The organism is Leptolyngbya sp. UWPOB_LEPTO1 (assembly GCF_017302695.1).
GTDB lineage: Bacteria > Cyanobacteriota > Cyanobacteriia > Leptolyngbyales > Leptolyngbyaceae > Leptolyngbya > Leptolyngbya boryana.
This window is the reverse complement of record NZ_JAFLCJ010000012.1, coordinates 113301-170009: the sequence shown is the minus strand read 5'-3', so window position 1 is coordinate 170009 and position 56709 is coordinate 113301. Positions and strand designations below refer to the sequence as shown.

The following is a 56709-nucleotide window of genomic DNA, read 5'->3' as shown; positions in this document are numbered from 1 at the left end:
AGTTATACGAGCGATCGAGCACTTGCCCTGTGCTGTCTTGAATTTCAGGCATCAATTGAAACAAAAGAAAAAGCTGTGGGATTGACGAAGTATTGTGAATTCGTAATTTGAATTCGACCGGAATGCTGGATTCGACTTGCTGAGATGGAATTAAAATTTCTTCGGGTGCGATCGCTTCAAATTGAATCCCGTCAACCTCAACTATTCCATAATCCGAACCCACAGGCTCAACAAAGCGTAGTGTCTTGAAATTGCTTTCTAGAGCGGTTGATTTCCATTTTGTTCCAGAAGGAAGATAGTGTTTGAACCTCAGCAAATATTCACCCGCTCGCAGATTCTCAAACGTTGCTCGAAGCTCTCGGACAAAATGTGTCCTAATTTCCATATCTAACCTCTCACTTTGCCAAGCTAAGCGAAACATCAGCGTCGAGCCTGCATCTCGATGGCTATGAATGCGGGTGAGGTAAAGAGAATCACATTGATCAGGTTGCGCGAAATGCCTTGTCACAGGCTCTAGTGAATCATCCAGTAAGTCTGGCAAAAAACCATGCAGATTAACCCATCGGTCTCCAGAACTCGGATTATTTACTTCGACCACAATGAAAGTAAAACCACTGGGAAGCGGGCAAGTTGGGATTGGCAAAACAATCAGATTCTCTGAAATCGTGATATTCAGAAGATTTGCATCATTCGCCCAATCTTGCGGCGGTCTTTTCATTGTTGATGTCAAAGATTAGTCTCTCGATCGAGACGTTCTTTTCCGCTGTGCCGTTCTCTTTGTCTCGCCTGTAGCAACGATTGGAATCGTAAAGTGGAACTCACTGCCTAAATCTTTGCCGCTCGACTCTGCCCAAATCTTTCCGCCCCAATTCGTAATAATTTGGCGACAAATCGCAAGTCCAAGCCCTGTTCCGCCTGTCGTTCGGCGGAGTGCTCCTTCTTCTTGATAAAAGCGATCGAACACGGTTTCTAGACGATTTTCCTCGATTCCACGTCCTGTATCGGAAATCATGACTTCTAGCATCGTGTCTCCGCTGCGCTGTGCTCGAATCGTCACTCTGCCAGTAGCGTCAGTGAATTTACAAGCATTATCCAGCAGTTTGGTTAAGACTTCGACGAGCCATTCGCCATCGACTTGTACCAGAGGCAATTCCGTTGAAAGCTGTGTGACAATTTGCGGCAAATTCGTAGTCATACGGCGAGTTTGCAGACTACTCAGCGCTAAATCGACGCATTCCCACAGAGGTAAGGGTTCAAATCGCCATTCGACTCGACCGCTTTCTAGGCGAGACAACGTGAGAAAATCCTGAATCAGCTTTCGCATCCGCTCTCCATCAACGAGAGCAGAATTCAGCATGACTTGCCGCAAGTCGGGGGACATGTCAGGTTCACTCGCTAGGCTTTCTAGACAGACTTGAATCGTTGAGAGTGGAGTACGAAGCTCGTGTCCAGTAATCGCGATCAAATTGCTGCGCGTGCGATCGAGTGCCTCTAACTGCTGATTGAGATCTTCTAAATTCGCAAACGATTCGGCTTGAATCAGGGCAACCCCGATTTGAGTCGCGATCGCTTCTACCATTTCGACTTCATCGCGCTCTAAAACATGCGGTGTTGCACCCCAATAATGCAATTCCACCATGCCGAGCACTTGGTTTTGATGCAGAACCGGAACCATTAACCATGATCGAATATTCCAATCGAGCGTTAATGCCTGCAAGGTACGATCGCCATCCTTGATCATGGAGAATCGCGGATCGGTTTGCGTATCTTCAATAAAGACGGCTTCCTGGCGCTGAGCAACTTCTTCAAACAGAGGATTGCCTTGTAATGTCCAGACATGCCCTACTAAAGACGGCATGGATTCTGTGAGATATTCGTGACTTAAAGTGGCAGATAAATCAGTCGATTTACAGCGATAGATCAAACAGCGCTCTGCACCGAGAACTTTGCCGAGTTCTTCTGCCGCAACATTCAGAATTTCAGTTGGATTGAGCGATCGTCGAACTGCTGACGTGATCGAATTGACTAAGCGCTCTTTGCGTTCTTTTTCAGCGATCGAGCGATAGGCTTTCGCTAATTTGTACTGTCCTGCTTGCAAATAAGTCACTAAGCGATCGGCAAACGGAGCCGGATCGACTTGATTCAACTTAGAAACCATACCAGTCGCCATCTGATCCAGCACAGGCGCAATCTTGGTTTGCAATTCAGGACGGTATTGGAGAATGCGGTGCAGCAAAATCTCAGCGGCTTTGAGGACAATATCGCGATCGAATGTCCAAATGCCTTCAAATCGCCGCGATTGATCGACATGCAGCGGTGGAGCAGATTGATTCTCCGTCGTTAAATCCCGTTCTCGGCAAATCAAACACGATGCGTATTGTTCGCTCATGACGACTAAATGCCATTCTTGGCTGAGTCCATCCTCTGGCTCAAACGCGATCGTTTCATAATGCTCTGAGCGATTGGTGAAATCTGTCTCAGGAGCGGCAAGCACATAAACTTGATCCGTGCGGCTTGCAATTCTCAAATATCGATGCGCTTCTTGACGATAGAACCGTTCGCGCTGGAAACTCGCAATCACCAGTGGGCGATCGTGACCTGCTAAAACTTGGTCTTCCATGGCATGGGACAATGCCGTTAAGGAAGACTTGAAATAGATTTGAGGTCGCACCTGGGGAAGCGCATTCAGTAAGGCTTCCAGGACAGAATCAGTAAGAATCATCGATAATAATTAACCCGCCAACTGTGTAATTTTTTGTGCAATTTCCAGTTAGGTCGAGAAGCTGAGGTCGTTGAGGGTTCAGCCGACGACCCAGACCCATATAGGACTATATTCTCAGCCATTGTAAAGGTTGAGCGGGATCGATGACTGAATCATGTTTTGTTTCTTAACTCATGCTTGAATTAGTAAAACTACCGCATGGGATGCGATCGCTTGTTCGTTCCCGACTGCATCCATCTTTTCATTCGTGGTTGCTTTCACACCGACTTGATCAGGCGCGAGGTTTAAAGCATTGGCAAGACGCGATCGCATCGCTTCAATATGCGGCTTCAATTTCGGACGCTCTGCCACGATCACCGAATCAATGTTACTAATTTGCCAACCTTGATCTTGAATGAGTCGATGAACTTGTTCTAACAGCACAATGCTATCGGCTCCTGCCCATTTCGGATCAGTCGGCGGGAAATAATGACCAATATCTCCCAAGCTCAAAGCCCCTAGCATGGCATCCATAATGGCGTGAGTCAGCACATCTGCATCACTGTGACCGAGCAATCCGGTTTCATGTGCGATCTGGATGCCACCTAAGATTAAGTCTCGTCCGCTAACTAAGCGATGAATATCGTATCCGTTGCCAATGCGAAGCTTCATGAGAGTGTGAAATTAACGATCGATCACAATTTTTACAATATCGCAGTTTAGGCATTGGATTTGGGTTCCGATGATGCAGGTGCAAAAGTTACACCGTGCTGAACCTGAAAATCAAAACGCCCGAAGCATTGAGAATCTCAGGTGTTAGGCGACACACTCTGCTAATCGTCGATCGCTTCTCCCCCAACCACGACATCTCGAATTCTTAGACTCGGCCCGCCACATCCGACGGCTAATCCACTCTGTCCACCTTTGCCACAGCCTCCCGACTCATCCCAGAAGAAATCATCTCCGATCGCTTCAATGTCGGCTAGGGTCTTAAATGCATTACCTGAAAGCGTTACATCCCTTACGGGTTCAGCGACTTCCCCATTCCGAATCATCCAAGCTTCACCTGCGGTAAAGGTAAACATTTCGCCATTGGTCATGCCTCCGATCCAATTGCGGGCATAAACGCCTTCTTGAATATTCTGAAAGAGATCCTTGACTGGGGTCTTACCCCGCTCGATCCAGGTATTCGTCATTCTGACGATCGGGGGATAGTGATAGTTCAAGCAGCGTGCATTTCCTGTCGGCGCTTCTTCTAATTTTCCAGCGGTTTCCCTCGAATGCAGTCGTCCCACCAAAACGCCATCTTTGATCAGTTGCGTCGTAGTGGCTGGAACGCCTTCATCATCGTAGAAATAGCTGCCTCGATGTCCCTCGATCGCGGCTCCATCATAAATCTGCAATTCCGGCGATCCAAACCGTCGCCCTAGGCTCATCACTTCCAAAATGTCCGGATTCTCATATGCCATATCTGCTTCAGACAAATGCCCAAACGCCTCATGCACAAACAATCCAGACAGAATCGGATCAATGACAACGGTATACGCCCCACCTTTGACCGGGGGCAATGCGAGCGAGTTGACAGCGCGCTGCGCGGCTTCTTCAACTTGTCGATCGAGTCCCAGTAAATCCTCGTAAGCCTTGCGTGATCCAGCCGTTTCGCGCCCTGTCTGCACAGTTTCGCCGTCACGGGCCGTCGCTGCAAATCGCATCTCCAGATCGACCCAAGACTGCTCGATCAGACTGCCGTCAGAAGTTGCCAAAATAATTTTCTGGGCGCTATCTCCATACCGCACCGAAATCGTCGCAATCCGAGGATCGACACTGCGAAGAATTTCTCCATAGTGCTGACAGAGCGATTTTTTCTGAGCAAGCGAAATTTGACGTGGATCGCTTCCTGTCAGGCGTAAAGCGCGATCGTCTTGAATCGGCGCAACAGGTGCCAAAATCGTTTCATCCATGCCGACTAACTTTGCGGCAGCGATCGCATCTTCAACGCGCTCTTTCAAACTTGACAACTGATTAAAACTCGAAAACCCCCAACCGCCTTTATAGCAAGCGCGAACCTGTCCCCCGATTGAAATTCCTTCACTCAGCGTTTCGATCTTATGACCTCGCAATAAAATGTCGGTTCCTTCTGCCGCTTCGAGTCGGATTGCCAAATAATCGACCTGATGACGGTAGCGACTCATCAAATCAGAAATTAAGTTCTTAGCGTCAGATAATGCCGAATTCATAGATGTTTTAGAAAATCACTAGATTAGTCGCAAATTCGATCGTCAAATTCCCCAAAATGATTCAGTCACTTCGTCGAGCGAGTTTCCCAACGAGAAAGCAGGTGACATAGCGGATTTAGGAGATGGCAGCCGCGAGTCATGAGGCTGCTAACCTATCAAATTCACTTCTTAATTGTGCGCCTAATCGCGCCACCCTGCAAAAAAGGAGCCACGGATTGTCGTCGGCTCCTTTCTTGAAGTATTCAATTTGTGAACGATTCAATCTTTCGAGTTGCGAAGGCGCATGAGACGGCGACGCATCTGAGGAGAAGCCGCCAGTTCAGAAATCTCCGTTGCCTTTACATCCACATCCAGAGGTTCTAAATATTCATCTGCTCCGCAGGAATAAGCATCTAAGAGAAACTCTAGAAGTTGCTCTGGGTTGCTCAAAGCGCCCTTCTCTTCAATCAGTCTAAACTTCAGTCGAACCTCACACTCGTAAACTCCAACCTCTGCTGGAGCTGTGACTTTACACTCTAAAGGATCGTAATTCATCTACGCAGGCAGTCCCAATGACGCGGTTAAGTTGGATAGGGTTTCAGAATTAGGCTGTTCGATTGGCAGATCGCCACGAAAAAGATGCAGATAAGTTGAGTGCTTCAAGAAATCACGCCGAAACAGCAATTAATCTAGAAGCAATCTGGTAGATGTTCCTTTAACTGCTTGAACTTAGCACTTTTAGGAAGTTAGTCAGATCAGCTATATCGCTGAATCAAATTCATCAATATCTCAGCTTCATTGAGAAGTGAACCTGATTTTCTCAGCCGTTCTCAAATCCTGCTTATGCTCAGTTATAGAGGAGTGATTTTGGAATTAGTACCGTAATAACACCAATCTTTCAGGCACTTTGAATTGGAGAGTCAGAAAGATTGAATGCAAAATTTTGATCGAGTCCGTCTTTGATTTTTTGATCTCAAATTTGTGTGATGCATTGATGAAGTTCTCCCTGATTCAGCAACCCGTAATTTCAATTTCTGAAGCTAGTAAATTCCCTTGTAGTCTGTATTACAATCCTTAAATCCTATACGCAAGGATGGCACAAATCTAAGCGATATCAGATTAGGTTGATTTCGATCTGATCTGAGTAGACTTCGCAAAACTAGAGCGAATCAGTTTTTAGAGAATGCGCCTTGAAACCCTCAATCTTGTTCTCTACGTATTTAACTAAATTTAATGTAATTAAAAATACATTGCCTGAAATTAAGCCTGGTTTTTTCTGAGTTGCCAAGTATCGATCGCACTTCAGTAGACGAGTTGTTTTAGACCATGAGTTTAAAGATTTTGTATAAGGCAAGATTCGGTTCTTAAATTCTGCTTTTTCGGTTCAGATCGCATTCTCCGAAATAGTATCTTTCTTGCTCAGATCCTTACATATTCAAGCATTCAAGCACATTGATTTTTGAACCTTCGTTGGTTCAAAAACGATCATTCAGTACAACTACTGAAAACTCCGTATTCTCCACAGGCTAGGAGCGGAATATAGGCAGGGTAAAGTGAAAACAACTGCCTTGATTTGCGATCGAATCGACCCAAATCTGCCCGTAGTGCGCTCTGACAATCCTTTGGCATAAGGATAATCCAATGCCGTATCCGTCCTGAGCTTCATCGCGTTGCAGCCGATAATGATCCTCGAAGACGCGATCGCGATTTTCAGGCGGTACTCCAGGGCCTGTATCACAAATACTGACTTGCACTTTCTGAGCAGTGCGGTGCAAAATCGAAACCTGAATTTTGCCACCAGTCGGCGTGTACTTAATGGCGTTATCCAAAATATTGACTAACACCTGCCGAATTCGCTCTCCATCGGCATACACGATCGGCAGATCCGAAGGCATATCTGTTGCGATCTGCTGATTTTTAGACTGCATGCGATCGCCGAGTCCCGCTAAAACATCCTCACAAAGCGCTCTCAAATCAATTTTTTCAGGTTGAATATGCAACTCGGAACTTGTCCCTCTTGCCGCTTGCAGGATATCCGTGATCATGCGGTCGATCGTCCGGATTTGAGTGCGCCCATGCTTCAACAGGTTCGCAGTCATTTGCGGAGTGAGCCGAGAAGTTTGCCCGTCTGCTTGTTTGTACGCAATTTCTAAGGTTTCGATCGCAATTGAGGCGGCGGTCAACGGATTGCGCAAATCGTGCGCCAGCATGGAAATAATTTGATCCTTAAACTGAAGCTGCGCTTGGAGATTCTCGTTCTCGCGCTGCAACCGGAAAACTTCATCAGTAAGTTTAATTAATTCCGCAGAATAGCCGACAGAGGCAGAGGGTTCAGTAGAATCAGAAGGAAGAGTCTCTTCGATCGATTTTTGCCAGCGCGACCACCAATTTTTCAGCTGAACGATTAAATCACTTCCAGTTAAAGTCTGACGGGGTTCTGGATGAAGTTTGATTAGAGCAGGTGTAGCAATGAGGCGAAAATGTTCAGCGAGATAAGGCTGCTCACCGACATCGACAACTTCTAATTCAAATGGACATTCCGCGCTCCGGTCTTTGAGAAAACCGCGAATTTGTCTGATCTGTTCGCGGGACGCGGGTCGTTGATCGACGAACAGCAAAATTTGGAGTGTCACTTTGGGGTCAGTGGCTGGGTTAGAGTGTGCCTGCATCGTCATGAATGGGCTTCTCAGAACTGAAAGCGGGTCTGAAGACGAAGGTTAGAGTGCACGATCAAGGATATTAAATTAATCGAAACATCACGCAAAATGCGCGGAGCTTGCCCCCAATCCAATATCGATCGTACTCACTCTATATAGATAGATTACCGCATCACCTCCATTGTCGGGCGTTTCAGTTAGATTCTGCGTCAGTTCCCCTACAAACTGGTGATTCAATGTAAAGTAAAATTAATAAGCTGTCATAAACTTTCTAATAATTCTGGAAGCTCGTGCAAGAAGACTTTCGTTTAATCGTTGATCTCGTCTCAGTATTAGCGGCAGCAGCAGCGGGTGGATTATTCGCCGCACTATTGAAACAACCTGTGTTGCTGGGCTATTTGGCGGCAGGGGTGATTGTTGGTCCGACTGGCTTGGGGTTAATTAAAGAGATTATCCAGGTCGAAACGCTTGCCCAGTTTGGGGTGGCGTTTTTGCTATTTGCGCTAGGGGTCGAATTCTCATTTTCAGAACTGAAAAAAGTTAAAGTGATTAGTCTCGGGGGCGGGGGCTTGCAAATTGCGCTCACGATTCTGGTGACGACATTAGTTTCTTTGGCAATGGGATGGGTGACATCTCCCCCTCAAGGAGTCTTCCTAGGCGGGATTCTGTCGCTGTCTTCGACGGCGGTTGTACTTAAGTGTTTGATGGAGCGCAACGAGACCAGCACGCCTCATGGTCAAGTGATGCTCGGGATTCTGGTGGTTCAGGATTTAGCGTTGGGGTTGATGTTAGCGGTATTACCTGCGTTAGATCAGCCAGCGGAAGAAGTCGGTTTAGCGATCGGGTGGGCACTTCTCCAAACGGGTCTCTTTGCACTTGGAGCCGTTGCCGCTGGGATTTGGGTAATTCCACGACTTTTAAGATTACTGGCAAAAACTGAGAGCCGCGAATTATTTTTGCTGGGAGTGGTTGCGCTCTGTTTAGGTATTGCTTTATTAACTGAGCATTTGGGTCTATCGATCGAGATGGGAGCCTTTGTCGCAGGCTTGATGATTTCAGATGCGGAATACGCAGATCAAACGCTGACTTATGTAGAACCCCTGCGCGATATTTTTGCGTCGTTGTTCTTTGCGTCGATCGGGATGTTGATTGATCCCGTCTTCCTCTGGAATAACTTGGAATTGATTCTCGGTTTAGTCACCCTTGTTTTCATTGGCAAATTCTTAATCGTTACGCCGCTGGTGCGAATTTTTCGATATCCCTTGAAAACCGCTTTGATTGCAGGGTTGGGACTGGCTCAAATTGGAGAGTTTTCATTTGTTTTGGCGAGTGAAGGACAGACATTAGGATTAGTTTCGCGTCGAGTTTACCTTCTCATTTTGGGAACGACGGCGGTGACTTTGGTTGTGACTCCATTTGTATTGAGACTCGTTCCAAAATTATTTGCTTGGGGCGAATCGATCCCCTGGTTGGCTAAATTCTTAGAACAATCTGATGAACCGTTAGCGATTTCTGAGGATCTGCCGATCAAAGATCATTTCATTGTTTGTGGATACGGTCGAATTGGACGAAATATTGTGCGATTGTTGCGCGATCGCAATCATCCGGTTCTGGTGATTGATCAATCCGAGTCTCAAATTCAGAAAGTTCGAGACGCTGGAATTCCCTATATTTACGGCAATGCTGCAAGTTCCTATGTTTTAGAAAAAGCAGGAGTTGCAGAGGCGAAAGGCATGGCGATCGCACTTCCTGATCCGATGAGCACAAGATTGTGCGTGAAGCGATCGCTGGAAATTTCCCCAGATTTAGATTTAGTGGTCAGAGCTAACAAAGACAAAGACATCGAATTGCTCTATCAGCTTGGAGCGCGCGAAGTCGTCCAGCCTGAATTTGAGACGAGTTTAGAGCTTTCGGCTCATTTGCTGGCAGGAATTGGCATCCCAAGTCCCGCAGTACAACGAGAAGTGCAGATGATTCGCAATTCTCATTATTTAGAGTTTCGCCCAGACCAAGCTTCTGAGGAAATCTCGCGAGACCTTAAAGCGGTCACAGGTGAAATGAATAGTCGCTGGTATGCGTTGCCAGAAGAGTCTCCATTACTGGGAATGTCGATCGAAGAAACGGATATTCGCCGTTTAACGGGTGTGTCTGTGATGGCAATTCGTCGCGCGGGTGGGTTGACGATCGATTATCCAGAGAGTTTGACGACGTTGGAACAAGGCGATCGCTTATTGATCGTCGGTGAAACCGATGAAGTTGCTGCATTTGACCAACTGGCAAGAGGCGAAGCAGCAGTGCCTTCGACGAATTCTTCTTGCCAGTGGCTACAAGTGCCTTCAGAAAGCCCTTTGATCGGTAAAACGCTCTTAGAACTTGAACTTCAGCAGCGCTATAAAATCACAATTCAGACGATTCGACGCGATGGAAAATTGATTCGATTCCCCGAACCTGACGCAGAGATTCAGAATGGCGATCGCTTATTACTCTGTGGCGGATTTCATGCCCTGACCCAAGCTCAAGAATCCCTTGCCCCAAAAACGGAAGTGCCTTTAATCACGACTTCAATCTCTGAAGTAGAAAGTTAAGGTGGCTTCGATGCTTTCCCGCTTTGATATTCAATTCAGAGCAGACAAGTGCGACGAAAAATCTAACATTTTCTAAAAACAAAACCCGCTGAGATTGCGGGTTGAAGGGTTGCAAATTAACCTGAAATCACATTTTTGGCTTCACAAATACGATCGACTGTCGCCAGACGATCGTGGGCTGGTCGTAGTGATCCATGATGCAGATACAATGAGGGTCTTGCCAGCGAACCTTTCCCGTGAGTAAATCTCCGGTAGAAAGTTTCATCTCAACTTCTTTTTCTTCACGAATAATCGTCTGAATCTGACGAGTACTTGGCAATCCGGTATCTAGTTCAATACTCATTGGGGAAAAGTCCTCGATCGAAATCGTTCTAATTTACTAGAGTGCCTCAATTCACCACATCCTATACAGTCTTGCACTATGGCGATCGAATTTACAAAGTATCACGGGCTTGGAAACGACTTTATTTTGATTGACAATCGGGCTTCGACAGAACCAAAACTAACGCCGGATCAAGCGATCGCATGGTGCGATCGACATTTTGGCATCGGAGCAGATGGAGTCATTTTTGCACTTCCCGGTCAAGATGGCACAGACTACACGATGCGGATCTTCAACTCAGATGGCTCTGAGCCAGAGATGTGTGGCAATGGCATTCGCTGTATGGCAAGATTCCTCGCCGATCTAGAAACGGCTGAGACTGGAAAATTTCAAGAAAAATATCGCATTCAAACTTTGGCAGGTATAATAACGCCGAAGTTTGAATCCAATGGTCAAATTACCGTAGACATGGGTGAACCCCGTCTCTTGGCAAGTGAAATTCCAACCACCTTAACTGGTGAGAAGGTAATTGATCAGCCGTTGGAAGTCGCAGGAAAATCCTGGAATGTGACTTGTGTGAGTATGGGAAACCCACATTGCATCACATTCGTTGATGACGTTGCTGCGATCGAGTTAGAGAAAATTGGTCCGCTGTTTGAACACCATCCAGTGTTTCCACAACGCACCAATACGGAGTTCATTGAAGTCGTCCGATCGGACTACCTAAAAATGCGAGTTTGGGAGAGAGGAGCCGGAATCACGCTGGCGTGTGGCACGGGGGCTTGTGCGTCTTTGGTCGCAGGGGTTCTCAATGAGAAATGCGATCGACGCGCAACGATTGAATTACCGGGTGGATGTCTCGACATTGAATGGGCAGCCGATGGTCGAATTTATATGACCGGAGATGCAGAAAAAGTGTTTTCAGGTAGTCGAAGTTAGAAAGACAGAGGATGGAGAGAAATGGAACCCGCTTTTGTTCCTGATCTCTCCATCGCCCTAATCGTTATCCCAACACTCCTGAGCCATCAAATCGCCAATTCGGTCACGCAGCAAGAAGTCGAACCGCTCTAACTCAGTTTCAAAACGTACCCATTCACGCGCCGGAATGTGCTTGCAAAGGGTGTAAATGGGCTGGTGGCGGCTCACAACACCTCGATCGATAAGTTGACGTACCTCGTCTTGAATCATGCAAAGCGAGTACTGTGCTGTCTGAAGCATGGGTCTACCTTCCTGAGAAATCTGGGATCGAAGATTGAAATCTATTTGGGGGACAAACCAAGTAGCAAAAGTTCGGAACATCAATCCTCAATACAATCAGCCATTACTCTCCTCAAAACGGCTGAAATCTGTAGTGAGATATACTGAATTCTCTCTATTTTCTAACTCATTTTGGGGTCAAAAGTTTACGAAGTGTCTCTAAAGTTATGAGATTCTGACATTGTTTAGCCATGTTACCCCTACAAAATTCAGCTCAAAGGCTTTGCTGAACGCGGGTTTGACGGATTGTGTTGCAGATAACTGTTTTTGGCTTAGATTCCCTTCATGGATTGAGACAATGCTTTACGTTTTGCAAGTCTAATTGCGAACTCGATCGCGGCTTTCATACTGGTGGCATCTGCAATGCCTTTGCCTGCGATGTCAAAGGCAGTCCCGTGATCCGGTGATGTCCGAATAAATGGCAGCCCGATCGAGGTGTTGACGGCTCGATCGAATGCCATCAGTTTCACCGGGATCAACCCCTGGTCATGATAGAGCGCTAGATATCCATCGTGAGCGTTGACCTGTCCCAACCCAAACCAAGCCTGACCCGGTTTCACCCACATCGTATCTGGTGGCAATAATCCATCGAGTTGAGCCTGTGGGAAGCGTTGCCGCATTGCTGCAAGCCAATCGGATATCCAGTCGATTTCTTCGCGTCCTAGTTGCCCCTGCTCGCCGCTGTGGGGATTTAACCCGGCGATCGCAATTCGTGGCTGAGTGATCCCAAACGAATCTTGCAGCGATTCAATCAACAAGTCCAATTTGAGCGTTAAAACTTCTCGGGTTAATTTCTCCGGTACTTGGGATAAAGGAATGTGCGTGGTTGCCAACAGAGCGCGAAGTTCCCAGTCGGTATGTGGCGATCGCGCAACAAACATCATGCCGAATCGATTCACACCCGCTTTTTCTGCTAAAAGTTCTGTCTGTCCTGGGTAAATGTGACCTGCGGCTTTCCAGGCGGATTTTGCAATCGGAGCGGTCACGATCACATCAAACTCGCCGCTTAAAGTGCGGTCGATCGCCGTTTCCAAATATCGAAATCCGGCTTCACCACTGGCTGCATTTCCGGTTCCAAGTGTGATTGAACCGGGAGTTTCGATGTGAATCAGGTTGAGATTCTCAGGATTCGCGGCGCTGTCTAAGCGATCGTAGTCTAAGCGATCGTACGTTTCGAGGAGAATATTGCGATTTCCAGCGATCGTAATTTCGGCTTGTTGTGAAATGGCTGGATCGGCTAAAGCTTTGAGGATGACCTCTGTACCGATTCCGGCAGGGTCGCCCATGGAAATAACTAAACGTGGCATTGGGTTCTAAGGCGTGACTGAACTGCTTTACAATACTTAGAGATGACCCACCTAATTGCTGTTTAAGAGGAGAATTCAAACAATGGCTGGCGAAATTTTTAACACTGCATTTTTAGCGTCCACCCTAATCTTAGTTGGGTTGTCGCTCGGTTTCTTACTCCTCAAACTCCAAGGTGGAGAAGAATAGAAATCAAACGCGAGAGTGGGGGAAATCCTTCACTCTTCTTCGTCTAAATGTTCAGCAACCTCGCGATAAAGATTGAGAACGTGATGATCTTTGAGCGAGTAAAAAACATTCCGCCCTTGTTTGCGATAGCCCACTAAGCGCATCGATCGCAGCGCTCGGAGTTGATGCGATACCGCCGATTCCGACATTTTGACGGCTGCTGCCAAATCACACACGCATAATTCCTGAACTGCCAGTGCCGAGAGAATTCTAAGGCGGTTTGCATCGCCTAGCAAACTGAAAAACTCCGCCATGCGCTGAGACTTCTCTACACTCAGTAAGTCCCGGTGGAGAAAGCGAATATTATTTAAATTCACAGGATGCTGAACCGCACATTGCTCAGTTTCAGCCGGATTAGGGTTTGCCATATTCAGTTACAAGGTTGAGCGATCGCTTTATTTAGCGTAGCGTACGGAGTCAGGTTACATCCCTTAATCCAGGTTACGATGAGGGATGTTCGACTGGGGATCTGGAATTCGTTCTTGCTTTGCGCGACTCAACGCCAAGATTTCTGATAGAATTTATCGAAAAGTTAACAATTTGTCACATAACTCCTCATGAGCGTATTGATAGTAGGTGCGACTGGCACTTTAGGAAGGCAGATCACTCGGCGCGCCCTAGATGAGGGATACAAAGTTCGCTGTTTGGTACGTAGCCCCCGCAAAGCTGCTTTTCTAAAAGAATGGGGAGCCGAACTCGTGACCGGAAATCTCTGTTATCCAGAGACGCTTCCGGCAGCGCTAGAGGGTGTGACAGCGATTATTGATGCTGCAACTGCACGAGCAACCGATTCGCTCAGTATCAAAGAAGTCGATTGGACAGGCAAGGTCAATCTGATTCAAGCCGCGAAGAAAGCGGGAATTGAGCGATATATCTTCTTTTCGATTCTGGATGCAGAGAAATTTCCCAAGGTTCCTCTGATGGAAATTAAGACTTGCCTTGAGAAATTCTTAGCAGAATCAGGATTAAGCTACACAATTCTTCGCCCTTGCGGATTCTTACAAGGCTTAATCGGACAATACGCTATCCCGATTTTAGAAGGGCAAAGCGTATGGGTGATGGGGAATACTGCTCCCACGGCTTATATGGACACGATCGATATTGCAAAATTCGCGGTTCAAGCCTTAAAAGTCCCAGAATCAATTGGCAAAACCCTTCCGGTTGTCGGTTCAAAAGCCTGGAGCGCGGACGAAATTATTAAAGTTTGTGAGCGGCTGTCCGGCAAACAGGCAAAAGTGACTAAAACGCCGATCGCAGTTGTGCGGATCTCGCGGCGGATTGCTCAATTCTTTCAGTGGACTTGGAATATTGCCGATCGCTTAGCGTTTACGGAAGTCGTGGCAACAGGCAGACCGTTAACGGCTTCAATGGATGAAACGTACGAAGTTTTGGGATTAGATCCTCAAGAAATGACGACGCTAGAATCCTATCTGCAAGAGTATTTCAGCCGCATTTTGAAGAAGCTGAAGGAAGTCGAATACGCCCAAGAGCAAGCCAAGAAAAAGAAAGAGCGTACAAAAAAAGCGTATCCCCGCTTTTAGAATTAGAATTCATCACCATTTCACAGGGTTTTGCGCGTGCCGAAAGCTGGCATTATCTACAACGATGACAAGCCGATCGCTTGTCAAGTTGCGACCGATCTCGAAGCGAAGCTGACTTCGCTAGGCTGGGATGTGGCATTGGCAACGGGTGCAGGCGGAATCCTCGGATATGCTTCACCTGAAAGTCCAATTTGTCACACCCCGATCGATCGCTTGGTTCCGCCTGGGTTCGATTCTGAAATGAAATTCGCGATCGTCTTAGGTGGCGATGGCACAGTTTTGTCTGCATTTCGTCAGGTTGCACCCTGCAACATTCCACTGTTGGCGGTCAACACGGGGCACTTGGGATTTTTGACCGAGATTTTATTGAATCAATTGCCAGCCGCGCTCGACGCGCTGCTCTCTGAAGACTACGAAATCGAAGAGCGCACCATGCTGCATGTGCAAATCATTCGAGAGGAGGCCATGCTTTGGGAAGCCCTATGTCTGAATGAGATGGTGCTGCATCGTGAACCTTTGACCAGCATGTGCCATTTTGAGATCAGCGTCGGGCGACACAATCGCGTCGATATTGGTGCAGATGGAATTATTGTGTCCACGCCAACTGGCTCAACGGCGTATGCTTTATCGGCAGGTGGGCCTGTGATTGTTCCCGGCATTCCCGTGATGATTCTGGTTCCAATCTGCCCACATTCTTTAGCTTCGCGATCGCTCGTATTTCCCAATCGCGATCCGGTCACAATCTATCCAGCAATTCCGCATCGCCTCGTTCTGACTGCTGATGGCAATGCTGGCTCGTATGTTTTGCCAGACGATCATGTTTGCGTGAAAAAAGCCCCCTATCCTGCCCGATTTGTCCGGCTCCGGCCGCCTGAATTTTTCAGTGTTTTACGAGAGAAACTGGGTTGGGGCGTAGCTCATGTTGCCAAGCCGACTTAAAGGTTGAGGACGTTATTTAATTATTTAATTGGGGCACTTTTCCCAAAATTGCCGTCTATGGTTAGAATAGGCTGAATTTCCATGCGAGGCTCTGCGGAATGAGTATTGCCGATGTGACTCCGTGCGTTTTGATTGTCGAAACTGATGCAGCACTAGCAAATCATGTGAGTTTGGATTTGCAAGAATCGGGCTATGAAACGATCGTGGCTCATGATGCGCATATGGGATTAAGACAAGCGATCGAGAAACATCCCGCGCTGATCGTTGTCGATCGTTTACTCGATGGCGATTCTGGACTCTCGTTTTGTCACAATCTCCGAACCAGTGGTACTCGAATCCCAGTCTTGCTCTTGATGGCACGCGATGCCGTTGAAGATCGCGTCGCGTGTATCGAAGCCGGAGCCGACGATTATTTTCTCAAGCCTTACCGGAGTGAGGAATTTCTCAAACTGGTGAAACTTTATCTCAAGCCTGATATTCCGAGTACTGAGCAACTGAAGTTTGGCGACTTGGTTCTAGATTTAGCGACTCGTCAGGCGTTGCGAAATGGTCGAGCGATCGACTTAACAATGAAAGAGTATGAATTGCTCAAATACTTGATGGAGCATCCGCGCGAAGTTCTGACCCGTGAGCAAATTTTAGAGAACGTTTGGGGCTATGACTTTGTTGGCGAATCCAATGTCATCGAAGTCTACATTCGGTATTTGCGGCTCAAGATTGAAGACGAGGGTGAAAAGCGCCTCATTCAAACCGTTCGTGGAGTCGGCTACGTTTTACGAGAGTCATGAAAAATCGATTTTTTGCCTGGTTAAGTTTGCTTGTGTTGCTGGCAAGCTGTTCCACCACAACACAAGCAAAACCCTCACCCACTGAATTGCCGCGCAGCAGTTCGCCCGCTGCGCCTCTGGGGCAAGTCTTGCCGCTCTCCGCATTTTTTCAAGTTGCAGATCAAACCATTCAACTCGAAGTTGCCCGAACCCCCGCAGAACAAGCGATGGGGTTGATGTATCGCACCAGTTTGGCAGACGATCGCGGCATGCTTTTTCCCTTCAAGCCAGCTCGCCCCGCCCAATTCTGGATGAAGAATACGCTCATTCCTTTAGATATGCTGTTCGTGCGAGATGGCACAATTCGATTTATCTCTGAAAATGTTCCGCCTTGTAAAGCTGATCCCTGTCCAACTTATGGATCACCGACAATCGATATTGATCAAGTGATCGAGCTACGAGCAGGACGAGCCGCTGAATTGGGGCTAAAAGTGGGCGATCGCATTTTTATTAAATCGCTTAAAAAATAGCAATGCTTGTCACAATCTCTTAAACTACTAAGGCTAATTCTTAACTCTTCTGGAAGAAACGAAAGGGTTCGAGGATGTGGCATTACACTCATCTCGTTAACATTTGTTGTAAACCTTGTTTATAAATGAATGAACATAACGATCTGCGTGACAGCAGGCAACCTAACTTCAGATAGAGACACTTTCCGCTATCTTGATTTACGCTAGAAGCCTGTTCTTGTGGCAGCTTGAGCTTGCGCTATTTAGCTTGAATCTGCGAAACTTTTACGCAGCTTCTATCTAATAAAAGTAAGAAAACCTTAAGATCTGCTGATTCCAACTCAGAATTGCCTTGATACTCGGACTGACAAACTTAATGGAAACGATGTGTTCAGTATTTCTCAACTGTACTGACCACTTCGTACACTGGCTACTCTCATAGGTCAAGCTAGCTTGGCTTTTCCATAATTAGATTCACTTGACCCTGTGTAAAACCCGTCTACTCCAGAGGTATTTGTCTGATGTTGACTGCAACCCATTCCAAGTTCATCCGGTTTTTACAAGAAGAACTGTCGCTATCTACTTCTTCGATCGCGCTGGCATTGCGCTACCGTGAACAAAATCCAGGACCTCTGCCGATGATTCTCTGGCAGTATGGTCTCGTTACGATCGAACAGCTCGACCGAATCTACAACTGGTTAGACTCATCCGAAAGGTAGGTTTCTCAGGTTGTGGCGTGAAAAGACTCTTATTTTTAGACCAGACAGGTAAATCTGGAGGTGCAGAACTGTGCCTACTTGATATTGCAAGAGCGTATCGAGATTCTTGCTTGGTTGGGTTGTTTGAAGATGGTGACTTCCGAGAACGGCTTGAGCAAGAGCAGATTCCGGTTCAAGTTTTAGCGAAAAAGTCGATTGCTGTACGTAAATCAAGCGGCGCGATCGCAGGTTTCCTGGGTTTGGGACAATTAATTCCTTTAGCAATGCGTGTTGCTACCCTCGGTCGTAGCTATGATGCAATCTATGCGAATACGCAAAAAGCTTTAGTTGTTGGTGCGATCGCGAGTGCCTTGTCAAACCGACCTTTGGTGTATCACCTGCACGATATTCTTTCTCCTGAGCATTTCAGCAAAACGAATCGACGCTTGGCAATTCTGATGGCAAATCGCGCCAAGCTGGTGATTGCAAATTCTCAAGCGAGTCGAACTGCATTCATCGAAGCAGGTGGAAATCCCGATCTAGTTGAAGTTGTTTACAACGGATTCGCGCTGGAGCCTTATCAGACTGATGTGCGATCGCCAATTGGATTAGAAGAATTAGAAGGGCGCTTCGTCGTTGGGCACTTCAGCCGCTTATCACCCTGGAAAGGGCAACATGTATTACTCGAAGCGTTGCAGTACTGTGACGAAAGCGTGAGCGCAATTTTTGTCGGTGATGCATTGTTTGGCGAACAAGATTACGTTCAACAATTACAAAATCAGGTGCAGCAATTTCAACTGCACGATCGCGTCAAATTTCTCGGGTTTCGCAATGACGTGACGGCACTAATGAAATCTTGTGATGTGATCGCGCATACCTCGATCGCAGCAGAACCCTTTGGACGAGTGATTGTGGAAGCTATGCTTTGTGGCATACCGACGATCGCAGCCAAAGCAGGAGCAGCCACAGAACTGATTGATTCCGGAACCACAGGATGGCTTACTTCTCCAGGCGATGCGAAAGAATTAGCACGTGTGATCGAGCACTGTCGCCAAAACTCGACTGAAGCTGCTCGAATCGCGGCAAAGGCTCAACATCAAGCCAGCCAGAAATTCCGCCTGACAGAAACGAACGCTCAAATTCAGCAGCATCTTCAAGCTCGGTTGTAGTTCGTTTTGCATCACTGTAATTTCAAACTATGGAGAGATGACCTTGCAGAAAACTTCCTTCATGCTATCAACCGCCGTTCTGTAAAACAGCATGTCTACTCCCAGACCTTTACTCAGCATATTTTTACCGGCTCTGGATGGGGGCGGAGCTGAGCGTGCCATGCTTTATCTCGCGATTGGTTTCGCTAAGCGAGGCTGGAAAGTTGATTTAGTTTTGGCAGAAGCTAGAGGAGCCTATCTCGATCTCGTTCCGCCCGAAGTTCGCATCGTTGATTTGAAGGCAAAATTTCCCGTTCTGATTACAAAAACCTTGGCACTGCGTCGATATCTGCAAATCGAACAACCTGCCGTTCTATTCTCTGCATTAGATATCTTAAGTTCAGCGTTATGTGCGCGCGGTAAGGCTCCGACTCGAATTGTGATGTGTGTCCAGACTTATTTATCTGAACAGTTTAGAAATCATCAAGGTGCAACCTTTGGCAAAGTGCGATCGCGCATGGTGCGCTGGCTCTATCCCAAATCCGATGCGATCGTCGCTGCTTCTTTAGGAACTGCAAAGGATGTTGCTGAACTTACCCAAGTTCCAGTCGAACAAATTCAAGTCATCTACAATCCGGTGGTCACGCCCGATGTATTTCAGAAAAGCCAAGAACCGATCGATCACCCTTGGTTTCAGCCTGGAGAACCTCCTGTGATTTTGGGAGTCGGACGATTGGTCAGCCAAAAAGATTTTTTCACGTTAATCGAAGCTTTTGCTCAAGTTCGGGTGACTCGTCCCGCACGCTTGATGATTCTGGGTGAAGGCGAACAGCGTGCTCTATTGGAGGAACGAATTCGGCAACTCGGACTCGAACAAGACGTCGCCTTGCCCGGATTTGTGGAAAATCCCTACGCCTACATGGCAGCATCAGCTGTATTTGTTTTGTCCTCGAAATTTGAAGGCTTTGGAAATGTTGTGGCAGAAGCCCTCGCTTGCGGTGTTCCGATCGTGGCAACAGACTGTCCCAGCGGACCTGCGGAAACTCTAGCAGCGGGAAAATACGGTAAGCTAGTAAAAATTGCTGATCCGGCAGAAATGGCAACCGCGATTCTGGACACGCTGGATAGGTCGATCGATTCGACGCTTCTCAAACAGCGCTCTCTAGACTTTGAGCGCGATCGCATCGTCGATCAATACCTCACATTTGTGGAAACCCTGTTGCAGACTAGCTTAGATGCGGATTCTTCACATCCTTAACCACGCTCAAAATATTGGAAACGGGATTGTCAATGCTGCAATCGACCTCGCATGTGCTCAAGCTCAAGCAGGTTTTGAGGTCGCGATCGCTTCGGCGGGCGGTGAATATGAATGTTTGATGAAGCAATTTCAAATCCAGCATTTCCCGCTAAAAGTTTCTCGCTCTCCGATAGAAGTATTAAACGCTACCAAGAAATTTAGAAAAATTACGCAAGAATTTTCACCGAATATTGTCCATGCCCACATGATGACTGGCGTGATTTTAGGGAAAGCTTTGCGTGGAAATGCCGATTATGCTTTGGTTTCAACCGTCCACAATGAATGGCAATTTCATGCAGTTTTGATGGGAGTTGCCGATCGGGTCATTGCAGTCAGCCAAGCAGTTGCGCGATCAATGCAACATCGGGGTATTCCAGTACGGAAACTCCATGTGGTGCCGAATGGAACGATTGGCAGTCTGAGACAGACCCCCCTGGATCGGGTCAAACCCTTATTGTTAGAGCGTCCTGCCATCACAACTATCGCCGGACTCTATCACCGCAAAGGAATTGAAGACTTACTTGAAGCCTTTGTGCAGATAGCTGACGAACATCCAACCGCCCACTTATATTTAGTAGGAAATGGTCCGCAACGGGCGGCGTTCGAGCGTCGAGCCAGGAAAAGTCCTCACCGGAAACGGATTCACTTTGAGGGTTTCCAAGCGGAACCGCAGCGATATCTGCTTGCAACGGATGTGTTTGTACTCGCCTCTCGCCGAGAACCTTTTGGGTTAGTGCTCTCTGAGGCACGGGAAGCTGGATGTGCGATCGTCGCCTCCAATGTCGATGGCATTCCAGAAGTCCTCGACGGTGGAAGCGCCGGAAAACTCATCCCACCCAAAGACATCACCGTTCTTTCTAAGACACTTTCCGGGCTGTTGACTCGGCGAGATGAATTAGAAGATTGGAAGCAGCGTGCCCAAACCAATTTAGATTGGTTACGGGTGGAACGTGTTCATCAGGAAACGCTTGGGGTGTATCAAAGTGCGATCGCAGAACTGACTCGGACTGTTTGTGCTTAGGAGATTTATCAGATCTATGGATTGGAAAAAGGCTCAGCCTAACCCGCTGATGATGGCAACACTACTCGGATTGACCGCGATCGCGACTCCTGCAATCGCCCAGACTGCGCCCACTCGACCTGCCCCAGCGGCTGCGAGTCCGGCTCCGGTTCGAGTAGATGAAGGGTACTTACTTGGCTCCGGTGACAGAGTGAAGATCGATATCTTCGGTGTCCCAGAATATAGCGGCGAATATCAAGTCATGTCGGATGGCTCGATCAACTTGCCGCTAGCAGGTGGAGTCGTGGTGCAAGGATTAACGATGCGGCAGGCATCTGATACGCTGGCACGACGCTACAGCGAATATCTGACTCGTCCCGTGATTACCGTCAGCTTGTTGACTGCTCGTCCCATTCAGGTGGCAGTATCCGGCGAAGTGGCACGCCCAGGAACCTACACTACGACGCTGGGGGATGTTGGTATTCCCACCCTGAGCCGCATGGTGCAGATGGCAGGTGGAATCAAGCAGTCAGCAGATCTCAAGCAAGTCGAGATCGTGCGTCGTCGCCCCGGTGGCGGTGGAACACAGACCTTCAAGGTTGATTTAGCCAAACTCTTGAGAGGTGGTGATTTAGGTCAAGACGTGCAGTTGCGCGACGGGGACAGTGTCTATGTGCCTGCAGCGGCCGCGCTAAATTTTGATCAATCGAGTGAACTGGCAAACTCTAGTTTAGGCGCAAGCTTCGATCGACCAATCAGCATTATTGTTGCCGGGGAAGTGAATCGTCCTGGACCTCAAACCGTGCGCGGTGAAACAATCGCGGTCTCCGATACAGGTGCGACAACCCCTGCTCCTGGAGCCACCACAGCAGCACAGCGCCTGAGAGCACCCACTGTTACCCGAGCACTGCAACAAGCAGGCGGTATCACTCAGCGAGCCAACATTCGCGATATTGAAGTGCGGCGGACGGTTGCCAACGGAGCCGAACAAACCATCAAAGTGAATTTGATGAGCTTGTTGAGAGAGGGCGACGGCAAGCAGGACATCATCTTGCAAGAAGGCGATCGCGTCATTGTGCCTCTGGCAACTGCTTCGATTACTCCAGAAGATGCCGCGATTATGGGTCGTGGGGTCATCTCGCCTGAACTGATCACGGTCAATGTGGTCGGGCAAGTAGAAAAACCTGGTGCAGTTCAGGTTCCACCTTACACGACGATGAACCAAGCCCTTCTTGCGGCAGGTGGCTTTGCTCGGGGAGCGCGTAAGAGTTCGGTTGAATTTATTCGCCTTCAGCCGAATGGAGCAGTTGATCGTCGTCGGGTCGATATCGATTTCTCCCGCGGCATTGATCAAGCAAAGAATCCTCCTCTGCAAGCCGGAGATACGATCGTGGTCGGTAAGACTGGACTTCAAAGTGTCGCTGAAGGAATTGGCAGTTTCTTAGGGCCGGCACTTGGTATCTTTGGGATTTTCCGTTAGGTTTCGGTTCCATCTCAAGCTGGGGAAACAAGGCTCTGCATATAAGGTCTGAGCCTTGTTTCTCTTTTTCCCGGCTATTTATAAATTTAATCAATGGGTTAACGAGATTAAATCACTCTTTATTCCGAGACAGGCGACCGAAGAACCGTTTACACTGAATCAAAGCAAGCTTTCTACTTCATTCTTCATTGGAGAATGAGTGAGTGAGTAATCACAGTTGGCTATCGGTCGAAGCGGGATGGTGAAGTAGATGGGTGAGCTAGAACGCTGCTATCAACTATTAGGATTAGAGCCTGGGGCATCGATGGAAGAGGTGACCCAAGCTTATAAGGACTTAGTGTTTATTTGGCATCCTGACCGTATCCCCAAGGATAATCCCCGCTTAGTGCAAAAAGCCGAAGCGAAAATCAAGGAATTGAATCAGGCACGAGATACCTTGCGATCGCACCATAAAAACGGCGCAACTCCAAAACCTGCAGCGGCTCAACCTAAGCCTGCGCAGCAAACTTATTATCAGTCCTACTATTACCGTCCTCCGACCCAATCTTCGACGGGCTACCACAGTGGGCAGACCTCCAGTGGACGGCAAACCAATGGGCATTCGACCAATGGGCATTCGACTAGCGGGCACTCAAATAACGGGCACTCAAATAGCGGGCACTCAAATAACGGACATTCGGAAAAGCACACCGCGAATTCACGCCCAAATTACCAAACCTATCAGCCTTATCCCCGTCCAAATTATCATCAGACTTCGGATGCCAATCGCTCTGAACAGGCAAAATCGGCTGATGCGAATCCGCATAAATCGACGAATGATCAAAACTATTATCGTCAATCCCACTATCGCGCTGAATATCACCAGCCTCCCAAAACGCCCGCACGTCCCCACATGACAGATATGACGGGGAAAGATTTGAGCGGACAGAACTTAAAAGAGAAAGATTTGTCTGGCTATAACTTGAGTCGTGCGAATTTAACGCGTGCCGATCTCAGTGATGCGTTTATGCACAAGGCAAACTTGGAAGGTGCGAAATTAGAGAAAGCGAATTTGTTCCGTGCGAATTTGCTGGAAGCAAATTTGTGTGGGGCAGATCTGCGGGAGGCGAATCTAATCGGCGCGGATTTAAGTGGGGCAGACCTGCGGGGCGCGAATTTAGAGGGTGCGAAAGTTGGCTTTGAAGATCGAGTCATGGTGAAACTCACGGGAGCAAATCTTCAGGGCGCAATTATGCCGAATGGAAAAGTCCACGGGGTTAAGACTTCCTGATGTGTCTTATCGCGCTTGCCAACGGAATTTGCGCGATCGCAAAAACCCGAGTTGTTCTCTCAAAAAGGTCTGTTCCCGGGCTGCATTCAATCTCTGAGCCACCGAATAAGCTTGCTGATAATAGCCCTCAGCCGCAGTGAGTTTGCCCTGCTGCTGTTGATGCTGCGCCACCATTTTCAAAGAGTTCAGCATTTGCCAAGCGTCGTTACTCCGATTTGCCATTGCTAAACGCTGATTCAGCATCTCGGTGAAGCGATTCTCTTGACCCATGCCTCGATTTGCGAGCATCATGCCATCAAACGCTCGAAATTGAGCCGCTTGGTCGCTTCCTGTCTGTGCGAGCGTCATCGCGCGATCGTGGGCTGCATAAGCGAGCGCAAAAGATCCAACCGCCCGATAGGCATCGCCTAAGTTATTCAAAGTATTCGCTGCACCAATGGGATCTTTTGCCTGATCTCGGAACTTGCGGGCTTCTTCGAGAAATGCGATCGCGGCTTGATATCGCCCTTGGGCATAAGTTGCTAATCCCAAATTGCTCAGCGATAATCCCAGTCCTGCATCATGTTTCGCTTGGCGAGCGATTCTCACACCTTCTGCAAAAGAATTCGCGGCTTCAACGGTTTGCCCACGTTGCAGAATCACTTGTCCGACATTGTTATAGCCGTAGATTTGCCGAATCGTATTGCCTTCATCGCGGGCTGCACCCAAACTGCGGCGGAAGGCATTCTCAGCATTGTTCAATTGATTGAGTTGGATATAGGTCATGCCGAGCAAATCATAGACCCGCCCCTGCGCTGGGATTTCGCCAATTTGTTGATAGAGGTCAAGAGCGCGATTCCAATCCGCGATCGCTTGATCGAGTAAACCGCTTCGTTGCGCTTGAATTCCAGATTCCACGATGCGATCGGCGGTTTGTCGCGTACTGCCTTGCGTGCCGTTATTGTACTGAACACGCAACTGGTGATTGAGTGAAGACGCGAAGCTAGGAGCAGCCAGAGCGCTACTGACCAAGAGGCTGAGCGCGATCGAGGGGACGAGTTTCAACATTAGAAAAATTCAATTTCTTCTAGGCTTGGATCGAAATCAGCCTCCAATTCGGAAACCGATTCTTGATCTAAAGCATTCCCACCCAGATAGATCGTTCTAATGTCATCCGGCAAAAGTTTCTCTAAAGCTTTGTAGCCTGCCTGCAAATGTGCTTTGACTTGCTCCGCATCAATTTGTTCACCCTCGGCTTGCAAATACGCAGCAATTCGAGTTTCTCCCCAGTGAAAGGTTTGAGCCATGACGATCGTCAAACGTGTCAAAGGTGGCAACTGTTCTAAAGCACGATCGAGATAACACCAAAATGGCGGAGAAACCCGTCGAATGTCATAATGAATTTCCTCAACAGGCGGCAATTCTGCTTCGTTCATCCCCGATGCCGTCACAGCTAAAAGCCAAGTTTGAAAGGTTGAGCCACTTTGGCTAAACACTCGCAAATCAACGCCTGCCAATTCGTGAAAGACATGTCGCCAAATCAATGCCAAGAGATACTCAGCTTGCACAGGCGAGCGGGCGGAGCGCTGAATTAAGGCATAAACCATGGGACTGTAGCGACAAAACAGCGCTGTAAAGAATTGCCCAGAGTCAGGATAGCGCTGAAACAAGGTCAGCAATTCCTGATCGCTGTGATGAAACAATGCTTTAACGATTGGATGATTTGCTTCTGGAAAAGTTGGAACCGCTACAGCTTTCATAAGAATGTCAAGGTCGGATTAATAACTATATACAGGCTGAATCGAAAATGGCACGTTTTTTTAGAGGTCGATCGCCCAAAAAAATTGTGATTTTCTAAAGCTTGCGGATGGTTTCAGAATCGTATTGATAGAATAAGTGGACTGATTCTGTAACTCAGCCCGTTGCGTTAGTCTTTTTAATCTATGGATAGTTTATTCTCAACTCAAGGCATCATGGTGATGTTGCTCGGCGCATACGCTGTAGCAATGTGGCTTTTCCTGACGAGCGCTCCCAAGGTTCATACTGTGATGGTTTCAGATATTGAGAGCGCCCGCGATTTTTACGAAGGGATGTTGAAGCTAGCAGTGGCTGAGATTCCCCTGCATTATTACTATAATTACGAACAGTCATTGGGAACGGCAGGCGTGAACCCAATGTATCTTACTGGTTCGATGGGAAGTACGACGGCGCGTGGTAACGGCAACGATGGACTGTGGTATCAGCTTAAGAAAAATACTCAACTGCATGTGATTTCTGGTGCAACCTTGGGCGAGAAAGACCGACAACGGCATGTTTGTTTCGATCGAGATTGTCTCGATCAGATCCTTCTCCGCATTCAAACTCGCGGCATCAAGCACAAAATCCGTCGTGAAAAGCCTTTGAATTTTCTAGCAAAAGACTTCACCGGACAAGTGGTTGAGTTTGCAGAAGTTGTGAACTAAGCCTGAATTTGAGTTTTACAACGAGGAGTTAGAAAAGTCTGGCTCCTCGTTTTGCTCTTTAAAAAAGAATAGCTCCCGCAAGGGAGCCGAAGTTATGGTGATTTGACTCTAGGACACAATCGTAATTTTGACGGGATCTAGGCGAGAAATCTGTATCGAAGATTGCTCAAATCCCATTCATGCCTATGGCAAACTTTCAGGAGGACTGACTGAATTTTTCAAGGCAGGTAGATTGTCGGTAGGAACTTGACGAATGCGATTCAGTTGTCCTAATGCCCATTTTGCTGTTTCTTGCACATCTTTGTCTGAATCCTCAGTGGCTTTGTGCAAGAGATTGCTGATTTGCGAAACCATGTCATACACGCGGGTCAAATCTCGAATGGCATTTTTTCGCACTTCTGCATTTTCATCTTGCAATGACACTGCTAAAGCGCGGGTCATTGGTTTGAGGGTGCGAGTCCCAATCTCTGACAGAGTTGAGAGAATTAAACTTCGCTGTTTAGAATCCGAATCAATCAGCAAATCGACGAGCGGCTGAACGGCACGAGTGTCGCCTCTTTGTCCCAACTCCCAAATCACTTTGCGGCGCTTAACTGGATCAGGCGATCGCAGATCTTGAATCAGTTCATCGACGATATTGACTTTCGCAAGTCGCGTCGTTTCCTCAAGCTTGGGCTGAGATTCTAGCTCCGTAGGCTTTGGAGAATTGACAACCTGAGTTAGCGGCTCAGCAATCTCAGATTGGAGAGTTGTCTGCGATCGACCATTGCCATTTTGAGAGGTTGGGCGAGAGTTTGCTAGCTCTGACTTGAGAGTTGAGCCGTTCAACGTTGGAACACTCAATGGCAAGGATGGGGAGGCTGGTAAGGATGGGGAGGCAGGGTTTAAATCAGGCGTAATCGGCTCTAGGATGTCAGGCGTTGTTTGTCCCATACGCTTTAAGGCGATAACAACTGCAACTCCCACGATCGCGACTGCTCCAGCGCCTCCTAGCACAATTGGAGAAGCCCAAAGCGGTGGGTTTGCTGGCTGACCTGTTTTTGCCAAAACGGGTGAGGCTAAATTTTGAGCTTGACTTGCCTCGACCGAACGCGCCGACACACTGAGACAAGCTGCACAAGTGACAATCAGGAGACTGGGGCGTGGGATCATAAACAAATCCAAAACTGCAAATCGCCATTCGACTCCTAGAATGCCCGAATCGATTTAGCGATCGAGGTTAGAGTCCGAGATGGTTGTAATTTCACTGAGATTCGAGTCGGCTTGCGGTAGCATTTGCCTATTCTCGGCTATGTTACCCTGAACTTCTTCGATCGACTCAGAAATTGATCCACTCAAGACATCGCGTTGATTGATTAAGTAAATACTGATAAGGGTTAGAGCAACGCCAATCCACTGAATCGGACTGAGGACTTCAGCTAAGAAAAGGTTGCCAAACAGCAAAGCGAATACGGGTGTCAAAAATGTCAGAGAACTTAAACTAGTCAAGCTCCCACTCGCAGCAAAATAGAAAAATAAACCGTACGCAATTGCACTGCCAAAAATTGTGGAATAAGACAACGACACCCAATTGGCTGCACTTAAATTTGTCCACTGATCAGTTTCTAACTGGCTCGACAATCCAAACAGGGGCAATCCGCCTAAAATCATGTGCCAGCCTGTGGCTGAAATCGGATCTGCATATTGGCAAACATAGCGAGAAAGAATCGTTCCCACCGCCATCGATAAAGCAGCGAGTAACATGAGCCATTGCCCGTTATCGAATAAGCCAGCGAGCAAGTCAGCAAATGAGCCGATATCGACAAAAGCTTCTCCTAAACGTGATCCTGCTGAAAGAATGAATTCTTCAGGCAAGCCGAGCAGACTGATGCCGCAAACGCCTATTGCTAACCCCAGCCAGCCCCACACTCCAATCTTTTCCCCAAAGAGCCATAACGCCATCAGCGCAACTGCTAAAGGCTGAGAATCAATCATCACTGATCCCAGTCCTGCCCCAGTTCTCACTAATCCTTGCGCCAAAAAACCCTGAAACAGTGCGCCATCGACTAGGGCGAAGAAACTAATCCAAAGCCATGCTGCCCACCCTTGTGGTTGCGATCGCTTCATCCAAATTGCTGCCAATAAAACCAAAATTCCCGCAGGGAGTAAACGCACCCCTGCCATAAAAAAAGGCGTGGTATTGGGAATGACTCCTTTCATCGCGACCATTGCAGTTCCCCATAGGAAAAAAGGTGCGATGAGCAGGAAAGGCGATCGAGATTTGAGTGACATGGGCAATTAGGAATGAGGCTACTCTAATCTTAGTAAATTATGTAGATTCGTTAAGTATTCTTTATAGCGATGGCGATCGGATTCGTTAGAATCAAACATACTTGTGATGGTTGAAATTTATGGTTCGGTTCTTTAGAAAACGTGGGTCACGAAAACAGATTGCTCGAATTGAGGTGAAAGGCGCGATCGCAGGTGCAACTCGAAAAAGAGTGCTTGAAAATCTCAAAGTGATTGAGGAAAGAGAATTTCCAGCTCTATTGCTGAGAATTGATAGCCCGGGCGGAACCGTAGGCGATTCTCAGGAAATTTACGAAGCGCTGAAACGATTGCGCGAAAAGGTAAAGATCGTTGCGAGCTACGGCAATATTTCGGCTTCAGGTGGCGTTTACATTGGCATGGGCGCACAGCACATTATGTCGAACCCTGGAACGATTACAGGTAGTATTGGCGTGATTCTGCGCGGGAATAATATTGAGCGCCTGCTCGAAAAAGTTGGCGTTTCGTTCAAAGTGATCAAATCAGGTCCGTACAAAGATATTTTGTCGTTCGATCGAGAACTGACTGAGCCTGAGCAAAAAATCCTACAAGAACTGATTGATATTAGCTATTCTCAATTCGTTCAGACCGTTGCAGAGTCACGAAACCTCCCAGAGGAGACGGTCAGAACGTTTGCAGATGGGCGGATTTTTACCGGACAGCAGGCACTCGCTTTAGGAGTTGTCGATCGCTTGGGAACTGAAGAAGATGCCCGTCGTTGGGCTTGTGAATTGGTTGGGCTTGATCCTGAGAAAACCAAGACATTTAACTTTGAAGAGAAGAAGTCGGTTGTGAGTCGATTCACGTCGAACGATCGCTTAGACGGACTGATTGGAGCCTTGCCGCCGTTGGTTGTCGGAATGGATTGGTTGGAATTTGAACTTGAGACTTGTGGGTTGCCTCTGTGGTTATACCGCCCTTAAGCGTAAAGAATGAAGCAATGATCCGGATTCAATCTATATCCCTTCGTTGATAAGCTAGTGGATTGAGACGAGCAAGATATGGAGGATACCCACGTGCATTGGCGAGTACGAGCAATTCGGGGAGCGACCACCGCTTCAGAAAATACGATCGAGGCAATTCGGGAAGCGGTGACGGAGTTATTAGACGAGTTGGAGGCTTACAACACGTTAGACCCTGATGAGATCGTCAGTGCTACGTTTACGGTGACGAAAGATCTGGATGCGATTTTTCCGGCTGCGATCGCTAGAGAACGTGCGCATTGGGCAAATGTTCCGCTGATCGACGTGCAGCAAATGTATGTGGAAGGAAGTTTAGAGCGGTGTATCCGGTTTTTGATTCATTTCAATACACCTGATCCGAATGTGAAAATCCATCACCCTTATCTGAGACAAGCAAAAAATCTTCGTCCAGATTGGACACTTGCTCAAATTGCTGGAACGCAAAACTAGGTTGCAAAAAAAACTGGGCATCTTCACAAAAAGATGCCCAACAGACTAGCTTTCAAGGTTGACCAGAATTTAAAAGAAAGATAACGATACGATTACATCAGACCCAGGAAGCGCAATACGCCGCTACCTGTTAAATATTCAGTGATCAAAGCAGCCACAAAGCCGATCATTGCTAATCGACCATTCCATAGTTCAGCTTGCGGAGTGAAGCCAAATTTCCAAGCGTTACGATCCTCTACAGCAGGTGCTGTAATCTTTTGTGTGTCTTGCATGGTAAGTACTCTGAACGCATTAGCTGTAAATATATTAACTAATATTACAAAAAGTGTCAAAGTATTACGAATATGGTTAAGTGCGATACATAAAAGTTGCCTTAGAGAAATTTACAGGCGTAGAGACTTTAGAATTGCTAAAACAAGAATTGCTAGAACAGCGCAGATTCTCTTTTCCATACGGAGAGAATGCAGCCTGAGGAGAAAGACTCGTAAATCAGTAAATCGCAACTTTCCGCAGGTCGGATAATACCCGGCTTCTGGATCTAGCGATATGATTAAAGACATTGATATTTGTAAAGAAACGTCAATGATTGTTTCTGACTCTGGTTTATCCAAACTCAAGGCATCCGTGACCGAGAAACTCTTCTTTGGGCACGAGCCATCTGCTGAGTTAATCGCGATTCTGCTGGTCTATTTTGTCCAAGGGATTCTCGGATTAGCTCGATTGGCTGTGAGTTTCTTTCTCAAAGACGAGCTACATCTCAATCCGGCTGAAGTCTCAGCACTGCTGGGTATTGTAGCGCTGCCCTGGATGATCAAACCTCTATTTGGGTTTATCTCGGATGGCTTACCGATCTTTGGATATCGTCGTCGTCCTTATCTGATTCTGTCTGGACTCATTGGAACCACAGCTTGGATTCTCTTGGCAACGGTTGTGCATTCTGCTTGGGCAGCAACGTTGGCAATTTCATTGGGATCTTTGTCTACCGCGATCGCAGATGTCATTGTCGATTCCCTGGTTGTCGAACGAGCTAGAGGCGAATCTGTAAGTGGTGCGGGTTCGTTGCAGTCCCTAAGCTGGGGAGCTTCTGCATTGGGTGGTTTGATGACTGCCTACTTCAGCGGGGCATTGCTTCAGCAGTTTGATACTCGAACGATTTTCTTAATCACCGCCACATTTCCGCTGATTGCTTCATCTGTGGCTTGGTTGATTGCAGAATCTCCAGTTACCTCGAAGCCTGATTGGTCAGTTGTGGGCGATCAATTGAAGCAATTGAAGCAGGCGATTACGCAGAAATCGATTTGGCTGCCAACTGCATTTTTATTCTTGTGGCAAGCGACTCCAACGGCTGAATCTTCGTTCTTTTACTTCTCAACGAATGAATTGGGATTTGAGCCGGAGTTTTTAGGGCGAGTTCGACTTGTCACGAGTATTGCCTCGATCGTTGGAATTTGGGTGTTTCAACGATTTCTCAAAGGGGTGCCATTTCGAGTCATTTTTGGCTGGTCTACCGTCATTTCAGCCGTTTTAGGATTGTCGATGATCCTGCTCGTGACGCATACCAATCGAGCATTGGGAATTGACGATCGCTGGTTTAGCTTGGGCGATAGTTTGATTCTGACGGTGATGGGACAGATTGCTTTCATGCCTGTGCTCGTGCTTGCAGCAAGACTCTGCCCGCCGGGAGTGGAAGCGACCTTATTCGCGTTGCTAATGTCGGTTGTTAACTTGTCTGGATTAGTCTCATACGAGTTTGGAGCGTTACTGACTCACTGGTTTGGTGTGACCGAGACAAACTTCGATAATCTATGGATTTTGGTCTTGATTACGAATTTGAGCACGTTGTTACCCTTACCTTTACTCGGTTGGCTGCCTGGGGCAGATGCGACGACTTCTGAGCCGATCAAACTTGCTGAGCCAGTTGGACAAGCTTTGGTTTCGGTCGGTAGCAGTGAAGTCGTTGAAGTCCAGAAAGATAGTGTTTAGGAATTGATTGGATAATGCAAGGATTTCAGCTTTTTGAACATGCAGCGACGGTTCCGACCCGTTCTTACAACACAGAAGAATGGCAACGCGGATATCGATCGCTGAAAGAAGAACATAGTTATTGGATTGAAGAGATTGAAGGCGAAATCCCGACTGAGCTAAACGGAACGTTGTTTAGAAATGGGCCTGGATTGCTTGATATCAATGGAGAACGGATTCAACATCCGTTTGATGGCGATGGCATGATTAGCGCGATCGCATTTCACAACGGTCGTGCTCATTACCGCAATCGATTTGTTAAAACTGAAGGCTACTTAGCAGAACAAAAAGCTGGCAAAATTCTTTATCGAGGCGTATTCGGCACTCAAAAATCTGGCGGCTGGCTCGCGAATGCTTTTGATACTCGCATTAAGAATATTGCTAACACACAAGTGCTTTACTGGGGCGGTAAATTACTTGCCCTTTGGGAAGCCGCAGAGCCGCATCGTCTTGATCCGAAAACTTTAGAGACGATCGGGTTAGAGTATTTCGATGGCGAACTCTCGACAGGCGCACCGTTTGCGGCACATCCTTGGATTGATCCATCGAGTCAATTTGATCAGGGCAACCCTTGCTTAGTCAACTTCTCGATCAAGGCTGGATTATCCTTCACCATTAGCATTTACGAATTGGATCTCGATGGCAAAATTGTTCGGCATCATGAGCATCCAGTTCCGGGATTTGCTTTTATTCATGACTTTGCTATCACACCGAACTATTGCATCTTTTTCCAAAATCCAGTTGCATTCAATCCTTTGCCGTTTTTAGCAGGATTGCGATCGGCAGGTGAATGTATCAAGTTCCGCCCGGATCAACCTACAAAAGTTCTGATTATTCCCCGCGATCCAGCCCTCAAAGCAAAACCTCAAATCCTGGAAACGCCATCGGGTTTCGTGTTTCACCATGCGAATGCGTTTGAACAAGATGGTGGAATTGTGCTTGATTCGATTTGCTATGAGAGCTTGCCATCGGTTGAACCGGGTTCGGACTATCGCGAAACTGATTTCGATGCGCTTGCACCGGGTCAATTGTGGCGATTCCGCATGAATTTAGAGTCGGGAACAGTCGATCGACAACTGCTCGAACCTCGCTGCTGTGAATTTCCTTTTATTCATCCTGCACTTGCTGGACGACAGCATCGCTATGTTTATCTCGCTGCGGCTCATGCTGAAAGCGGGAATGCTCCCCATCAAGCGATTCTCAAAGTCGATGTCGAAACTGGAACACGTCAGATTTGTAGTTTCGCACCCGATGGCTACGTTAGCGAACCTGTCTTTGTGCCGCGTGGAAAAGCTTCAGAATCTGGGCTTTACACCGAAGTGCAAGGTGCAGAAGATGACGGATGGTTAATAGCAGTAGTCTTTGATGTGAAACGCGATCGCTCAGATGTGGTGATTGTTGATGCAAAGGATTTGAGTGTTGTTGCAAAGCTCCATTTGAAGCATCATATTCCTTACGGGCTGCACGGCTCGTTTACGCCGCATTACTTTGAATAGATTGCAACGCAGAAGAGCGATCGAACTAAGTTCGATCGCTCTTTTGCATCAGCGTCGTGAAAGTTCTCTTGCTGCGTAAATCCCGCCCAAGAAGCCGAAAAGGTGCCCTTCCCAGGAGATACCGAAGCGACCCGGCAGCACTCCCCAAATCAAACCGCCGTAGAGCAAACCGACAGCGAGAGATAGCGCGATCGACAAACTACTCCGTTCAAAATAAGCTCGTGAGAGTAGAAAGCCGAAATAGCCAAAGACGACACCACTCGCCCCAATATGTAATCCTGCTGAACCAAATAACCAGGTTCCGATTCCGCTTGCTAAAGCGACGATCACACTGACTTTGAAAAATTCAGGAATGCCGCGCAGCATCACAAACCAGCCCATGACAACGAAGGGAATGGTGTTACTAATGAGATGCTGAAAGTTCAGGTGTAGAAATGGGGCTAATAAAATACCTCGCAGCCCAATCGTGCTACGAGGATAGATGCCCAGGTAATTTAATCGACCGCCTAAAGCAATATCGACAAATTCCAGCAGCCACATTGCGGCAACGATCGTGCCAAGGATTGCAATATGAGCTTTGATTTCATCACCGATTCCGTTGGGATCGTTATAGTCGCGTCGCGTCATAGCGGTTTTTTGTGTTGAGATGTTTCTGTTCTAGCACAGAGTTCTCAACGAAATTAAGCCGCGATCGCCGATGAGCGTTGAGCCGCGAGTTCCATTAAGCGACGAATTCGTTCTTCGGTTGCCGGGTGAGTGCGGAAGAGAGACTGTAACCCTTGGGTTGATAGCGGATTCACAATTAAGAGCGGTGACATTGCCGGATTTCCATTCATAGGGATTTGATGCCCAACGGTCTCCAATTTCTCTAGCGCACTGGCAAGAGCTAACGGGTTGGCAGTGAGTTCAGCAGAACCTTGATCTGCCGCAAACTCACGAGTTCGAGAAATTGCGAGTTGAATCAATGAAGCGGAAAGGGGGGCAAGAACAATCAGAAATAAGATGCCTAAAGGATTGTTGCCCCGGCGATTATTTCCGTAAACTGGCCCATATAGAGCGCCGAAGGTTAAGATGCGACCGAGAAAAGTGATGGCACCTGCGATCGTACCTGCAACCGCTTGCGTCAGCGTATCGCGATTCTTCACGTGAGTTAATTCGTGAGCGAGAACGGTTTCTAATTCTTCTGGAGACAGCAGATCAACAATTCCTTCTGTCACTGCTACAGAAGCATGTTCTGGATCGCGTCCGGTTGCGAAGGCATTGGGGGATTTGGTGGGAACGAAAAAGATTTTGGGCATGGGAATTTCCGCTCGATCGCTGAGTCGTTTCACCATGTCAAAGAGTTCGGGGGCTTGTTCACGTTCGAGTGGCTGAGCAGCATAGGATGCAAGCGCAACTCGATCAGAGTAATACCATGACCCAAAGCTCGTGAAAGCTGCAAAGATTAGTCCTAAAATAAGACCTTGCTCATTTCCGACAAGATAGTAACCTGCTAAAACTAGGATTCCGCTTAAAAGTCCTAATAGTCCTGCTGTTTTAACTTGATTGATACCTAGCATGTTGATCAAATTTTGAAGGGGCAGTCTGATTGTCTAAATTTACGTTGTGATTTGACTCTATCTGATGATTGAATCCTCTTTCTCCGACAGAACGATATTTCGGATTGGTTGTGCAATTTGGGCATATAAACAATGGGTGGGCGATCTGTTTCCGCCAAAAAGTAGAGCTTCTGATTTTCTAAATCTCTACAGTCGTCGCTTCACTTGTGTTGAGGGTAATACGACGTTTTATTCCATTCCCGATCGCGCTACAGTCGATCGCTGGAAGTCGGAAACGCCGCCCGGCTTTAAGTTCTGCCCAAAGTTGCCGAAAACATTGACTCATTCTGGAAAGCTTGCCTCATCGATCTCAGGAGCCTTGCAGGTTTTGGAACTCATGCAGCGGCTCGACGATCGCTTAGGGGTCTTGTTTGCTCAATTACCTCCAAGCTATAGCCCTGCGAATTTTGCAGATTTAGAAACGTTTCTTCGAGGTTGGAAGGGTGCAGATTTGGCGTTAGAAGTTCGACATGCCCAATGGTTTCAAGAGCCGCATCGCAGCCGCTTGAACGAGCTATTGCAAGAGTTAAAGATTGGGCGAGTGTTGCTAGATACACGTCCAATCTATGAATGCGAAGATGATCCACAGTTAGAGAGCGAACGCAAAAAGCCGAAGGTTCCATTGCAGCCGGATGTGACTGCACCGTTTACTTTGATTCGATATATCAGCCATCCAACTTTGAATCAGCAGTATTTGGAAGAATGGGTAAAAATTGTCGATCGCTGGCTACAACAAGGCACAGAAATTTACTTTTTTGTTCATTGCCCTGTTGAAGAACATTCACCCCAAAACGCCCGCCAATTCCAAAGATTACTAGAGCAGCAAGACGTGAATGTTCCGCCTCTTCCCTGGGATTTGATAGAACAACCGCCCTCACAGATGTCCTTGTTTTAATTTATTTCGTAGCTGTCGAGGAGCATTATTCGTCTCGTCCTGGGATGGAGCAGTCTTCACGAATTTCATGCTGCCATGCGATAGGATCAATCCCTGAAAAAGCGCGATTTGCTGATAATCTCTCCAACACTTCAGCCATTTTTTGACCACGAGTAGCAGCATCTAAGCCTGTAGTTTCTTCTAAGACAGTAATATGCGCTGGAATCGATTGCTCTCCCAATTCAGGAGCTTCATCAAGCCACTCGATCGAATTGCCCTTTAAAACAGCCTTAAATGTTTGAAGCATGAGGACACTTGTGATCTACATTTCTGTATTATCTCGCTTTTAAGTTTGGCTCAATTCGTTTGGTCAAATTAGTACCAATTTTGAAGAACTTGCTTAAGAATATCACCAACGGAAGCGCCTACAAAAATGGCAAGAATTGAACTGGTGAAAGCAATCACCAAAATATCAATAAATGGATTTAATGTTGGGAACTGCGATTTGTAGCCGATTACCGTAGCAAACCAAATCGAGGCAGCAATCCAAATTCTCAGTTGTTTCCGTACTGAACCAGTTGACAGCGTTGGAGCTTGTTCAGATTCTATTTCAATGCCTGATTCGATTTCAGAGGGGTCTGTCATATTTCTCCTAGTTCTAACGATCCCACTAGACTGAAATTCTCAACAAGAATCCTCCGTTCGTCGTGACAATCAAATCCTTCTCAAACACTACGATGCCCGACGGAATTTGATATTTTGCTGTTTTCACATCCGCGATCGTCGAAACTTTTCCCGCTTGATCGACTGCGACGACTAACCCTGCATTCGTCGTCGCCACAATTTGATCGCGCCAAATCGCGACATTAAAGGGCAATCCAAATCCAGCCTCTTGCAAATCGACGATCGCTTTCACGTCTCCTTTCTCACTCACTCGCACCAAATGTCCACTCGACTGCGCCACAACCACGGAGTCCCCTTGCACGACTAGCCCAAATGGATTCTTAAACTCAGTCAAATTCGCGATCGTCCGAATTTCCCCTTTTTGGCTCACTCGCACCAACTCACTTGTCGATTCGACCACATCCGTCGAGACTGTGACCCAATACTCATCTCGAAACACCGTCACCCCAAACGGCGCACCATAAGAACCACTCTGACGAGACAAATCCGCGATCGTCTCTACTTTGCCATCGGGTTTCACCCGCATTAAATAATGCTGAGGCAGAAAACCTGATACCGTCGCAATCACATCATTGCCTTGAGCGGTCATCCCAAACGGGACACCTGACTCATCCTTCATAAAATTCGCGATCGCCGAACTTTCTCCCTGGGGTGTCACTCTCAACAGTTGCCCATCTAACAACGGCACAATCAAATCCCCTTGCCTCACCGTAATATTCTGAGGGGTATAGATATTTAGCTTTTGAGAAATCACGGAGAGAGTTGCCATCATCTCAGAAAGTTTAGAAAAGTTGATAAGAATTCAAGCAGCAGGAACTCCGCTCGTTGGCTGAGGTCAAAAAAGCTTGTGATTTCTAAGCGTAGCAATGTTACCCTCTACATGCGGTGCAAACCTCAACTTCTATTTAGAATTTGATTCATTGACCTGACGTAGACATCCTCGGTATTCCTGCGCTTGAATCGCCATATAACTCATGTAAAATAACCAAGTTTCCAAAGTCACTTTACATTGAAGAAAGAAATCGCGCAGATCTAACCCGATGAGGTTTGAGTAATTTGCAATCCGTAGACAACCGTTAAATTTCTAGAAAGCCCGATGAAAGCAACGAATTCACTTCCCACCGCCCCCTTCGTCCTCCGACTCGTCGGCATCATTATGATCGTGTCGTCGATGGTGGACTATATTTCGGTTCTAATTCCGCCGAATTTCTCTGATAAAGCCTGGTTCGCGAACGTTGTCACACAAATCGTCGATCGTGGAATCATTCCACTCGTCGGTTTTGCCTTCCTCTTCGCCGGTGCATTCCTAGAAAGCGGTTCTTTCAATCTTGGAGAGCGCGTTAAACCTGCGATGTCGTTCCGGTTCTGGGCGATGCTGCTGTCTTTGCTCCTCGGGTTGGTGTTCCTCATTGCTTTCCCGCTGCACTTAAACAATACCCGTCAGGTTTCGGATCAGGCGCTAGAGCGCATCGATCGAGAAGCAAAAGACGCAGAAAATCAACTCAATACCCAAGTTCAACAGCGTCAAGATCAGATTACTGCTGCGCTGCGTGACCCGAATCAGAGCAAACAATTGGATGATCAACTCAAACAAATTGATGCAGCGATCGCCAGTGGTCAATTAAAAGGAGATCAACTCACTCAAGCCCAACGAGCGCAGAAAGAACTGCAAGCGCTAAAAGCGAATCCCAATTCGGTTGCCGATCGTGCAAAAGAATTCCGCAACACACAATTGACTTCAATTCGCGAACGGCGCACTCAAGCCGAGAATCAAGCGAGAAACGAATTCTGGAAAACTGGAATTCGGGTCGGGATTAGCAGCTTACTGCTCTCGCTGGCGTACTTCGTGATCGGGTGGTCAGGATTACGCGAGTTGGGTGTGATTGGTGGGAAGCGCAAGCCTGTAATGCGATAAAAATCTGAGGCTGCTTGCAAGATTAAAAAGGCAAATGGGGAGAACTAGAAGGTGATCCCCTTTGCCTTTTTTTTACGGTTATGTTTTCTATTTTCATCCTGACGCACAACGAAGAAGTCGAAATCGCTGCATGTATCGAGTCAGCGTTGTTGTCAGATGATGTAATCGTTGTCGATTCTTGTAGCGATGATCAAACGATCGCGATCGCAAATTCTTATCCCGTTCGCGTGATTCAACATCCGTTTGAAAGTCACGGCAAACAGCGCACCTGGATGCTGCAATCTGTCCCTGTGAAACACGAATGGGTATACATCCTCGAAGCCGATGAGCGGATGACGCCGGAACTGTTTCAAGAATGCCTCGACACAATTCAAACAGCCGAGCATATCGGCTATTACGTGGCAGAGCGCGTGATGTTTATGGGCAAATGGATTCGCCGCAGCACGCAATATCCGAGATATCAGTTGAGACTCTTTCAGAAAGAAAAAGTTTGGTTTACCGATTACGGACATACTGAACGCGAAGTCGTAGACGGAACCACTGGATTTCTCAAAGAAACTTATCCGCATTACACCTCTGGTAAAGGCTTCAGCCGCTGGATTGATAAACATAATCGCTATTCGACAAATGAAGCGATCGAAACGATCCATCAACTTGAAACCGGAGGCTTAAATTGGAGCGCGCTATTTTTTGGCAAATCTGAAGTCGAACGGCGACGGGCATTAAAGGATCTGTCGCTGCGACTGCCTTTTCGACCGTTGATTCGATTTTTCTATATGTATCTGCTCTTAGGTGGGATGTTTGACGGCTATCCAGGATTTACCTGGTGTATGCTGCAAGCGTTTTACGAATATTTAATTACGCTGAAGGTTTGGGAACTCCAGCATCAGCCTGTAGACTCTCCCAAACTCGTCACACCGATCCTAGAAAATGTTAAATAATATACAGATCGTGTTCGGATATGTCGAGCGGGGATCAATGATTAAATAAGAAAGCTTAGAAATTCCTCAAATTCTCAACCTTTCTTTACAATATTAATAAACAGAGTAGATGCTGATTGCAAGATTTTTTGAGGAGCGTTCCTAATTGCGATTCAAGAATCGAAATCTACTTCTAAGGTAACGTCTACACTGAATGGCATAGCTGCCGTTAGATGAAGGAGATATCTGTGATCCATCGTCTTAAGCAAGATCTAAAAAACGACCTGATCGCCGGATTACTGGTTGTAATTCCGTTGGCAACGACGATTTGGCTGACGTATACGATCGCGAATTGGGTGATCAATTTCCTGACGCGCGTTCCGAAACAATTGAATCCTTTTGACGGCTTACATCCGCTCTTAGTGAATCTGCTCAATTTTATCGTAGGGCTAGCGGTTCCTCTGTTCAGTATTCTGTTTATCGGTTTGATGGCACGGAATATCGCGGGGCGTTGGCTCTTGGATGTCGGTGAGCAAGTTTTGCAGGCAATTCCGCTAGCGGGTGCGATTTATAAAACGCTGAAACAATTGCTCGAAACGGTATTACGCGATTCGAGTGGAAAGTTTCGCCGCGTTGTGTTGGTGGAATATCCGCGTGAGGGAGTTTGGTCACTAGGATTTGTCACGGGTGCGATCGGAGCCGAAGTGCAATCGCATTTCAAGACGGATATGCTGAGCGTCTTTATTCCCACGACTCCCAATCCGACCACGGGCTGGTATGCCGTTGTGCCTGAGAATTCGGTGATTAATTTGTCGCTGCCGATCGAAGATGCGTTCAAGGTAATTATCTCAGGTGGGATTGTCAGCCCAGACTCAATGAATGTGATTACGACTTCGACAACTACGAAACCTCCTTTAGTTGAAGCAACGGCGGACGAGTAGTACGCTTGAGGGGAATTTGAGGAGGTTGTATGCCGGGTTCCCCTAGTGTGTTGGCGTTAGATTTTGATGGTGTAATTTGTGATGGTCTGAAAGAATATTTCCAGACCTCTTGGCAGGCTTACGCGCAAATTTGGCAGACGGATACGACGCCGAATGAGCAGATCGCACCTGCTTTTTATCGATTGCGTCCGGTGATTGAGACGGGCTGGGAAATGCCTATTTTGATCCGATCACTGGTAGTCGGTGTGCAAGAAGAAGAGATTTTGCAGAATTGGCTGACGATCGCGACTCAGACGATTGAGAAAGAGCAGTTAAAACCGTTAGAGATCAGTGCAGCGGTCGATGGAATTCGCGATCGCAAAATTGCAACCGATTTAGACAACTGGCTGGCAGAGCATGAATTTTATCCGGGCGTGATCGATCGACTGAATACAATTTTGAATAGCTCAACTGATTTTTTCATCATCAGTACAAAAGAAGGACGATTTATCAAGCAGCTTCTGAAACAGGAAGGGATTGAGTTAGCAGATTCGCAAGTGTACGGCAAAGAATCGAAGCGACCGAAACCACAGGTTTTGAAAGAACTCCAACAGGTTTATCAGGGTGCGATCTGGTTTGTTGAGGATCGATTGAAAACCTTACAGGCAGTTGAGCAGCAGGAATCGTTGCAAGAGGTCGAATTATTTCTAGCAGATTGGGGATATAACACGCGATCGGAGCGAGAAGAGGCGCAGAATAGCGATCGAGTTCATCTAATTTCGCTAAACCAATTTGGGCAAGATTTTTCTAACTGGCTGTAGTGTTGGAAAAATCACTCACTTTTGAGTTCTTGAGTAAAGATGTAACTAAGCGAATAGGAATCGACTTTATGCAAATTACGATCGATGTGCCTGATGCTATCCAGATGAGCGAAGCAGATCTTCGGATTGAATTAGCGATCGCACTTTTTCAACAGGAACGAATCACTCTCGGCAGTGCAAGCCACCTGGCTGGATTAAATCAAACCGAGTTTCAACGCCTGATTGCCACTCGTGGAATTTGCATTCACTACGATGTTGAAGATCTAGAACAAGATCTCATCAGCTTGCGACAGGAAGGCTGGTAAATGCTCATCGTGAGTAATACGTCGCCACTGAGTAATCTAGCAATTATTGGTGAGCTTTCTCTTCTACAATCTGTTTATCCAAAGATTCTAATTCCTTCAATTGTTGAAGCTGAATTAATGCGGCTCCCTGAGATTCAGCCCATCATTTCTAATCAAATTGCATCAGGTTGGCTAGAGGTTCAGGTTCCAACTGATTTACAGCTTCTTCAAGCCCTCAGTCAGTCCCTCGATCCAGGTGAAGCTGCTGCAATTGCTCTAGCGATCGAACTGAATGCTGATCGCCTTTTGATTGATGAGAAACTAGGGAGAAGGATCGCGAGCGAATACGGACTCAAAATTCGCGGTATTGTTGGCGTCTTGGTCAATGCAAAAACAAAAGGACTTGTTCCTGCGGTTCAGCCTATTCTTGATCGGCTAATCGAGCAAGCAGGATTTCGGATTAGTCAATCACTGTACGATCGCATACTTCAAGAATCAGGCGAATAAAACAAGAAGCCCAGCCTATTTGACAAGCTGGACTTCTAGAAGGTTTAGACGATCGCGCTAAATTTTCGCGCCGCAATTTGGACAGAACTTATTCGTCGGAAGATTTTCAGTGCCACAACTTGCACATTGAACGGTTTCCGCCGCCCGTTCTAGCAATTTCCGCTCAGGGAGTCCGATCATTTGAGCATTGCTCTTACCGGATGGAACCATCGGATAACAGTTCTCATTCTTCTTGACGCGGACATCCATCAGAACGGGGCCTGGATGAGCGATCATTTCAGCGATCGCACTCTTCAACTCTTCGCGCGTTTCGACAATCATGCCTTTAATGCCAAACGCCTCTGCCAATTTGACAAAATCCGGCGTTCCCACCTGCATGTTGGAATTCGAGTAGCGCTCATCGTAGAAGGCTTCTTGCCACTGGCGCACCATCCCTTGCCAACCGTTGTTGACAATCACGGTCTTCACATTGATGCCGTACTGTGCCAGAGTTCCTAATTCTTGAATGTTCATCTGAATACTGGCATCGCCACTGATACAGATCACTTCTTCATCGGGAACTGCCACTTTCGCACCCATTGCCGCAGGCATACCAAAGCCCATCGTGCCAAGCCCTGCACTGGAAATCCAACGACGTGGTCCATTTTTCAAGAACTGTGCTGCCCACATCTGGTGCTGTCCGACATCTGTCGTGTAGAAAGCATGAGGTGCTTGTCGTCCGACTTCTGCAATGACTTCTTGGGGAGAGAGAACACCTGGATATTCGGGAACCACGAGCGGATAATCTTCACGCCAACGATCGATTCTCGCGAGCCATGCTTCTGTCTGATTTGGATTCGCCGGATCATTCTCGTCTGCGCTGCGTTCTAACAAGTCGGTGAGAACTTGCTTCACATCGCCCACGATTGGCACATCGGGCAAGCGAACTTTACCGACCTCTGCCGGATCGATATCAATGTGAATGACTTTTGCACGAGACGCAAATTCGTCGAGTTTTCCGGTCACACGATCGTCAAATCTTGCTCCAACTGCAATTAGCAAATCGCATTCCGTGACCGCAAAGTTTGCATAAGCTGTGCCATGCATCCCCAACATGCCGACCGAAAGCGGATGATGCTCATCAAATGCGCCAATGCCCATCAAAGTTGTCGTCACGGGCAGTTTGAAGCGTTCAGCCAGTTCTTTTACTTCTGCATGTGCGCCTGCTGCGATCGCGCCACCACCCACATAGAGCAGAGGTTTCTGAGCCTGACGAATCAATTTCAAAGCTTGTCCAATTTGGCGCGGATTGCCCTTCGTCGTCGGGCGATATCCCGTCAAGCGAACGGAGCCGGGATCGATTGGCTCATACTCAAATTGCTCAACGCCGACATCTTTGGGCACGTCGATCAACACAGGACCAGGTCTGCCCGTGCTAGCGATAAAGAAGGCTTCTGCCACAATGCGCGCCATGTCGCGAGGGTCACGCACCACATAGGAATGCTTGACGATCGGTAAAGTAATGCCGTAGATATCTGTTTCCTGGAAAGCATCACTGCCGATCGCAGGTCGAGGCACCTGACCGGTAACGATAACCATCGGAATCGAATCCATGTGAGCCGTAGCGATTCCGGTGACGAGGTTCGTCGCTCCGGGACCTGAGGTTGCGAAACACACACCGACTTGACCCGTAGCACGGGCATAGCCATCTGCGGCATGTGCTGCACCTTGTTCGTGGCGCACAAGAATATGCTGTAGAATTCCGGCTTTTTCGGCACGGTAAAGCTCATCGTAGATCGGGAGAATTGCTCCGCCTGGGTAGCCAAAAATATGTTTAACACCGTGGCGACTGAGACTATCGATTAAAGCAAAAGCACCCGTCACCCGTTGGACTGCCGATCGTTGCTGCAATTGCACTGGGGGAACCTCGTCAAGTATTACGCGATTTGGATAAATTGGAAGAAATTTGTATCGTAGGATGCAAGCAATAAGAATATAGTGTAAAACTGATCCCTATTTGTGTCGAGAGAATTGACTCAAGATATTTTCAAAATGCCCGATGACTGGGGAGTTTGAGCAATCTGAGCGAGAAAAAGCGGTCAGAAAAGCCTGACAATACCGAATTTTTGGTTTGAATCTATTGTCGATCGCGGGCCAATCGGATTCGGCATCGAAATAGACAAAACTTCTAAAACCAACCTTAAGACTGAAACTGAGTGATACCTGCTTTCTCAAGGATAAAGGTTGCAGCCGTCGTGACACGATTTGGGGTTCGATTTGAAAAGTCAACGTAGCCACGAACCAGATGTGGAGAGTGCCACATGGTCAGATGGTCAACGGCTGGATCAGCATAAAAGCTTTCTCCGCCCCCAAGCAGCTTTGAACTCCAATGTGTGAATTGATCGTGGCTCACCCGGTAGATTGGAAAATCTCCAAATAATGGAACTCCCCAGCCATCGATCGCGATCAGTGCAGAAATTGGAATATTGCGATCATACCAAGTTCGAGTGGCAGCGATCGCGCCTACAACTCCTGCACTAAAAGCAATCATCACAACGGGGGCTTGCGGTTCAAAGAAGTCAAGTACATGCTGCGGAGAGTAAACGGGCTGATCTGCTGGAAAGATTAAAACTTCCTGTTGCAACAGTCCTAACGCTGTAACAAATTGCGTCGTTAATGTTGGCGAATGTATGCCCGGACAAATAAAAATCTGCATTGCTGAAGTTTCATCACAATCTACCGAGGGATAGCACCATCCCCCAGTAGGGGATGTTAGCCTAATGCCTAAACCTACTCGATACATTCTTTAGGCAAGGAGCTTTAATAGTGGTTGCAACTCCAGACAAGCTCGAACATTCTCATCATCTCGCATCTTCAGGCTCAGAACGAGTTGCGGTTTTATTGATGGGATATGGCGAAGTCGAAAGTTACGAAGATTTTGCAAATTATAATGAACAAGCCTTGAATCTGCTGACTGCTAAATTTGCACCCGTTCCAACTTGGGTCTATCCCCCTTTGGCAAAACTTTTAGCGGTGTTTGATCTGCATGAGTGGGGTCATCAGCATGGCAACTTTATTTCTCCACACAATGCGATTTTTGAGCGGCAACGCGCCGGGGTAGAAGAAATTCTGCAAGAGAAATGGGGCGATCGCATTCAAGTCTTTAAAGCGTTCAACTTCTGTAAGCCTTTTCTTCCAGAGCAAGTGCTTGCCGAAATCAAAGCGCAGGGGTTTTCAAAGATCTTGATTTATCCTTTGCTCGTTGTGGATTCGATTTTCACGAGTGGAATTGCAGTGGAGCAAGTCAATAAGGCTTTGGCGAATTCGGCAGACGAGGGAGAACATTGGCTGAAGGGAACGCGGTATATTCCTTCTTTCTTCGATCGTCCGGAATATCTCAATCTGATGGCGCGGATGGTTGAGAAGCAGATTCAATCAGATTTAGCGGAGCACTATCTCCCGTCTCAAATTGGGATTGTGCTGATGAATCATGGCTGTCCTCATAAAGCGAAAGGCTTTACCTCTGGGATTACCGAGAGTCAGGCGCTTTATGATAAGGTTCGCGATCGCTTAATTGACAAGTATCCTTTGATCTCGGTCGGTTGGTTGAACCATCAAACTCCCTTGATTGAATGGACGCAACCGAATGCGGATTTAGCCGCAAAGAATTTGATCGAATTGGGCGCGAAAGCGATCGTGTTTATGCCGATCGGATTTGCGACTGAAAATCATGAAACGCTGTTAGATGTTGAACACATCATTGAGAAGTTGCATCGCAAATATTCTGATGTGAAATACGTGCGGATGCCTTGTGTGAATGACGACGCAGACTTCTTGAAGATGGTGGCAGATTGGGCGAATCCACAGATTGATTCGCTGTTGACGGAAGAGGCGTTAGCGGTGACTCCAGTCCACGGTGAGGTACATCATCATCACCATCATGGGCACGATCATGACCATGATCACGCGCACGATCACGAGCATGCTCATCACCATTAATCACGGGTTAGCATTGTTTTGATAGATGAAATCCCGCTCAATCTCCCCAAATTTGGAGGATTGAGCGGGATTTCTGAATTAGAACCAGAGCGATTTATTGATCCTTGCGTTTCCAACCGGGTTTAACGACTTGGCGGGCACGCGCGATCGCTAAACAATCATTCGGCAAATCTTCGGTGATCGTCGAACCTGCTGCGGTTGTGACATCTTCCCCGATCGTAATTGGCGCGACCAAACAATTATTTGAGCCGATTTTGGTACGATCGCCGATCGTGGTCGGATATTTCTTCACGCCGTCATAATTGACGGTAATCGTTCCGGCTCCAATATTGACGCGATTGCCGATCGTGGCATTGCCCAAATACGACAAATGCGCTGCATTCGTTTTCTCACCCAATTTCGTATTTTTCAATTCCACGAAATTTCCGACTCGGCAACCCTGTCCGATCTCAACTGGCGCTCTCAAATGCGAATAAGGTCCAATCTGGGCATTGTCATGAATCACACTGCCCGCTACGACTGAAAACAGAACCGTTACGTTCTCTCCAATTTGGCTGTCTTCGATTAAGCTCCCAGGTCCGATGCGGCTTCCAGTCCTGATTGTTGTCTTGCCGCGTAAATGGGTTTGTGGCTCGATCGTCACATTGGCTTCAAGTTCGACCGTATCGTCGATCGTGACGCTATTGGGGTCAATGATGGTCACGCCTTCTCGCATCCAGCGATCGCGAATTCGTTTCTGCAAAATCGCATAAGCATCAGCCAGTTGAGCGCGATCGTTAATCCCCAAAACCTCTTGATAATCCGGGACATCAACCACAGTCACTGCATCAAAGAAGTTAATCGCATCTGTGATGTAATACTCTTTCTGCTCATTATTAGAGTTCAGCTTGGGCAAAACCTGAACCAGATCTTTCCAGCGAAAACAATATGCGCCTGCATTCATGCGATCGTTTAATCGCTGCTCGGGGGTACAGTCTCGATCCTCGACAATTTCGGTCAAAATCTGATTCTCGTCACAGAAGACTCGTCCATATCCAGTCGGATCAGGAACATGGGCTGCAAGTAAGGTTGCTGGATTACCTTTTGCGCGATGGGTTTCAAGAAGCAGAGAAAGCGTTTCGGGGCGTAAAAGTGGGAGATCGCCATTTAAAACGATGAGATCATCGTCAAAGTTTTCTAGAGATGGAATCAATTGTTGAATTGCGTGACCTGTTCCTAACTGTTCGGTTTGGTCAACAAACTCGATCTCGTCTGGATAATCTGCTAATGCTTCTCGAACTGAATCTGCCTGATAGCCAACAATCACTAATCGACGAGAAGGCGCGATCGCAGTTGTGCTGCCCAAAACTCGTTCAACGAGCGATCGACTTCCCAACTGATGCAACACCTTGGGTAAATCCGATTTCATCCGTGTTCCGCGACCTGCTGCCAGAATTGCCACCGCTACCATACGTTTTCTACTTGCTCAATACGAGAGGGAGTATACCGTGAGTCGGTTATTCCTTCATCTTCTAATGAATCTTCACCGGGAAGTTTTAATTTTTAATCGGACATAATAGTACAATTGCTTCAGTTCTCCCTCGTTTTCTATGCGTCGCGATTCGATCTTTTATGCGCTGTTTCGGCAATCTCCCTCGCTTCTGTTCGAGCTTCTAGACTCCCCACCCCTGAATGCAGAAGCTTATCGATTCGACTCGGTTGCAGTCAAAGAGCCAAAATTTGAGATCGATGGCGTATTTCTGCCGCCTGATTCTGAGGCTGCTGGAATTGTCTATTTCTGCGAAGTGCAATTTCAAAAAGATGAACTGCTGTATGAAAGGTTATTTAGTGAGTCGTCTTTTTACTTCTACCGAAATCGGACGAAGTTCTCAGATTGGCGAGGAGTCGTAATTTATCCTTCACGCACCACTGAGCAATCAGATACTCTTCCGTTTGAGGATCTATTAGGAGGGCATCGGATTTGTCGAATTTACTTGAGTGAATTAGGCGAGATAGAACAGTTGCCGTTGGGAATTGCACTGATGGTGCTCACGACGATCGCTGAAAATCGCTCCTTTGAATCTGCTCGTGGCTTGCTCGATCGAGTGCAGCAGTCCGAATTTTCAACACAAAAAAGACGTGACATCATAGAGATGATCACTACAATTCTCGTTTACAAATTCACAGACCTAGGTCGGCAGGAGATTGAACAGATGCTAGGAACTTCACTTCAACAGACACGGGTTTATCAAGAGGCAAAAGAAGAAGGTAGAGAAGAAGGCAGAGAAGAAGGTAGAGAGTATGAGTGTCGATCGCTTGTCTTACTTCAACTGAATCAGAAACTTGGGTCGCTTTCAGAAGAAACGATCGCTCAAATTTCCACCTTGACTCTTGACCAATTGGAATCCTTGGCGATCGCTCTACTCAACTTCACAACAATGCGCGACTTGACAGCCTGGTTAGAACAAATTTGTTAGTTTCTCAAAGTTCATACAAAAATTTAGGGATTGCACGAAAGTCTCGATCGAAGAGCGTTATGATCGGAAATCTTGGAAGCGCCCGATTCGTGATTGAGCCGTCTCAGATTGTTTTACCCCTTGATTCGCGTCTCGTTTCACTGCTCAATCGCGCGACTCGAAGGACGACTTCCGAATCGACGAATTAAAGGAATTAGCACTGTGACTCAATCAGACTTTCTCGCTAAGAGTGACCCCGCACTCGCCGAAATGCTTCAACAAGAACTCCAACGCCAACGCGATCACCTCGAACTGATCGCCAGCGAAAACTTCACATCGCCAGCGGTGATGGAAGCTCAAGGTTCAGTTTTGACCAATAAATATGCAGAAGGCTTGCCCAATAAGCGGTACTACGGTGGCTGCGAATTTGTCGATCGCGTCGAACAACTCGCGATTGATCGCGCGAAAGAACTCTTCGGAGCGGCTCACGCCAACGTTCAACCTCACTCTGGGGCACAGGCAAACTTCGCTGTTTTCCTCACGCTGCTCAAACCGGGTGACACGATCATGGGCATGGACTTGTCCCACGGCGGACACTTGACCCACGGATCGCCCGTCAACGTCTCAGGAAAATGGTTCAACGTTCAGCACTATGGCGTGAGTCAAGCGACTGAGCAATTGGATTATGACCAAATTCGCGATTTAGCCCTTCAGCATCGTCCGAAATTGCTGATTTGCGGCTATTCGGCTTATCCGCGTGTGATTGACTTTGAAAAATTTAGAGCGATCGCAGATGAAATCGGCGCATACTTACTCGCTGACATTGCTCACATTGCTGGATTAGTCGCCACTGGACATCATCCCAACCCGATTCCGTTCTGTGATGTTGTAACGACAACAACTCACAAAACGCTACGTGGGCCGAGAGGCGGTCTGATCATGACTCGCGATGCTGAATTGGGTAAACAACTCGATAAAGCTGTCTTCCCTGGAACTCAAGGCGGACCTTTGGAGCATGTGATCGCTGGAAAAGCTGCAGCGTTTGGGGAAGCATTGAAGCCCGAATTCAAAACCTATTCGGGTCAGGTGATTGAGAATGCCGCAGCAATGGCATCTCAGTTGCAAAATCGCGGCTTCAAGATCGTTTCAGACGGAACTGACAATCATCTAATGTTGGTAGACTTACGATCGATCAAAATGACCGGAAAGATTGCCGATCAACTCGTCAGCGGTGTCAACATCACGGCAAACAAAAATACGGTTCCGTTTGACCCGGAATCGCCGTTTGTCACCAGTGGTCTAAGACTGGGATCGCCTGCCATGACGACCCGCGGTATGGGAACAGCAGAATTCACCGAGATCGCAAATATTATTGCCGATCGCTTACTCAGCCCAGAAGACGACACCGTCGCTCAAGATTGCCGTCGTCGAGTGGCTGCATTATGCGAACGCTTCCCGCTTTATCCGCATCTTGCGGCTCAAGTTCCAGCGCTGGTCTAGGGAAATGATAGGGAGTCGTAGTTCACTACCATCAATTGGATAGCGGGATAGGGAGTAATCTGTATCTGAGTTCTCCCTATCTCCCTACCTCCTCACAGGATTGCTTCCAATCCTTCCTGATTCGAGTCGAGTGCGCCGAATAATCGTGACAAAGGCATCCTGAAGGGGATGCCTTTCGTTGTGTTTGAGTGAACAAATCTTGCGATAGATGATAAATATCAAAATAAATTTATGAATTAAATAGTCAACCGTGGTTCATAATTCTTTGCGAAGGATTCGCGAATCCGTAGTACACTCTCCCTGAAGCTTCTGTTCTTCCTACCTACGATTTCTAATGCCGTCGTTTTTTGCCGCATTCCTGATTTCTTTCCTCGTTGTTATCGTGACAACCCCCATCATCAACCGCTATGGCAGGCGAATTGGCTTGGTCGATCAGCCCAACCATCGCAAAGTTCATCAACGTCCCATGGTGCGACTGGGTGGCGTTGCCATGTTTATTGGGGTCGTGATGGCGATGTTGGTCGCTTGGGGAATGGGAGGATTTGATTTCCTCAGGCCTGGAAAAGAGTCAGAGGTCTTAGGAGTCGCGATCGGTGGAATCGCCTTCTTTTTGATCGGGCTGGCTGATGACTTGTTTAACCTCTCACCGAAAACCCGATTAATCCTGCAAGTGGTCGTGTCCGGGCTGGTTTGGCAATCCGGTGTTCAGATTGATTTCTTGACGAACCCGCTTGCCGGATTAGGATTGTCGGCATTGCCAGAATGGGCAAGTCTTGCCATTACCGTGGTCTGGTTGGTGGGAATGGCAAATGCAATTAACTGGATTGATGGGTTAGATGGCTTAGCAGCCGGAGTGTCAGGCATCGCAGCTTTTGTGATGTTTTGGACTTGTCTGTTTATGGGACAGCCTCATGCCGCATTATTTGCAGCGGCTTTGGCAGGAGCAGCGTTTGGATTTTTACGCTACAACTTCAACCCGGCTCAGATTTTTATGGGTGACGGTGGGGCGTATTTTATCGGGTTTACTCTCGCTGCTGTGAGTGTGATTGGTCTTGTGAAAAGTGTCACGACTGTCGCAGTCTTGTTGCCTTACGTAATTTTGGCGGTTCCGATTTTGGATATGTCTGCTGTGATTCTCGATCGCTTACGGCGCGGAAAATCTCCGTTTGTGGCGGATAAGCGACATTTACATCACCGCCTTCTTAAAGCAGGACTCTCGCAACGGTTGGCGGTTTTGTTTATCTACTCGCTGACGCTTTGGGCAGGGAGTTTGGCGATGGCAGTATCAGGAATGCCAAGCGGAGTGGGATATGCGATCGCGGCGACAGTGATCTTAAGCGTAACGAGTTGGCAAGTTTGGCGCACCGCACGATGAACGCAGAAATTATTAGCGTCGGCACAGAGATCTTGCTCGGCGATATTCTGAATTCGAATGCTCAGTTTTTAGCGCAGCAGTTTGCGGAATTAGGCATTCCCCATTACTTTCAAACTGTGGTGGGAGATAATCCTGAGCGGTTGAAACAGGCGATCACAATTGCCAGCGATCGCGCAAATTTGATCGTTTTCACAGGCGGATTAGGACCGACTCCAGACGACTTGACGACCGAAACGATCGCAGATTTTTTCCAAACGCCTCTGATTGAAAAGCCAGAAATCATCGAAGACATTCAGCAGAAATTTGCTCAACGCGGTCGGATGATGACCGATAACAACCGCAAGCAAGCCTTGATTCCGGAAGGTGCAGACATCTTGTACAACGCGATCGGCAGTGCGCCTGGTATGATTTGGCAGCCGCGCGCTAATCTGACCATTCTGACGTTTCCAGGGGTTCCGACTGAGATGAAGTATATGTGGCGTGAAGTCGCTGTACCTTATCTCAAATCGCAAGGCTGGGGAAAAGACATCATCGTGAGTCGAACGCTGAGATTTTGGGGCATTTCAGAATCTGCACTGGCTGAAAAAGTTGCACCATTTTTTGATTTGCAAAATCCCACTGTTGCGCCGTATGCCAACTATGGAGAAGTGAAATTAAGAATTTCAGCGAAGGCAGCTTCAGCAGAAGCAGCCCAAGCGTTAATTACGCCGATCGAACAGCAATTGAGCGAGATTTCAGGCATTGATCAATATGGCGCGGATCAAGATACGTTAGCTTCTGTAGTCGGTGACTTGCTGAAATCGCGTCATGAAACCCTGAGCGTTGCTGAATCTTGTACAGGTGGCGGGTTAGGACAAATGCTGACTCGTGCTTCAGGAAGCTCAGCCTACTTTTGGGGCGGAATTATCTCTTATGACAATTCAGTTAAAGAAAAAATGTTAGGCGTTGATCCAAGTGCGATCGCCGAGCAAGGAGCCGTGAGCGCAATTGTTGCCGAACAGATGGCGATGGGAGTGCGTACTCAACTGAATACAACTTGGGGCGTGAGTATCACAGGTGTCGCAGGACCAGAGGGGGGTACGGACGCGAAGCCCGTGGGACTGGTTTATATTGGCTTAGCAAATGCTGAAGGCGCGACAAGCCAACCGTATCAATTTGGCGATCGCGGTCGAGAATGGGTTCGTCAAGTCAGTGCTTGCAGCGCCTTGGATCAACTCCGGCGGCGGTTGTTAAACAAGTCTTAAGTTTTATAACTTGCGTTTAATCTATCTTTCGGTATGATGTTTAAATAGCCGATCTTCCTACTCCGGGATCATTGGTTTTCCAAAATCCGCCTGATAAAATTAGGTTACGCTTCAATCGCTGATTGAGCAAAATTTAGACCCTATCAAAGGAGCCGTCTGACTGATGGATTACGTTGAAAAGGTATTAGAAAAGCTTAAAGAATGGGCACGTCGCTTGATCGAAACCCTCTTAGGTCCTGAAGAAGAACCTGAGGCAGAGTTGATCCCAATCCCCGTTCACGACCGTCCTCGTCATCGCTAGTTTGACGCTACTTACGAGGCAAGTGAGTTGGACAGCATTTTGGTTCTCCACGGACCAAACCTGAATCTCCTGGGTAAAAGAGAACCTGGAGTTTACGGGGTTGTTACGCTGGACGAAATTAATCAGGCTTTAGAAAAGGAAGCTCAGTCGCTCGGGTTTGAAATTGCCACAGCGCAATCGAATCACGAAGGCGCGCTTGTTGATCTTATCCACGATGCGATGGGTCGTCATGCTGGAATTTTAATTAATCCAGGTGCATATACGCATACGAGTGTTGCCATCCGAGATGCGATCGCGGGTGTGAATCTGCCAGCGGTTGAAGTGCATCTCAGCAATATTCATAAGCGCGAAGAATTTAGACATCATTCTTATATTGCTCCAGTCGCGATCGGACAAATTTGTGGATTTGGAGCCGAGAGCTACCGTTTAGGATTGCAAGCACTTGTACACTACTTAAGACAGAATATGTAGTCTCTATCAGTTTCAATGAATAGTGCGGTGCGCTTAGCGGTCAATGGTACATTGATGCGCGGGCTTGAACTCAATCAAAACTTATTAGCCATTGAGGCGAAATTTCTGCGAGAGACGCAGACTGAGCCAGCCTATCGAATTTGGTCAATTGGCGATCGTCATCCGGCAATGTTGAAAGTCAAAGAAAATGGCGTTGCAGTGGCAGTCGAAGTGTGGGAAGTTCCAGCCAGTGGATTAGCAACCCTATTGATGCAGGAACCGCCTGGATTGTCGATCGGGAAAGTTCGGCTGATTGATGGCGAAGAAGTATTAGGCGTATTGGGCGAGCCTTTTCTGTGTGAAGGGCAGGTCGAGATTACTGAATACGGCGGGTGGCGAGCTTATACCGAGGCAAAAAAATGACGAATGACCCGGAGAAATTTGTCGAGGTGATGTCTGAAGTGGTTGCGATGCCGATTCCGGACGAGTATCGAGAGAGTGTCGTTGCCAACTTTCAGCGAATTCAGACTGTTGCGAAATTGGTGTTAGAGTTTCCGCTTCCCGAAGAGATTGAAATTGCCCCGGTGTTTGAACCATGACGATTCCTGATGCGACTCAAATTGCGACTGCTGTTGCAAACCGCGAAGTCACCGCAAAATCTGTGACAGCAGCGGCGCTGGCTCGAATTGCCGAGGAGAATCAAACTTACAACTGCTTTACAACGGTTTTGGCAGAGTCAGCGATCGCAGATGCCGATCGTATCGATCAAAAAATTGCGGCAGGAGAAGAAGTTGGAGCCTTAGCGGGGGTTCCTTTTGCCGTGAAAGACCTCTTCGATGTCGCAGGAATTCCAACGTTAGCAGGTTCTAAAATCAATGCTGACAATCCACCCGCGACAGAAGATGCAACGCTAGTGGCTCGATTGAAGCAGGCGGGTGCAATTTTAGTCGGCGCGCTCACAATGGATGAGTTTGCTTACGGGTTCACGACTGAGAATGCACACTATGGAGTTACCCGTAATCCGCATGATCTAGAGCGAGTCGCAGGAGGGTCATCCGGCGGCTCAGCGGCAGCCGTAGCAGCAGGGCTTGTCCCGTTTAGCTTAGGGTCTGATACGAATGGCTCGATTCGCGTTCCTTCCTCGTTCTGCGGGATTTTTGGACTCAAGCCAACCTATGGGAGACTACCGCGATCGCGTACCTATCCGTTTGTGGGCAGTTTGGATCATCTCGGTCCGTTTGCGAGATCGACTCGTGACATTGCACTCCTGTTTGACCTGATGCAGGGGTACGATCCGAGCGATCCAGTGTGTACCCAAAGACCGCCCGAACTTTGTTTACCCGAACTGGCAAAAGGCAGTGAAGGATTGAGAATTGCGATCGCGGATGGTTACTTTGCCAAAGGTGCTGAGCCAGAAGTCTTTGAAGCGGTTCAGAAAGTGGCAGAAGCGTTGGGGGTGACTGAGCGTGTGGTTTTGCCAGAGGCGCATCGGGCAAGGGCAGCCGCATTTGTGATGACGGGGGTAGAGGGAGCGAATTTGCATTTTGAGCATCTATGCACTCGTCCCCAGGATTTTGATCCGGCTGTGCGCGATCGCTTGTTGGCGGGAGCATTGATGCCAGCACAATGGTACTTGCAAGCGCAGCGATTTCGGCAGTGGTTTCGCGATCAAGTCCGCAAAGTTTTTCAGTCAGTCGATATTATTTTGGCTCCAGCGACTCCTTGTGTCGCGCCTCGGATTGGACAGCAAACGATGGTTTTAGATGGGCAAGAGATGCTCGTGCGCCCGAATATTGGCATTTTTACACAACCGCTTTCATTCATTGGATTACCGATTATTTCGGTTCCAGTGAAACGAGAAGGATTGCCGTTAGGAGTGCAAATTATCGCTGCTCCTTATCAGGAAGCCTTAGTGTTGCGGGTTGCAGCAGAATTGGAAGCGAAGGGTGTTGTCTCACTGAGTTAACTTTTTCATGTGTTAACTCTTTCAACAAAAGCGACCAGAGAAATCCACAACCGGGTATCTATGATCTTGGTGAATGTGTCAATTTAGCAAGACATAGGAGAAAAACTTTGCTTTACTCATTACTTCTTACGGCTGCACCTCGGACGATCGAATGGTCACCGGGTGTCGGAATCACCATGACGCTGTGCTGTTTGTTTTCAGTTGCGATCGGACGTTTTGCGATCAAAAATCGCGGAGTTGGCGCGAAACTTCCCGTTAGCACTCCTGCATTGTTTGAAGGATTCGGAGTTCCTGAACTGTTAGGAACGATGAGCTTTGGACATGTTCTAGGTGCTGGTGTAATTCTCGGACTGAGCAACGCAGGCGTGCTGTAAGCGAGAAGATGACAAGCTTCCTCACCGATCGTTGTGACTCAAAAAGAGTTGACTCAAAGCGATGGGTGAGGAAGTTATTTTTAGGTTGAGATGCAGAGACGGAAGAACTACTTGTCAACACTCCCTACTCCCCACTCCCCACTCCAGTTTCAATACTTCACCGCCATAGACACATGCGAGAATACCTGCCATCCGCTAAGATTGCGGCATCCGTTCCCTTACCTTGACGTTTATCATGGCTCATCGTGCGCTACTTCTGGTTAATCGCAACGCTCGCAAAGGTCAGCAACAACTCGAAGCAGCGATCGCTCAATTGCAATCGGTTGGCTTTGAACTGATCGAAGCGCCGATTGATCGTCCTAGCTTATTGCCACAAGTGATTCGAGACCATCGCGATCAGGTTGATTTAGTGATTGTGGGTGGAGGAGACGGAACGTTGAATGCAGCCGTACCGGGTATTGTGGAAACGCAACTCCCACTGGGAATTTTGCCGCTTGGAACTGCAAATGATTTGGCTCGAACTTTGGGCATTCCGTCCACTTTAGCGGAAGCGTGTCAGGTCGTTGCAGGTCGGAAAGTGGAGCATATCGATCTAGGTTGGGTAAATGGTCACTATTTTTTCAATGTGGCAAGTTTGGGATTGAGTGTGCAGATTACGCGCGGTTTGACGAAATCAGTCAAACGGCGCTGGGGTGTGCTGGCTTATGCAGCGACCGCGTTGAAAGTGCTTTGGAAATCGCGGAGATTTAAAGCGGAAATTGTCATCAATGGTCAGTCTCAGAAAGTGAAAACCATTCAAATTGCTGTCGGGAATGGGCGTTACTATGGCGGGGGAATGACTGTCGCAGAAGATGCTGCCATTACTGATGGTCGCCTAGATTTGTATAGCCTTGAGATTGATCATTGGTGGCAAATGCTAGCTGTCTTGCCTGCATTGAGACGAGGAACACAAACGCGATCGCCTT

General features: G+C 47.5%; 61 protein-coding genes (2 of these 61 running past the window's edge). 38 read left to right on the top strand and 23 right to left on the bottom strand.

What is annotated here, in order from left to right:
• From J0L70_RS18900 to J0L70_RS18875, 6 genes are all read right to left on the bottom strand, one after another.
• On the bottom strand, positions 1–718 hold the 5' portion of the coding sequence (locus J0L70_RS18900) for a hypothetical protein (RefSeq protein ID WP_287455535.1). Its footprint begins 311 nt before the window's first position; the window shows 718 of its 1029 coding nt (coding positions 1–718); its start codon is at positions 716–718; its stop codon lies off the left edge, out of view.
• A 15-nt stretch (positions 719–733) separates the two neighbouring features.
• On the bottom strand, positions 734–2722 hold the full coding sequence (locus tag J0L70_RS18895) for a DICT sensory domain-containing protein (RefSeq protein WP_017288064.1): 1989 nt from the start codon (positions 2720–2722) through the stop codon (positions 734–736).
• Positions 2723–2893: 171 nt separating this feature from the next.
• Complete coding sequence (gene ispF, locus J0L70_RS18890; protein ID WP_017288065.1) at positions 2894–3373, bottom strand: 2-C-methyl-D-erythritol 2,4-cyclodiphosphate synthase; 480 nt, start codon at positions 3371–3373, stop codon at positions 2894–2896.
• A 161-nt stretch (positions 3374–3534) separates the two neighbouring features.
• Positions 3535–4938 carry a TldD/PmbA family protein gene (locus tag J0L70_RS18885; RefSeq protein ID WP_287455534.1) on the bottom strand — a complete coding sequence of 468 codons (1404 nt, stop codon included), beginning with the start codon at positions 4936–4938 and terminating at the stop codon, positions 3535–3537.
• A 258-nt stretch (positions 4939–5196) separates the two neighbouring features.
• A complete protein-coding gene (locus J0L70_RS18880; protein ID WP_017288067.1) occupies positions 5197–5472 on the bottom strand; it encodes an Npun_R1517 family heterocyst differentiation transcriptional regulator in 276 nt (91 codons plus the stop codon).
• Between the two features lie 971 nt (positions 5473–6443).
• Positions 6444–7592: a histidine kinase gene (locus J0L70_RS18875; protein WP_017288068.1), complete on the bottom strand. Its 1149-nt coding sequence runs from the start codon at positions 7590–7592 to the stop codon at positions 6444–6446.
• Positions 7593–7864: 272 nt separating this feature from the next.
• On the opposite strand from J0L70_RS18875, the gene J0L70_RS18870 reads away from it, so the two are divergent.
• The gene (locus tag J0L70_RS18870) at positions 7865–10159 is read left to right on the top strand and encodes a cation:proton antiporter domain-containing protein (protein WP_287455533.1); all 2295 of its coding nucleotides are present in this window, start codon (positions 7865–7867) and stop codon (positions 10157–10159) included.
• A 127-nt stretch (positions 10160–10286) separates the two neighbouring features.
• Here J0L70_RS18870 and J0L70_RS18865 read toward each other — a convergent pair whose 3' ends face one another.
• Positions 10287–10502: an Hfq-related RNA-binding protein gene (locus J0L70_RS18865; RefSeq protein ID WP_017288073.1), complete on the bottom strand. Its 216-nt coding sequence runs from the start codon at positions 10500–10502 to the stop codon at positions 10287–10289.
• A 78-nt stretch (positions 10503–10580) separates the two neighbouring features.
• On the opposite strand from J0L70_RS18865, the gene dapF reads away from it, so the two are divergent.
• Positions 10581–11420, top strand: a complete 840-nt coding sequence (dapF, locus tag J0L70_RS18860; protein WP_017288074.1) for a diaminopimelate epimerase — start codon at positions 10581–10583, stop codon at positions 11418–11420.
• Between the two features lie 57 nt (positions 11421–11477).
• Here dapF and J0L70_RS18855 read toward each other — a convergent pair whose 3' ends face one another.
• Together J0L70_RS18855 and pdxA are read right to left on the bottom strand one after the other, a co-directional pair.
• Positions 11478–11699: a DUF4327 family protein gene (locus J0L70_RS18855; protein WP_026148621.1), complete on the bottom strand. Its 222-nt coding sequence runs from the start codon at positions 11697–11699 to the stop codon at positions 11478–11480.
• A 311-nt stretch (positions 11700–12010) separates the two neighbouring features.
• Entirely contained in the window at positions 12011–13045 is a 1035-nt protein-coding gene (pdxA, locus tag J0L70_RS18850) for a 4-hydroxythreonine-4-phosphate dehydrogenase PdxA (RefSeq protein ID WP_287455532.1), read from the bottom strand.
• An 82-nt stretch (positions 13046–13127) separates the two neighbouring features.
• Here pdxA and petM point away from each other — a divergent pair, with 82 nt between their 5' ends.
• Positions 13128–13232 carry a cytochrome b6-f complex subunit PetM gene (gene petM, locus J0L70_RS18845; RefSeq protein ID WP_017288077.1) on the top strand — a complete coding sequence of 35 codons (105 nt, stop codon included), beginning with the start codon at positions 13128–13130 and terminating at the stop codon, positions 13230–13232.
• Positions 13233–13261: 29 nt separating this feature from the next.
• Here petM and J0L70_RS18840 read toward each other — a convergent pair whose 3' ends face one another.
• Positions 13262–13639: an ArsR/SmtB family transcription factor gene (locus J0L70_RS18840; protein WP_017288078.1), complete on the bottom strand. Its 378-nt coding sequence runs from the start codon at positions 13637–13639 to the stop codon at positions 13262–13264.
• A 189-nt stretch (positions 13640–13828) separates the two neighbouring features.
• On the opposite strand from J0L70_RS18840, the gene J0L70_RS18835 reads away from it, so the two are divergent.
• The 10 genes from J0L70_RS18835 to J0L70_RS18790 all read left to right on the top strand — a co-directional run bounded on the left by J0L70_RS18835 (position 13829) and on the right by J0L70_RS18790 (position 23920).
• Entirely contained in the window at positions 13829–14812 is a 984-nt protein-coding gene (locus J0L70_RS18835; RefSeq protein ID WP_017288079.1) for an SDR family oxidoreductase, read from the top strand.
• Between the two features lie 36 nt (positions 14813–14848).
• Positions 14849–15751, top strand: a complete 903-nt coding sequence (locus J0L70_RS18830) for an NAD(+) kinase (RefSeq protein WP_017288080.1) — start codon at positions 14849–14851, stop codon at positions 15749–15751.
• A 98-nt stretch (positions 15752–15849) separates the two neighbouring features.
• A complete protein-coding gene (nblR, locus tag J0L70_RS18825) occupies positions 15850–16539 on the top strand; it encodes a response regulator transcription factor NblR (protein WP_017288081.1) in 690 nt (229 codons plus the stop codon).
• The gene (locus J0L70_RS18820; protein ID WP_017288082.1) at positions 16536–17048 is read left to right on the top strand and encodes a DUF192 domain-containing protein; all 513 of its coding nucleotides are present in this window, start codon (positions 16536–16538) and stop codon (positions 17046–17048) included. The genes nblR and J0L70_RS18820 overlap by 4 nt, the downstream gene beginning before the upstream one ends.
• Positions 17049–17548: 500 nt before the next feature.
• Positions 17549–17746: a DUF2949 domain-containing protein gene (locus J0L70_RS18815; protein WP_017288083.1), complete on the top strand. Its 198-nt coding sequence runs from the start codon at positions 17549–17551 to the stop codon at positions 17744–17746.
• A gap of 17 nt (positions 17747–17763) precedes the next feature.
• Complete coding sequence (locus J0L70_RS18810; RefSeq protein WP_287455531.1) at positions 17764–18894, top strand: glycosyltransferase; 1131 nt, start codon at positions 17764–17766, stop codon at positions 18892–18894.
• A gap of 91 nt (positions 18895–18985) precedes the next feature.
• Positions 18986–20131, top strand: a complete 1146-nt coding sequence (locus J0L70_RS18805; RefSeq protein ID WP_017288085.1) for a glycosyltransferase — start codon at positions 18986–18988, stop codon at positions 20129–20131.
• On the top strand, positions 20109–21191 hold the full coding sequence (locus J0L70_RS18800; protein WP_017288086.1) for a glycosyltransferase family 4 protein: 1083 nt from the start codon (positions 20109–20111) through the stop codon (positions 21189–21191). The genes J0L70_RS18805 and J0L70_RS18800 overlap by 23 nt, the downstream gene beginning before the upstream one ends.
• 16 nt (positions 21192–21207) lie before the next feature.
• Positions 21208–22650: a polysaccharide biosynthesis/export family protein gene (locus tag J0L70_RS18795; RefSeq protein ID WP_017288087.1), complete on the top strand. Its 1443-nt coding sequence runs from the start codon at positions 21208–21210 to the stop codon at positions 22648–22650.
• Between the two features lie 250 nt (positions 22651–22900).
• Positions 22901–23920 carry a pentapeptide repeat-containing protein gene (locus J0L70_RS18790; protein ID WP_017288088.1) on the top strand — a complete coding sequence of 340 codons (1020 nt, stop codon included), beginning with the start codon at positions 22901–22903 and terminating at the stop codon, positions 23918–23920.
• A 6-nt stretch (positions 23921–23926) separates the two neighbouring features.
• On the opposite strand, the gene J0L70_RS18785 is transcribed toward J0L70_RS18790, so the two are convergent.
• Positions 23927–24967: a tetratricopeptide repeat protein gene (locus J0L70_RS18785; protein WP_287455530.1), complete on the bottom strand. Its 1041-nt coding sequence runs from the start codon at positions 24965–24967 to the stop codon at positions 23927–23929.
• Positions 24967–25659 (bottom strand): RNA polymerase sigma factor, encoded by a 693-nt coding sequence (locus J0L70_RS18780; protein ID WP_017288090.1) that lies wholly within the window; start codon positions 25657–25659, stop codon positions 24967–24969. The genes J0L70_RS18785 and J0L70_RS18780 overlap by 1 nt, the downstream gene beginning before the upstream one ends.
• 183 nt (positions 25660–25842) lie before the next feature.
• Here J0L70_RS18780 and J0L70_RS18775 point away from each other — a divergent pair, with 183 nt between their 5' ends.
• Positions 25843–26361 carry a VOC family protein gene (locus tag J0L70_RS18775; RefSeq protein WP_026148622.1) on the top strand — a complete coding sequence of 173 codons (519 nt, stop codon included), beginning with the start codon at positions 25843–25845 and terminating at the stop codon, positions 26359–26361.
• A 183-nt stretch (positions 26362–26544) separates the two neighbouring features.
• Here the strand turns inward: J0L70_RS18775 and J0L70_RS18770 are convergent, their stop codons facing one another.
• Entirely contained in the window at positions 26545–27513 is a 969-nt protein-coding gene (locus J0L70_RS18770) for a HEAT repeat domain-containing protein (protein WP_287455529.1), read from the bottom strand.
• 54 nt (positions 27514–27567) lie between these two features.
• On the bottom strand, positions 27568–28632 hold the full coding sequence (locus J0L70_RS18765) for a DMT family transporter (RefSeq protein ID WP_017288098.1): 1065 nt from the start codon (positions 28630–28632) through the stop codon (positions 27568–27570).
• Between the two features lie 119 nt (positions 28633–28751).
• Between J0L70_RS18765 and sppA the strand changes: the two genes are divergently transcribed.
• Positions 28752–29591, top strand: a complete 840-nt coding sequence (sppA, locus tag J0L70_RS18760) for a signal peptide peptidase SppA (RefSeq protein WP_017288099.1) — start codon at positions 28752–28754, stop codon at positions 29589–29591.
• A gap of 78 nt (positions 29592–29669) precedes the next feature.
• Positions 29670–30080 carry a chorismate mutase gene (gene aroH / locus J0L70_RS18755; protein ID WP_287455528.1) on the top strand — a complete coding sequence of 137 codons (411 nt, stop codon included), beginning with the start codon at positions 29670–29672 and terminating at the stop codon, positions 30078–30080.
• 92 nt (positions 30081–30172) lie between these two features.
• Here aroH and J0L70_RS18750 read toward each other — a convergent pair whose 3' ends face one another.
• Positions 30173–30352 (bottom strand): CAB/ELIP/HLIP family chlorophyll-binding protein, encoded by a 180-nt coding sequence (locus J0L70_RS18750; RefSeq protein WP_017288101.1) that lies wholly within the window; start codon positions 30350–30352, stop codon positions 30173–30175.
• A 274-nt stretch (positions 30353–30626) separates the two neighbouring features.
• On the opposite strand from J0L70_RS18750, the gene J0L70_RS18745 reads away from it, so the two are divergent.
• The gene (locus J0L70_RS18745; RefSeq protein WP_017288102.1) at positions 30627–32063 is read left to right on the top strand and encodes a folate/biopterin family MFS transporter; all 1437 of its coding nucleotides are present in this window, start codon (positions 30627–30629) and stop codon (positions 32061–32063) included.
• Between the two features lie 14 nt (positions 32064–32077).
• The gene (locus J0L70_RS18740) at positions 32078–33598 is read left to right on the top strand and encodes a carotenoid oxygenase family protein (RefSeq protein ID WP_287455527.1); all 1521 of its coding nucleotides are present in this window, start codon (positions 32078–32080) and stop codon (positions 33596–33598) included.
• Between the two features lie 48 nt (positions 33599–33646).
• On the opposite strand, the gene J0L70_RS18735 is transcribed toward J0L70_RS18740, so the two are convergent.
• On the bottom strand, positions 33647–34225 hold the full coding sequence (locus tag J0L70_RS18735; RefSeq protein WP_017288104.1) for a rhomboid family intramembrane serine protease: 579 nt from the start codon (positions 34223–34225) through the stop codon (positions 33647–33649).
• 53 nt (positions 34226–34278) lie between these two features.
• Positions 34279–35157: a M48 family metalloprotease gene (locus tag J0L70_RS18730; RefSeq protein WP_268184581.1), complete on the bottom strand. Its 879-nt coding sequence runs from the start codon at positions 35155–35157 to the stop codon at positions 34279–34281.
• A gap of 64 nt (positions 35158–35221) precedes the next feature.
• On the opposite strand from J0L70_RS18730, the gene J0L70_RS18725 reads away from it, so the two are divergent.
• On the top strand, positions 35222–36091 hold the full coding sequence (locus J0L70_RS18725) for a DUF72 domain-containing protein (RefSeq protein ID WP_287455526.1): 870 nt from the start codon (positions 35222–35224) through the stop codon (positions 36089–36091).
• Positions 36092–36116: 25 nt separating this feature from the next.
• Here the strand turns inward: J0L70_RS18725 and J0L70_RS18720 are convergent, their stop codons facing one another.
• From J0L70_RS18720 to J0L70_RS18710, 3 genes are all read right to left on the bottom strand, one after another.
• Complete coding sequence (locus J0L70_RS18720; RefSeq protein WP_287455525.1) at positions 36117–36377, bottom strand: hypothetical protein; 261 nt, start codon at positions 36375–36377, stop codon at positions 36117–36119.
• Between the two features lie 68 nt (positions 36378–36445).
• Positions 36446–36715 carry a hypothetical protein gene (locus tag J0L70_RS18715; protein ID WP_287455524.1) on the bottom strand — a complete coding sequence of 90 codons (270 nt, stop codon included), beginning with the start codon at positions 36713–36715 and terminating at the stop codon, positions 36446–36448.
• Positions 36716–36740: 25 nt separating this feature from the next.
• On the bottom strand, positions 36741–37523 hold the full coding sequence (locus tag J0L70_RS18710; RefSeq protein ID WP_287455523.1) for an NHL repeat-containing protein: 783 nt from the start codon (positions 37521–37523) through the stop codon (positions 36741–36743).
• A 327-nt stretch (positions 37524–37850) separates the two neighbouring features.
• Here J0L70_RS18710 and hpsJ-B point away from each other — a divergent pair, with 327 nt between their 5' ends.
• From hpsJ-B to J0L70_RS18680, 6 genes are all read left to right on the top strand, one after another.
• Entirely contained in the window at positions 37851–38669 is an 819-nt protein-coding gene (gene hpsJ-B, locus J0L70_RS18705; RefSeq protein ID WP_199329622.1) for a hormogonium polysaccharide biosynthesis protein HpsJ, read from the top strand.
• A gap of 80 nt (positions 38670–38749) precedes the next feature.
• Entirely contained in the window at positions 38750–39610 is an 861-nt protein-coding gene (locus J0L70_RS18700; RefSeq protein WP_017288111.1) for a glycosyltransferase family 2 protein, read from the top strand.
• Positions 39611–39837: 227 nt separating this feature from the next.
• Positions 39838–40530, top strand: a complete 693-nt coding sequence (locus tag J0L70_RS18695) for a DUF502 domain-containing protein (protein WP_197693268.1) — start codon at positions 39838–39840, stop codon at positions 40528–40530.
• A gap of 29 nt (positions 40531–40559) precedes the next feature.
• Positions 40560–41330: an HAD family hydrolase gene (locus J0L70_RS18690; RefSeq protein WP_287455522.1), complete on the top strand. Its 771-nt coding sequence runs from the start codon at positions 40560–40562 to the stop codon at positions 41328–41330.
• Positions 41331–41398: 68 nt separating this feature from the next.
• Entirely contained in the window at positions 41399–41635 is a 237-nt protein-coding gene (locus J0L70_RS18685) for a UPF0175 family protein (RefSeq protein WP_287455521.1), read from the top strand.
• Entirely contained in the window at positions 41636–42121 is a 486-nt protein-coding gene (locus J0L70_RS18680; RefSeq protein WP_287455520.1) for a PIN domain-containing protein, read from the top strand.
• Positions 42122–42178: 57 nt separating this feature from the next.
• Here J0L70_RS18680 and ilvB read toward each other — a convergent pair whose 3' ends face one another.
• Together ilvB and J0L70_RS18670 are read right to left on the bottom strand one after the other, a co-directional pair.
• Positions 42179–44017: a biosynthetic-type acetolactate synthase large subunit gene (ilvB, locus tag J0L70_RS18675; RefSeq protein ID WP_017288117.1), complete on the bottom strand. Its 1839-nt coding sequence runs from the start codon at positions 44015–44017 to the stop codon at positions 42179–42181.
• A gap of 283 nt (positions 44018–44300) precedes the next feature.
• Entirely contained in the window at positions 44301–44816 is a 516-nt protein-coding gene (locus J0L70_RS18670; RefSeq protein ID WP_268184589.1) for a hypothetical protein, read from the bottom strand.
• A gap of 110 nt (positions 44817–44926) precedes the next feature.
• On the opposite strand from J0L70_RS18670, the gene J0L70_RS18665 reads away from it, so the two are divergent.
• Positions 44927–46099: a ferrochelatase gene (locus J0L70_RS18665; protein WP_268184590.1), complete on the top strand. Its 1173-nt coding sequence runs from the start codon at positions 44927–44929 to the stop codon at positions 46097–46099.
• Positions 46100–46193: 94 nt separating this feature from the next.
• On the opposite strand, the gene glmU is transcribed toward J0L70_RS18665, so the two are convergent.
• Positions 46194–47549 (bottom strand): bifunctional UDP-N-acetylglucosamine diphosphorylase/glucosamine-1-phosphate N-acetyltransferase GlmU, encoded by a 1356-nt coding sequence (gene glmU / locus J0L70_RS18660; protein ID WP_287455519.1) that lies wholly within the window; start codon positions 47547–47549, stop codon positions 46194–46196.
• Between the two features lie 139 nt (positions 47550–47688).
• Between glmU and J0L70_RS18655 the strand changes: the two genes are divergently transcribed.
• From J0L70_RS18655 to J0L70_RS18600, 12 genes are all read left to right on the top strand, one after another.
• Complete coding sequence (locus J0L70_RS18655) at positions 47689–48555, top strand: Rpn family recombination-promoting nuclease/putative transposase (RefSeq protein ID WP_287455518.1); 867 nt, start codon at positions 47689–47691, stop codon at positions 48553–48555.
• Between the two features lie 59 nt (positions 48556–48614).
• A complete protein-coding gene (locus J0L70_RS18650; protein WP_263970826.1) occupies positions 48615–48743 on the top strand; it encodes a hypothetical protein in 129 nt (42 codons plus the stop codon).
• A gap of 13 nt (positions 48744–48756) precedes the next feature.
• A complete protein-coding gene (gene glyA / locus J0L70_RS18645; RefSeq protein WP_197693267.1) occupies positions 48757–50034 on the top strand; it encodes a serine hydroxymethyltransferase in 1278 nt (425 codons plus the stop codon).
• Positions 50035–50368: 334 nt separating this feature from the next.
• The gene (locus tag J0L70_RS18640) at positions 50369–51409 is read left to right on the top strand and encodes a glycosyltransferase family 4 protein (RefSeq protein ID WP_017288123.1); all 1041 of its coding nucleotides are present in this window, start codon (positions 50369–50371) and stop codon (positions 51407–51409) included.
• Positions 51406–52653, top strand: coding sequence for a competence/damage-inducible protein A (locus J0L70_RS18635; RefSeq protein ID WP_287455517.1), 1248 nt, complete (start codon positions 51406–51408; stop codon positions 52651–52653). Before J0L70_RS18640 ends, J0L70_RS18635 begins: the two co-directional genes overlap by 4 nt.
• A gap of 163 nt (positions 52654–52816) precedes the next feature.
• Positions 52817–52954, top strand: coding sequence for a hypothetical protein (locus J0L70_RS18630; RefSeq protein WP_017288125.1), 138 nt, complete (start codon positions 52817–52819; stop codon positions 52952–52954).
• A gap of 27 nt (positions 52955–52981) precedes the next feature.
• The gene (aroQ, locus tag J0L70_RS18625) at positions 52982–53425 is read left to right on the top strand and encodes a type II 3-dehydroquinate dehydratase (RefSeq protein ID WP_190652310.1); all 444 of its coding nucleotides are present in this window, start codon (positions 52982–52984) and stop codon (positions 53423–53425) included.
• Between the two features lie 15 nt (positions 53426–53440).
• Positions 53441–53827 (top strand): allophanate hydrolase-related protein, encoded by a 387-nt coding sequence (locus J0L70_RS18620; RefSeq protein WP_190652309.1) that lies wholly within the window; start codon positions 53441–53443, stop codon positions 53825–53827.
• Positions 53824–54003: a DUF4089 domain-containing protein gene (locus tag J0L70_RS18615; protein ID WP_190652308.1), complete on the top strand. Its 180-nt coding sequence runs from the start codon at positions 53824–53826 to the stop codon at positions 54001–54003. Before J0L70_RS18620 ends, J0L70_RS18615 begins: the two co-directional genes overlap by 4 nt.
• Positions 54000–55370 (top strand): AtzE family amidohydrolase, encoded by a 1371-nt coding sequence (locus J0L70_RS18610; RefSeq protein WP_287455516.1) that lies wholly within the window; start codon positions 54000–54002, stop codon positions 55368–55370. Before J0L70_RS18615 ends, J0L70_RS18610 begins: the two co-directional genes overlap by 4 nt.
• A gap of 107 nt (positions 55371–55477) precedes the next feature.
• Positions 55478–55744, top strand: coding sequence for a photosystem I reaction center subunit PsaK (gene psaK / locus J0L70_RS18605; protein ID WP_026148626.1), 267 nt, complete (start codon positions 55478–55480; stop codon positions 55742–55744).
• 235 nt (positions 55745–55979) lie between these two features.
• A protein-coding gene (locus J0L70_RS18600; protein ID WP_017288131.1) for a lipid kinase crosses the window boundary here: on the top strand, positions 55980–56709 show its 5' portion. Its footprint extends 140 nt past the window's final position; the window shows 730 of its 870 coding nt (coding positions 1–730); it begins with the start codon at positions 55980–55982; its stop codon lies beyond the right edge, outside the window.

Coding starts and splice junctions, on each gene's coding strand:
- J0L70_RS18895 (WP_017288064.1), bottom strand. CDS start 2,722: ATGATTCTTACTGATTCTGTCCTGGAAGCCTTACTGAATGCGCTTCCC.
- ispF (WP_017288065.1), bottom strand. CDS start 3,373: ATGAAGCTTCGCATTGGCAACGGATACGATATTCATCGCTTAGTTAGC.
- J0L70_RS18885 (WP_287455534.1), bottom strand. CDS start 4,938: ATGAATTCGGCATTATCTGACGCTAAGAACTTAATTTCTGATTTGATG.
- J0L70_RS18880 (WP_017288067.1), bottom strand. CDS start 5,472: ATGAATTACGATCCTTTAGAGTGTAAAGTCACAGCTCCAGCAGAGGTT.
- J0L70_RS18875 (WP_017288068.1), bottom strand. CDS start 7,592: ATGACGATGCAGGCACACTCTAACCCAGCCACTGACCCCAAAGTGACA.
- J0L70_RS18865 (WP_017288073.1), bottom strand. CDS start 10,502: ATGAGTATTGAACTAGATACCGGATTGCCAAGTACTCGTCAGATTCAG.
- dapF (WP_017288074.1), top strand. CDS start 10,581: ATGGCGATCGAATTTACAAAGTATCACGGGCTTGGAAACGACTTTATT.
- J0L70_RS18855 (WP_026148621.1), bottom strand. CDS start 11,699: ATGCTTCAGACAGCACAGTACTCGCTTTGCATGATTCAAGACGAGGTA.
- pdxA (WP_287455532.1), bottom strand. CDS start 13,045: ATGCCACGTTTAGTTATTTCCATGGGCGACCCTGCCGGAATCGGTACA.
- petM (WP_017288077.1), top strand. CDS start 13,128: ATGGCTGGCGAAATTTTTAACACTGCATTTTTAGCGTCCACCCTAATC.
- J0L70_RS18840 (WP_017288078.1), bottom strand. CDS start 13,639: ATGGCAAACCCTAATCCGGCTGAAACTGAGCAATGTGCGGTTCAGCAT.
- J0L70_RS18835 (WP_017288079.1), top strand. CDS start 13,829: ATGAGCGTATTGATAGTAGGTGCGACTGGCACTTTAGGAAGGCAGATC.
- nblR (WP_017288081.1), top strand. CDS start 15,850: ATGAGTATTGCCGATGTGACTCCGTGCGTTTTGATTGTCGAAACTGAT.
- J0L70_RS18820 (WP_017288082.1), top strand. CDS start 16,536: ATGAAAAATCGATTTTTTGCCTGGTTAAGTTTGCTTGTGTTGCTGGCA.
- J0L70_RS18815 (WP_017288083.1), top strand. CDS start 17,549: ATGTTGACTGCAACCCATTCCAAGTTCATCCGGTTTTTACAAGAAGAA.
- J0L70_RS18805 (WP_017288085.1), top strand. CDS start 18,986: ATGTCTACTCCCAGACCTTTACTCAGCATATTTTTACCGGCTCTGGAT.
- J0L70_RS18800 (WP_017288086.1), top strand. CDS start 20,109: ATGCGGATTCTTCACATCCTTAACCACGCTCAAAATATTGGAAACGGG.
- J0L70_RS18795 (WP_017288087.1), top strand. CDS start 21,208: ATGGATTGGAAAAAGGCTCAGCCTAACCCGCTGATGATGGCAACACTA.
- J0L70_RS18790 (WP_017288088.1), top strand. CDS start 22,901: ATGGGTGAGCTAGAACGCTGCTATCAACTATTAGGATTAGAGCCTGGG.
- J0L70_RS18785 (WP_287455530.1), bottom strand. CDS start 24,967: ATGTTGAAACTCGTCCCCTCGATCGCGCTCAGCCTCTTGGTCAGTAGC.
- J0L70_RS18780 (WP_017288090.1), bottom strand. CDS start 25,659: ATGAAAGCTGTAGCGGTTCCAACTTTTCCAGAAGCAAATCATCCAATC.
- J0L70_RS18775 (WP_026148622.1), top strand. CDS start 25,843: ATGGATAGTTTATTCTCAACTCAAGGCATCATGGTGATGTTGCTCGGC.
- J0L70_RS18770 (WP_287455529.1), bottom strand. CDS start 27,513: ATGATCCCACGCCCCAGTCTCCTGATTGTCACTTGTGCAGCTTGTCTC.
- J0L70_RS18765 (WP_017288098.1), bottom strand. CDS start 28,632: ATGTCACTCAAATCTCGATCGCCTTTCCTGCTCATCGCACCTTTTTTC.
- sppA (WP_017288099.1), top strand. CDS start 28,752: ATGGTTCGGTTCTTTAGAAAACGTGGGTCACGAAAACAGATTGCTCGA.
- aroH (WP_287455528.1), top strand. CDS start 29,670: ATGGAGGATACCCACGTGCATTGGCGAGTACGAGCAATTCGGGGAGCG.
- J0L70_RS18750 (WP_017288101.1), bottom strand. CDS start 30,352: ATGCAAGACACACAAAAGATTACAGCACCTGCTGTAGAGGATCGTAAC.
- J0L70_RS18745 (WP_017288102.1), top strand. CDS start 30,627: ATGATTAAAGACATTGATATTTGTAAAGAAACGTCAATGATTGTTTCT.
- J0L70_RS18740 (WP_287455527.1), top strand. CDS start 32,078: ATGCAAGGATTTCAGCTTTTTGAACATGCAGCGACGGTTCCGACCCGT.
- J0L70_RS18735 (WP_017288104.1), bottom strand. CDS start 34,225: ATGACGCGACGCGACTATAACGATCCCAACGGAATCGGTGATGAAATC.
- J0L70_RS18730 (WP_268184581.1), bottom strand. CDS start 35,157: ATGCTAGGTATCAATCAAGTTAAAACAGCAGGACTATTAGGACTTTTA.
- J0L70_RS18725 (WP_287455526.1), top strand. CDS start 35,222: ATGATTGAATCCTCTTTCTCCGACAGAACGATATTTCGGATTGGTTGT.
- J0L70_RS18720 (WP_287455525.1), bottom strand. CDS start 36,377: ATGCTTCAAACATTTAAGGCTGTTTTAAAGGGCAATTCGATCGAGTGG.
- J0L70_RS18715 (WP_287455524.1), bottom strand. CDS start 36,715: ATGACAGACCCCTCTGAAATCGAATCAGGCATTGAAATAGAATCTGAA.
- J0L70_RS18710 (WP_287455523.1), bottom strand. CDS start 37,523: ATGGCAACTCTCTCCGTGATTTCTCAAAAGCTAAATATCTATACCCCT.
- hpsJ-B (WP_199329622.1), top strand. CDS start 37,851: ATGAAAGCAACGAATTCACTTCCCACCGCCCCCTTCGTCCTCCGACTC.
- J0L70_RS18700 (WP_017288111.1), top strand. CDS start 38,750: ATGTTTTCTATTTTCATCCTGACGCACAACGAAGAAGTCGAAATCGCT.
- J0L70_RS18690 (WP_287455522.1), top strand. CDS start 40,560: ATGCCGGGTTCCCCTAGTGTGTTGGCGTTAGATTTTGATGGTGTAATT.
- J0L70_RS18685 (WP_287455521.1), top strand. CDS start 41,399: ATGCAAATTACGATCGATGTGCCTGATGCTATCCAGATGAGCGAAGCA.
- J0L70_RS18680 (WP_287455520.1), top strand. CDS start 41,636: ATGCTCATCGTGAGTAATACGTCGCCACTGAGTAATCTAGCAATTATT.
- J0L70_RS18670 (WP_268184589.1), bottom strand. CDS start 44,816: ATGCAGATTTTTATTTGTCCGGGCATACATTCGCCAACATTAACGACG.
- glmU (WP_287455519.1), bottom strand. CDS start 47,549: ATGGTAGCGGTGGCAATTCTGGCAGCAGGTCGCGGAACACGGATGAAA.
- J0L70_RS18655 (WP_287455518.1), top strand. CDS start 47,689: ATGCGTCGCGATTCGATCTTTTATGCGCTGTTTCGGCAATCTCCCTCG.
- J0L70_RS18650 (WP_263970826.1), top strand. CDS start 48,615: ATGATCGGAAATCTTGGAAGCGCCCGATTCGTGATTGAGCCGTCTCAG.
- J0L70_RS18640 (WP_017288123.1), top strand. CDS start 50,369: ATGCCGTCGTTTTTTGCCGCATTCCTGATTTCTTTCCTCGTTGTTATC.
- J0L70_RS18635 (WP_287455517.1), top strand. CDS start 51,406: ATGAACGCAGAAATTATTAGCGTCGGCACAGAGATCTTGCTCGGCGAT.
- J0L70_RS18630 (WP_017288125.1), top strand. CDS start 52,817: ATGGATTACGTTGAAAAGGTATTAGAAAAGCTTAAAGAATGGGCACGT.
- J0L70_RS18620 (WP_190652309.1), top strand. CDS start 53,441: ATGAATAGTGCGGTGCGCTTAGCGGTCAATGGTACATTGATGCGCGGG.
- J0L70_RS18615 (WP_190652308.1), top strand. CDS start 53,824: ATGACGAATGACCCGGAGAAATTTGTCGAGGTGATGTCTGAAGTGGTT.
- J0L70_RS18610 (WP_287455516.1), top strand. CDS start 54,000: ATGACGATTCCTGATGCGACTCAAATTGCGACTGCTGTTGCAAACCGC.